General features: G+C 66.9%; 51 protein-coding genes and 2 pseudogenes (1 of these 53 running past the window's edge). 26 read left to right on the top strand and 27 right to left on the bottom strand.

Translation table 11 applies throughout. The features are described from left to right. Nucleotides 1-106 precede the first annotated feature (106 nt). Together IEV64_RS15400 and IEV64_RS15395 are read left to right on the top strand one after the other, a co-directional pair. On the top strand, nucleotides 107-895 hold the full coding sequence (locus IEV64_RS15400) for a helix-turn-helix transcriptional regulator (protein ID WP_188424326.1): 789 nt from the start codon (nucleotides 107-109) through the stop codon (nucleotides 893-895). A 250-nt stretch (nucleotides 896-1145) separates the two neighbouring features. Next, complete coding sequence (locus IEV64_RS15395) at nucleotides 1146-2147, top strand: outer membrane protein assembly factor BamB family protein (RefSeq protein ID WP_188424340.1); 1002 nt, start codon at nucleotides 1146-1148, stop codon at nucleotides 2145-2147. Nucleotides 2148-2250: 103 nt separating this feature from the next. Here the strand turns inward: IEV64_RS15395 and IEV64_RS15390 are convergent, their stop codons facing one another. The 3 genes from IEV64_RS15390 to IEV64_RS15380 form a co-directional block, all read right to left on the bottom strand. Beyond that, the gene (locus tag IEV64_RS15390; RefSeq protein WP_004968349.1) at nucleotides 2251-2412 is read right to left on the bottom strand and encodes a hypothetical protein; all 162 of its coding nucleotides are present in this window, start codon (nucleotides 2410-2412) and stop codon (nucleotides 2251-2253) included. A 67-nt stretch (nucleotides 2413-2479) separates the two neighbouring features. After that, nucleotides 2480-3097: a class I SAM-dependent methyltransferase gene (locus tag IEV64_RS15385; RefSeq protein ID WP_007274112.1), complete on the bottom strand. Its 618-nt coding sequence runs from the start codon at nucleotides 3095-3097 to the stop codon at nucleotides 2480-2482. 339 nt (nucleotides 3098-3436) lie between these two features. After that, the gene (locus IEV64_RS15380) at nucleotides 3437-3820 is read right to left on the bottom strand and encodes a hypothetical protein (protein WP_188424325.1); all 384 of its coding nucleotides are present in this window, start codon (nucleotides 3818-3820) and stop codon (nucleotides 3437-3439) included. Nucleotides 3821-4262: 442 nt separating this feature from the next. Here IEV64_RS15380 and IEV64_RS15375 point away from each other — a divergent pair, with 442 nt between their 5' ends. The 4 genes from IEV64_RS15375 (at nucleotide 4263) to IEV64_RS15360 (ending at nucleotide 8325) form a co-directional block, all read left to right on the top strand. Continuing rightward, nucleotides 4263-5834: a helix-turn-helix transcriptional regulator gene (locus tag IEV64_RS15375; RefSeq protein ID WP_007274114.1), complete on the top strand. Its 1572-nt coding sequence runs from the start codon at nucleotides 4263-4265 to the stop codon at nucleotides 5832-5834. A 108-nt stretch (nucleotides 5835-5942) separates the two neighbouring features. Beyond that, entirely contained in the window at nucleotides 5943-6716 is a 774-nt protein-coding gene (locus IEV64_RS15370) for a helix-turn-helix domain-containing protein (RefSeq protein ID WP_007274115.1), read from the top strand. A gap of 99 nt (nucleotides 6717-6815) precedes the next feature. Continuing rightward, nucleotides 6816-7118, top strand: a complete 303-nt coding sequence (gene yciH / locus IEV64_RS15365) for a stress response translation initiation inhibitor YciH (protein ID WP_007274116.1) — start codon at nucleotides 6816-6818, stop codon at nucleotides 7116-7118. 172 nt (nucleotides 7119-7290) lie between these two features. Then, nucleotides 7291-8325: a transcription initiation factor IIB gene (locus IEV64_RS15360; RefSeq protein WP_188424324.1), complete on the top strand. Its 1035-nt coding sequence runs from the start codon at nucleotides 7291-7293 to the stop codon at nucleotides 8323-8325. 102 nt (nucleotides 8326-8427) lie between these two features. Here the strand turns inward: IEV64_RS15360 and IEV64_RS15355 are convergent, their stop codons facing one another. Together IEV64_RS15355 and IEV64_RS15350 are read right to left on the bottom strand one after the other, a co-directional pair. Next, complete coding sequence (locus tag IEV64_RS15355) at nucleotides 8428-8880, bottom strand: hypothetical protein (protein ID WP_188424323.1); 453 nt, start codon at nucleotides 8878-8880, stop codon at nucleotides 8428-8430. A 96-nt stretch (nucleotides 8881-8976) separates the two neighbouring features. Next, nucleotides 8977-9474 (bottom strand): TRAM domain-containing protein, encoded by a 498-nt coding sequence (locus tag IEV64_RS15350; RefSeq protein ID WP_188424322.1) that lies wholly within the window; start codon nucleotides 9472-9474, stop codon nucleotides 8977-8979. Nucleotides 9475-9624: 150 nt separating this feature from the next. Between IEV64_RS15350 and IEV64_RS15345 the strand changes: the two genes are divergently transcribed. Beyond that, nucleotides 9625-9798 carry a hypothetical protein gene (locus tag IEV64_RS15345; protein WP_007274120.1) on the top strand — a complete coding sequence of 58 codons (174 nt, stop codon included), beginning with the start codon at nucleotides 9625-9627 and terminating at the stop codon, nucleotides 9796-9798. A gap of 47 nt (nucleotides 9799-9845) precedes the next feature. On the opposite strand, the gene IEV64_RS15340 is transcribed toward IEV64_RS15345, so the two are convergent. From IEV64_RS15340 to IEV64_RS15330, 3 genes are all read right to left on the bottom strand, one after another. Continuing rightward, nucleotides 9846-10370, bottom strand: coding sequence for a phage tail protein (locus IEV64_RS15340; RefSeq protein ID WP_188424321.1), 525 nt, complete (start codon nucleotides 10368-10370; stop codon nucleotides 9846-9848). Then, nucleotides 10367-10999, bottom strand: coding sequence for a phage tail protein (locus IEV64_RS15335; RefSeq protein ID WP_188424320.1), 633 nt, complete (start codon nucleotides 10997-10999; stop codon nucleotides 10367-10369). Before IEV64_RS15335 ends, IEV64_RS15340 begins: the two co-directional genes overlap by 4 nt. A 159-nt stretch (nucleotides 11000-11158) precedes the next feature. After that, on the bottom strand, nucleotides 11159-13264 hold the full coding sequence (locus IEV64_RS15330) for a heavy metal translocating P-type ATPase (protein ID WP_425433191.1): 2106 nt from the start codon (nucleotides 13262-13264) through the stop codon (nucleotides 11159-11161). 353 nt (nucleotides 13265-13617) lie between these two features. Here IEV64_RS15330 and IEV64_RS15325 point away from each other — a divergent pair, with 353 nt between their 5' ends. From IEV64_RS15325 to IEV64_RS15315, 3 genes are all read left to right on the top strand, one after another. Next, nucleotides 13618-14217 (top strand): helix-turn-helix transcriptional regulator, encoded by a 600-nt coding sequence (locus tag IEV64_RS15325; RefSeq protein ID WP_188424319.1) that lies wholly within the window; start codon nucleotides 13618-13620, stop codon nucleotides 14215-14217. A 227-nt stretch (nucleotides 14218-14444) separates the two neighbouring features. Further along, a complete protein-coding gene (locus tag IEV64_RS15320) occupies nucleotides 14445-14780 on the top strand; it encodes a hypothetical protein (protein WP_188424318.1) in 336 nt (111 codons plus the stop codon). A 105-nt stretch (nucleotides 14781-14885) separates the two neighbouring features. Further along, a complete protein-coding gene (locus IEV64_RS15315; RefSeq protein ID WP_188424317.1) occupies nucleotides 14886-15188 on the top strand; it encodes an SHOCT domain-containing protein in 303 nt (100 codons plus the stop codon). Between the two features lie 12 nt (nucleotides 15189-15200). Here the strand turns inward: IEV64_RS15315 and IEV64_RS15310 are convergent, their stop codons facing one another. Then, entirely contained in the window at nucleotides 15201-17345 is a 2145-nt protein-coding gene (locus tag IEV64_RS15310) for a beta-glucosidase family protein (protein WP_188424316.1), read from the bottom strand. Nucleotides 17346-17655: 310 nt separating this feature from the next. On the opposite strand from IEV64_RS15310, the gene IEV64_RS15305 reads away from it, so the two are divergent. The 4 genes from IEV64_RS15305 (at nucleotide 17656) to IEV64_RS15290 (ending at nucleotide 22103) form a co-directional block, all read left to right on the top strand. Then, the gene (locus tag IEV64_RS15305; protein WP_049917778.1) at nucleotides 17656-19071 is read left to right on the top strand and encodes an ABC transporter substrate-binding protein; all 1416 of its coding nucleotides are present in this window, start codon (nucleotides 17656-17658) and stop codon (nucleotides 19069-19071) included. A gap of 76 nt (nucleotides 19072-19147) precedes the next feature. Further along, a complete protein-coding gene (locus tag IEV64_RS15300; protein WP_188424315.1) occupies nucleotides 19148-20041 on the top strand; it encodes a carbohydrate ABC transporter permease in 894 nt (297 codons plus the stop codon). A 1-nt stretch (nucleotide 20042) separates the two neighbouring features. Next, a complete protein-coding gene (locus IEV64_RS15295; RefSeq protein WP_004968369.1) occupies nucleotides 20043-20927 on the top strand; it encodes a carbohydrate ABC transporter permease in 885 nt (294 codons plus the stop codon). Between the two features lie 3 nt (nucleotides 20928-20930). After that, entirely contained in the window at nucleotides 20931-22103 is a 1173-nt protein-coding gene (locus IEV64_RS15290) for an ABC transporter ATP-binding protein (protein WP_188424314.1), read from the top strand. A gap of 19 nt (nucleotides 22104-22122) precedes the next feature. Here IEV64_RS15290 and IEV64_RS15285 read toward each other — a convergent pair whose 3' ends face one another. The 3 genes and pseudogenes from IEV64_RS15285 to IEV64_RS15275 all read right to left on the bottom strand — a co-directional run. Then, on the bottom strand, nucleotides 22123-22524 hold the full coding sequence (locus IEV64_RS15285) for an avidin-fold protein (protein ID WP_188424313.1): 402 nt from the start codon (nucleotides 22522-22524) through the stop codon (nucleotides 22123-22125). Between the two features lie 112 nt (nucleotides 22525-22636). Further along, nucleotides 22637-22822 (bottom strand): hypothetical protein, encoded by a 186-nt coding sequence (locus IEV64_RS15280; RefSeq protein WP_188424338.1) that lies wholly within the window; start codon nucleotides 22820-22822, stop codon nucleotides 22637-22639. 609 nt (nucleotides 22823-23431) lie between these two features. Further along, nucleotides 23432-23626, bottom strand: a pseudogene (locus tag IEV64_RS15275) (hydroxyisourate hydrolase); the annotation flags it as partial. Here IEV64_RS15275 and IEV64_RS15270 point away from each other — a divergent pair. Beyond that, nucleotides 23613-23945 (top strand): annotated as a pseudogene (locus IEV64_RS15270) (IclR family transcriptional regulator); the annotation flags it as partial. The pseudogenes IEV64_RS15275 and IEV64_RS15270 overlap by 14 nt on opposite strands. Nucleotides 23946-24347: 402 nt before the next feature. Here IEV64_RS15270 and IEV64_RS15265 read toward each other — a convergent pair. From IEV64_RS15265 to IEV64_RS15255, 3 genes are all read right to left on the bottom strand, one after another. Next, nucleotides 24348-25115 carry an IclR family transcriptional regulator gene (locus tag IEV64_RS15265; RefSeq protein ID WP_188424312.1) on the bottom strand — a complete coding sequence of 256 codons (768 nt, stop codon included), beginning with the start codon at nucleotides 25113-25115 and terminating at the stop codon, nucleotides 24348-24350. 99 nt (nucleotides 25116-25214) lie between these two features. Then, complete coding sequence (locus IEV64_RS15260; protein ID WP_188424311.1) at nucleotides 25215-26321, bottom strand: Gfo/Idh/MocA family protein; 1107 nt, start codon at nucleotides 26319-26321, stop codon at nucleotides 25215-25217. 99 nt (nucleotides 26322-26420) lie between these two features. Next, nucleotides 26421-28520 carry a DUF1349 domain-containing protein gene (locus IEV64_RS15255; protein ID WP_188424310.1) on the bottom strand — a complete coding sequence of 700 codons (2100 nt, stop codon included), beginning with the start codon at nucleotides 28518-28520 and terminating at the stop codon, nucleotides 26421-26423. Nucleotides 28521-28905: 385 nt separating this feature from the next. Here IEV64_RS15255 and IEV64_RS15250 point away from each other — a divergent pair, with 385 nt between their 5' ends. Next, nucleotides 28906-30054: a Gfo/Idh/MocA family protein gene (locus IEV64_RS15250; RefSeq protein WP_188424309.1), complete on the top strand. Its 1149-nt coding sequence runs from the start codon at nucleotides 28906-28908 to the stop codon at nucleotides 30052-30054. A gap of 51 nt (nucleotides 30055-30105) precedes the next feature. Then, a complete protein-coding gene (locus tag IEV64_RS15245; protein WP_483867023.1) occupies nucleotides 30106-31452 on the top strand; it encodes a nickel pincer cofactor-dependent isomerase, group 22 in 1347 nt (448 codons plus the stop codon). A gap of 48 nt (nucleotides 31453-31500) precedes the next feature. On the opposite strand, the gene IEV64_RS15240 is transcribed toward IEV64_RS15245, so the two are convergent. The 3 genes from IEV64_RS15240 to IEV64_RS15230 form a co-directional block, all read right to left on the bottom strand. Continuing rightward, nucleotides 31501-33060 carry a glycoside hydrolase family 28 protein gene (locus IEV64_RS15240; protein ID WP_188424307.1) on the bottom strand — a complete coding sequence of 520 codons (1560 nt, stop codon included), beginning with the start codon at nucleotides 33058-33060 and terminating at the stop codon, nucleotides 31501-31503. A 97-nt stretch (nucleotides 33061-33157) separates the two neighbouring features. After that, a complete protein-coding gene (locus IEV64_RS15235) occupies nucleotides 33158-34213 on the bottom strand; it encodes an alpha/beta hydrolase family protein (protein WP_188424306.1) in 1056 nt (351 codons plus the stop codon). Nucleotides 34214-34707: 494 nt separating this feature from the next. Then, nucleotides 34708-34950, bottom strand: coding sequence for a hypothetical protein (locus IEV64_RS15230; protein WP_229722663.1), 243 nt, complete (start codon nucleotides 34948-34950; stop codon nucleotides 34708-34710). Between the two features lie 187 nt (nucleotides 34951-35137). On the opposite strand from IEV64_RS15230, the gene IEV64_RS15225 reads away from it, so the two are divergent. Both IEV64_RS15225 and IEV64_RS15220 read left to right on the top strand, forming a co-directional pair. Then, nucleotides 35138-37228, top strand: a complete 2091-nt coding sequence (locus IEV64_RS15225) for an ABC transporter substrate-binding protein (protein ID WP_188424337.1) — start codon at nucleotides 35138-35140, stop codon at nucleotides 37226-37228. Nucleotides 37229-37433: 205 nt separating this feature from the next. Further along, entirely contained in the window at nucleotides 37434-39560 is a 2127-nt protein-coding gene (locus IEV64_RS15220; protein WP_188424305.1) for an ABC transporter permease subunit, read from the top strand. 233 nt (nucleotides 39561-39793) lie between these two features. On the opposite strand, the gene IEV64_RS15215 is transcribed toward IEV64_RS15220, so the two are convergent. Further along, nucleotides 39794-40012: a hypothetical protein gene (locus IEV64_RS15215; RefSeq protein ID WP_089780464.1), complete on the bottom strand. Its 219-nt coding sequence runs from the start codon at nucleotides 40010-40012 to the stop codon at nucleotides 39794-39796. Between the two features lie 215 nt (nucleotides 40013-40227). Between IEV64_RS15215 and IEV64_RS15210 the strand changes: the two genes are divergently transcribed. Together IEV64_RS15210 and IEV64_RS15205 are read left to right on the top strand one after the other, a co-directional pair. Then, complete coding sequence (locus IEV64_RS15210) at nucleotides 40228-41289, top strand: ABC transporter ATP-binding protein (protein WP_188424304.1); 1062 nt, start codon at nucleotides 40228-40230, stop codon at nucleotides 41287-41289. Continuing rightward, a complete protein-coding gene (locus tag IEV64_RS15205; RefSeq protein ID WP_188424303.1) occupies nucleotides 41286-42401 on the top strand; it encodes an ABC transporter ATP-binding protein in 1116 nt (371 codons plus the stop codon). Before IEV64_RS15210 ends, IEV64_RS15205 begins: the two co-directional genes overlap by 4 nt. A gap of 142 nt (nucleotides 42402-42543) precedes the next feature. On the opposite strand, the gene IEV64_RS15200 is transcribed toward IEV64_RS15205, so the two are convergent. The 3 genes from IEV64_RS15200 to IEV64_RS15190 form a co-directional block, all read right to left on the bottom strand. Beyond that, nucleotides 42544-43665, bottom strand: coding sequence for a Gfo/Idh/MocA family protein (locus IEV64_RS15200; RefSeq protein ID WP_188424302.1), 1122 nt, complete (start codon nucleotides 43663-43665; stop codon nucleotides 42544-42546). A gap of 69 nt (nucleotides 43666-43734) precedes the next feature. Further along, entirely contained in the window at nucleotides 43735-44769 is a 1035-nt protein-coding gene (locus IEV64_RS15195) for a Gfo/Idh/MocA family protein (RefSeq protein ID WP_188424301.1), read from the bottom strand. A 127-nt stretch (nucleotides 44770-44896) separates the two neighbouring features. Next, entirely contained in the window at nucleotides 44897-46081 is a 1185-nt protein-coding gene (locus IEV64_RS15190; RefSeq protein ID WP_306452316.1) for an MFS transporter, read from the bottom strand. 191 nt (nucleotides 46082-46272) lie between these two features. Between IEV64_RS15190 and IEV64_RS15185 the strand changes: the two genes are divergently transcribed. From IEV64_RS15185 to IEV64_RS15175, 3 genes are all read left to right on the top strand, one after another. Beyond that, nucleotides 46273-46956, top strand: a complete 684-nt coding sequence (locus IEV64_RS15185) for a carbohydrate-binding family 9-like protein (RefSeq protein ID WP_188424299.1) — start codon at nucleotides 46273-46275, stop codon at nucleotides 46954-46956. Nucleotides 46957-47126: 170 nt separating this feature from the next. Further along, nucleotides 47127-47780 carry a ThuA domain-containing protein gene (locus IEV64_RS15180; protein ID WP_188424298.1) on the top strand — a complete coding sequence of 218 codons (654 nt, stop codon included), beginning with the start codon at nucleotides 47127-47129 and terminating at the stop codon, nucleotides 47778-47780. A gap of 79 nt (nucleotides 47781-47859) precedes the next feature. After that, the gene (locus tag IEV64_RS15175; RefSeq protein WP_188424297.1) at nucleotides 47860-48102 is read left to right on the top strand and encodes a DUF8074 family membrane protein; all 243 of its coding nucleotides are present in this window, start codon (nucleotides 47860-47862) and stop codon (nucleotides 48100-48102) included. 91 nt (nucleotides 48103-48193) lie between these two features. On the opposite strand, the gene IEV64_RS15170 is transcribed toward IEV64_RS15175, so the two are convergent. The 5 genes from IEV64_RS15170 to IEV64_RS15150 form a co-directional block, all read right to left on the bottom strand. Then, on the bottom strand, nucleotides 48194-49627 hold the full coding sequence (locus IEV64_RS15170; protein WP_188424296.1) for a family 4 glycosyl hydrolase: 1434 nt from the start codon (nucleotides 49625-49627) through the stop codon (nucleotides 48194-48196). 63 nt (nucleotides 49628-49690) lie between these two features. Then, on the bottom strand, nucleotides 49691-50155 hold the full coding sequence (locus IEV64_RS15165) for a universal stress protein (protein ID WP_188424295.1): 465 nt from the start codon (nucleotides 50153-50155) through the stop codon (nucleotides 49691-49693). A 105-nt stretch (nucleotides 50156-50260) separates the two neighbouring features. Then, nucleotides 50261-51397, bottom strand: a complete 1137-nt coding sequence (locus IEV64_RS15160) for a mandelate racemase/muconate lactonizing enzyme family protein (RefSeq protein ID WP_188424294.1) — start codon at nucleotides 51395-51397, stop codon at nucleotides 50261-50263. A 135-nt stretch (nucleotides 51398-51532) separates the two neighbouring features. Beyond that, nucleotides 51533-52774: a mandelate racemase/muconate lactonizing enzyme family protein gene (locus tag IEV64_RS15155; RefSeq protein WP_188424293.1), complete on the bottom strand. Its 1242-nt coding sequence runs from the start codon at nucleotides 52772-52774 to the stop codon at nucleotides 51533-51535. Nucleotides 52775-52896: 122 nt separating this feature from the next. Continuing rightward, nucleotides 52897-53949 (bottom strand): Gfo/Idh/MocA family protein, encoded by a 1053-nt coding sequence (locus tag IEV64_RS15150; protein WP_188424292.1) that lies wholly within the window; start codon nucleotides 53947-53949, stop codon nucleotides 52897-52899. A gap of 114 nt (nucleotides 53950-54063) precedes the next feature. Between IEV64_RS15150 and IEV64_RS15145 the strand changes: the two genes are divergently transcribed. Both IEV64_RS15145 and IEV64_RS15140 read left to right on the top strand, forming a co-directional pair. Then, nucleotides 54064-55002 (top strand): dihydrodipicolinate synthase family protein, encoded by a 939-nt coding sequence (locus IEV64_RS15145; protein WP_188424291.1) that lies wholly within the window; start codon nucleotides 54064-54066, stop codon nucleotides 55000-55002. A gap of 295 nt (nucleotides 55003-55297) precedes the next feature. Then, nucleotides 55298-56973 carry the 5' portion of a DUF8034 domain-containing protein gene (locus IEV64_RS15140; RefSeq protein ID WP_188424290.1) on the top strand. It continues 274 nt past the right edge of the window, so only the first 1676 of its 1950 coding nucleotides appear in the window; its start codon is at nucleotides 55298-55300; the stop codon falls past the right edge of the window.

Here is a 56973-nt window from a genome sequence, read left to right as displayed (position 1 = left end):
AATTAATTCAGGGTAAGAAAACGTCGCGTGCGGCGAGCGTGATTCATTATGTGAAATTCTTTCACGACGCGAAAGACGTTTATCGGGGCACGCACAACCCCGATGCATGGAGTCGGCATTAGACGAAATCGAGTTCCTCGCGCTCTCGCAGAACCGCGTCGACGCGCTCAGATACCTCGCCGAGCGGCCGCACTCCAGACGCGAACTGGTCGAACGGACCGGGGCGTCACAGCCGACGATGGGCCGGATTCTCAGCGATTTCGAAGACCGGTCGTGGCTCGTCCGCGAGGACGGCGCGTACCGGGCGACGGTGACGGGCGAACTCGTTTCTCGGGGCTTCGACGACCTCGTCGACATCCTCGACACCGACGCCAAGCTCCGGCCGGTCGTCGAGTGGCTCCCGACCGACGCCATCACGTTCGACCTCGAACACCTGACCGAGGCGACGATTACCACGCCGAGTCAGGTCCGGCCGAACGCGCCGGTCAAGCGCGCCGTGGCCCTTCTGAGCGAGGCCGAAGACGTGCGAATCTTCTCCTACGCCTTCAACGAGCAGAACCTCGACATCGTCAGGGAGCGGACCGCCGCCGGCGACCAGCGGTTCGAGGGCGTCTTCTCGTCGGCCGCCATCGACGCGCTCGCCCACGACTCCCAACTGCGCGAACAGCTCCGCGACCTCCTCGACGCCGACGCGGCCGCCGTCCGCATCACCAACGAGCCGATTCCGATGGCGGCGACCATCGCCGACTCGACCGTCCACCTGTTCCTCCGCGACGACACCGGTATCCTTCAGGCCTCCATCGACGTGACCGAACCGGAGGTGCTCGCGTGGGCCGACGAACTGTTCGAACGCTACTGGGAGGCGGCGGAGCCGCTCGACCTCGACCGGCTGTAACGGGCGGGCGTCTCCGAGAGTATCCGCGTCGCCGACCCGTCAACCGACCCACAATACATATCAGCGACCTGCGAGAAGCCGACGTATGCCCTCGCCTTCGTCCCCTCCATCGCGCGTTCCCTCCGATTCCGGCTCCTCGTCGCGTCGCGCGTTTCTCGCCGCCGCTGGCACCGCCCTCGCAAGTGGACTCGCCGGCTGTTCGTCGCTCCGACAGTTCCGGTCGCCCGACGGGACGGACTGGTCCGCATCCGTGCCCGACCCGAGCGTTCTCTCGCCGCCGGGAACCACCGAGGGGGTCGTCGCCGTCATCGGCCATCGGGACGGCGACATCGACGAGGGACGCGTCGTCGCGTTCGACCGGGAGAGCGGCGAGCGCCTGTGGGACATCGATTTCGGCCGGCCGACGGGCTTGCTCGCCGCTGACGGGTCGGTGTACGCGGGCGAGAAACTCGGGTCGGGTCGCGGGCGGATCTACGCGTTCGACGCCACAGACGGGAGCCAGCGGTGGTCCCAGACCGTCGGGAACATCGGCTCTGCGATGGCCATCGCGGGCGACACGCTGTACGCGGCGAACGGGACGCTCGCGGCGCTTGCGACCGACGACGGCGCGGTCCGCTGGGAACAATCGGCAGTCGATGGCGTCGGGTTTACCATCGCCGTCGCCCCGCAGGACCAACTGTTCGCCGACGAGCGAGCGGTCTACTACGGCGACGACGGGGGCGTCTTCGCCATGTCGCCCGACGACGGGAGCCTCCGGTGGGCGTGGCGACCGGACCGCTGGGACTGGGCCGACGTGGGACCGGTTCCGGCCGGCGATAGCGTCTACGCCGGGAGCGCAGGCGACATCGCCATGCTCGACGCGGCCGACGGGTCGCTCCGGTGGCGGACCTCGTTCGGAGCCGACGCGCAGGTCGTCGGCGTCCACGAACGCGGTTCGACGGTTCTGGTCGCGGAGGGGACCGACGAGTCGCCGTCGGACACCTTCGGAACGCTGTACGAACTCGCGGTTCGAGACGGGTCCGAGCGCTACGAAGTCCGCTTCGACAGCCCGATCGAGCGGACCGCCTCGACCGACGAGACGTTCGTCGTCGGGACCCGCGCGGGCCGGATTCGGTGGTCCCGCGGCGCGTCGTTTTTCGAGCCGTTCGAGACGACGCTCTCGACCGACGGCTATCTCCTCGGCGCGGCCGGGACGCAGGCGTTCGCACAGACGGGCGAGGGGACGCTCTGGGCGCTCTCGCCGGACCGGTAGAAGCAGAGCTGTCCGTCAGACAGCCGTCAGAACGAACCGCGTCGTGCGCCCGGTGCGCCGGCGTCCGAAACCGCGACCGAGCGATGTCCTCGCTCCCCGCCCGTCACTCGAGGTCGTCGAACGAGTCGACCTCGTCCCAGCAGGAACACGGCAGGTCGTCCAGAGAGGTGACTTCGTCCGGGAGGCTCGTGATTGGAATCCCGGAGCCGGCCTCGTCGCAGTCCCGCTGATGAACGCTGAAGTCGTCGCTGGACATCGTGTACATGGTCAGCACACGCTGTTCGCCGGCTTCATTGAAACAATTTGTGAGTGCGACAAGCGAGCGCGGGGCGTCAGAGAACCCGGAAGACGCGAACCGTGTCGCGCTTGCCCGGTTCGCAGAGCAACTGCGCGAGACCGAGGTCGGAGAACTCGTCTTTCCAGTTGCGGTGATACAGCGGGAAGTCGTCGTTGACGTAGCTCACCTCGGAGCCGGAGCGCCCGCGAGTCGGTCCGTTACCCTCGTTTTCGGCGGTTATCACGAGGTCCGACGAGACGCGCGCGATCTCTTCGAACACCCACGTGTCGTCGGGGTGGACGTGCTGGAGCGTCTCGACGGAGTAGATGACGTCGAACTTGTCGTCGGGGAAGTCGGGGAGCAGGTCCTCGATTGCGCCGGTGAGGAACGTGCCGGTGTCGACGAGTTCGGGGAAGTACTCGGCCATCACCTCGAAGGAGTCGTCGTTGATGTCGATGCCGGTGATGTCCTCGTAGCCGCGGTCGTGGAGGTGCGCGAGGTGGCGACCGGAGCTACAGCCGAGTTCGAGAATCGACGCGTCTTCCGCCGCGTAGTGCTCGAACACGGTCGCGAGCGTCTCGCTGACCTCGTTCGGGCCGATTTGGGCGTAGTACTCCGGCGAGAAGTCGCCGGAGCGCTCGGCCCACCCGCGGTGGTTGTCGTCTGCGTCCATACCCCGAGTAGCGAACGGGCGGGTAAATGTTCCGCGGAGTGCGCGCCGCCGGTGCGACGCGCGAGGAGAGTCGGAACATCCGGCGACTGCGCGGGGGTCGAGTGCGCTGGAGGGCGCGATGGGGACGTGCTGGAGGGCACGTCGGGGAGGTGTGCGTCAGGGGGACCGAACTGGAGGGTGCGTCAGGGGGATTCGGCGTCCCGCGAGGGGACAGGGTGCGAATGTGCCGTGGAGGGCTGGAGGGGGAGCGCCGCCGCGGGCACGAGCAGTCGGGTGTACCAGTCGAGCGTGCCGTGCCTCGCTCGCGGCGCGTGCGTCAGCGGGTCGTCGACCGCGGCCTCACATCGAGTCGTCGGTCGTCGTCTCGTTCTCGGTCGTCTCGTTCGTCGTCTCTTCTTCTGTCGTCTCCATCTCAGTCGTCGTCTCGTCTTCCGACGTCTCTTCTTCTGTCGTCTCCATCTCAGTCGTCGTCTCGTCTTCCGTCGTTTCTTCTGTCGTCTCGTCTTCCGTCGTTTCTTCTGTCGTCGTCTCGTCCTCGGTCGTCGTCCCGACACCACCGGTCTCGGCTGTCGTCTCGGTGTCGCCGACCGCGGGTTCGCCGTCCGTACCGTTCGTGCCGTTCACGGGACCACCACCACCGCCCGTGTCCGTACAGCCGGCGAGTGCGACGGTCGCCACCGCGACTCCGACACCGAACTGCCGCCGAGTGAGCGTTTCGCGCATCGCAGTCAGCAGTCTCGCTCGGCGGATGATAATGGGGGAGAGTCGTCCCGACCGTTCTCCCCGTGAACAACCGTTTCGACCGACTGTTTCGACCGTTCCAGTCGGATTAACGGAACGTTTGTCGGTCGTTCGCGGGCCGGCGAAGACGGCACAGTACGGCGATTATCACGCGTCTACGGCGGGAGCCGACGAGAAGCAACAGCGGGCAGTCACGAGCGCGACGAGCGCCGTTCGAAGACGTCGAGACGCGACGTACCCGCCGCGAATCGCGGCGTCGACGACCGGAGGTGACGTGGAGCTCGCGCGCGCCGGATGAACGAATAAAATTTCTAATTTTGAAACATTCTTCGCATATTGACAGTCAAAAGAGTTGTAAAAATGTCTAACAAACAGATAAACAAAACATTATACACTAGCAGAGTCGACAAATAGAGAACGAACAATGCCTGTCAAACGCATCTCTCCGTTCGTGTGGGCGCTCGTCGCGACGCTACTCGTCGTCGCGGGCGGCGTCTCGCCGGTCGTCGTCGCCGCGGACGGCGTCGAGGTGCGTGCGGTCGACCACACCGGCGCGGGCGTCGTCGCCACCGAGAACGGCCGGACGTACGTCGCCTCGTGGCGGCCCTCGACGGTTTCGGTGGCCGTCGCGGGGGACGGCGACTACGAGGTCTGTCTCCGGACCGACCTCGACGACGGCTCGACGACGTCGTTGGGGTGCGAGCCGCTCGGGAGCGCGGGGGCGAACGCGACCGGCGACCAGCGCGTCGACTTCGAGTTCGAAACGTGGCCGGCGAACGCGACCGGCGACCGCACCGTAACGGCCGTCGTCAGACCCGGCGGCGGCGAGCCGGTCGCGCAGGCGAGTCACGGCGTCACGGTGCTCGCTCCGGCCGGGGACGCCGACGGCGACGGTCTCGGCAACCGCGACGAACTCGACCGCGGCACGGACGTGCTCGTCGCCGACACCGACACCGACGGCGTGCCCGACGGCGAGGAGGTGAACCGCTACGAGACCGACCCGACGAGCACCGACACCGACGGCGACGACCTCAGCGACGGCGTCGAAATCAACGAGCAGGGGAGCAACCCGACCGAGACGGACACCGACGGCGACGGCCTCGACGACGGTGCGGAGGTGACGACCCACGGCACGGACCCGACGACCGCCGACACCGACGGCGACGGTCTCGACGACGGCGCGGAAGTCAACGACTACGAGACCAACCCGACCGCCACCGACACGGACGGCGACGGTCTCGACGACGGGCCGGAGGTCAACGTCCACGAGACGAATCCCACCGCCGCCGACACCGACGGCGACGGTCTCGACGACGGCGCGGAAGTCAACCGATACGAGACGAACCCGACCGAGGCCGACACCGACGGCGACGGTCTCGACGACGGGCGCGAGGTCAACGTCATCGGGACCGACCCGAACCGCGGCGATACCGACGGCGACGGGCGCGGGGACGGCGCTGAGGTCGAAGCGGGGACCGACCCGAGCGCCGCGCCGGGGTCGGTCGTCGGGTCGCTGGAACTCGGCGGCGACGGCTGGTTGCTCGTGCTCGCGGTCGCGGCCGTCGCGGTCGCCCTGCTCGTCGTCGGCGCGCGAGTCCGGAGAACCGACGCGAGAGCGCGACTGTCGGACGTTCGCTCGCTCGCGACCGACCGCGGCGACGAGGCCGCCGCCAACGGGGAGTCGGCGGACGCGGTTCGGACCGGCGGAACCGGCGGCGCGGCGCGCCCGGAGTCGGCCGCCGACGGCTACCCCGACGCCGAAGAACTCCTCGACGACGAGACGCGCGTCCTCAGGCTCCTCGACGACAACGGCGGCCAACTCCGGCAGTCGAAGGTCGTCGAGGGCACGGGGTGGTCGAAGTCGAAGGTGAGCCGCGTCCTCTCGCGGATGGCCGAGGAGGGCACCGTCACGAAGATAAACCTCGGCCGGGAGAACCTCATCGCCCGCCCCGAGGACGTGCCCGAACACGCCCGGTCGCCGTTCGACGAGTCCTGAGCGGGTCGCGTCGCGGCCGACGCGGCCCGCGAGTCGGAATCCCGAACCGCGGTCGGAGTTGGAACATACCAACCAAGGCTATAGGCCTCGGGCGACTAGGTGAGAGCCATGCGAGAGTTCGTCTTCACGGTCGAGTACGAGCGGGGCGTCGACGAGGTGATGGACCTCTTCATCGAGAACCCGGACCTGCACTCCAAGACGATGGCGATACACGCCACGAGCGAGTCGATGTGGCGGCTCGACCGTCTCACCGGACCGACGGAGGCCCTCGAAGCGTTCGACGAGGTCATCGAGCAGGCCACCCGGTGCAACGGCGTCCTCGGGATGTGCGGCGCGCCGGTCGTCGAGTGGGAGTACGAGGTGCTCTCGGAGACGCCGAACGGGCGCATCGTTTACTCCTGCCGCGAGGAGGGCGACGGGATTCAGTCGATTCCCCACGTCGCCGCGAAGCACATCGGCGACGGCCTCCTGATGCAGGCCGAGCGCCGAGGGGCCCAAAACCAGTGGCGACTGCTCATCTCCGACGACGACACGGTGAGCGAGATTTACGAGGAAGTCAAAGACAGCCTCAGCGACGGCCTCTCGCTGAGCGTCCAGCGCATCAGCGAACCCGAGTGCTGGCTCGAAGAGGGCGTTTCGGCCGACGGGCTCCCGCCGGAACAGCAGGCCGCGCTCGAAGCCGCCGTCGAGTTCGGCTACTACGAGACGCCGCGGCAACACACCGTCCAAGAGATTTCGGAGGAACTCGACATCCCGAACTCGACGCTTCAGTACCGCCTGACCCGCGCCGAGGCGTGGCTGGCCCGGCAGTTCGTCACCGATACGCTCGGCACCGAAGTCGAAGAGCGCGTCGACCCCGAAAAGCTCGAAGCGAGCGCCTGACCGGCGACTCCCGGGCCGAAACCTCGATAGGAGACGGTTACAGAACGGTTGGAATATTCCAACCACACTCTGATACGCCGTGGAAGCGTACGCAACGACGTGGGAAAGGACACATTCAGCGACATCACCGGCCTCCCGGACGACCTCGGAATCGGCGACGACCTCGCGCGGGCGGACCAGCGCGCGTCGATTCGCGTCGATACCCGACGGTACGGCAAGCCCGTGACGGTGGTCGGCGGCCTCGACCTCCCGACCGACGAACTGGACGCCCTCGCGTCGACCCTGAAACGACGGCTCGCGGTCGGCGGGACCGTGACCGACGGGCGCATCGAACTGCAGGGCGAACACGGCGAGCGCCTCGAAGCCGCGCTCCGCGACGAGGGCTTCGGCGTCGAGCGCTGACCTCGTTTTTCGTCCGCCCGATAGCTCTCGCGGCCGAAAGAGGCGGATAACTGACGCGGCGACCGACGAGCGAGCGGCCGGTGTCTCCCGGTCGCGCGCCCCGGTGGCGGACGCGTTTGGCATATTCCAAACGAGGTCCCATTACCCTGTGTCCGGAATACACTGGTACTCAATGGACACGAAACACGTCGACTGGCGTTCGATGCGAGACGAGTCGGCACCGACGGCGGGGTCCGAGGCCCGACAGTCCGGCGACGAGCGCGACGCGGACGAGGACGGAGCCGAGGCGTCTGAGGCGGCGGTCGCGGAGCGGACCGACCTCGTCTACGACGAGCAACACGGCGAGTGGGTCGACCCCGAGACGGGCGAGATTCTCCGCGAGGACGAAATCGATCGCGGCCCGGAGTGGCGCGCGTTCGACTCCGCGGAGCGCGACCAGAAGTCCCGCGTCGGCGCGCCCACGACGAACATGATGCACGACAAGGGGCTGTCGACCAACATCGGCTGGCAGAACAAAGACGCCTACGGCAACTCCCTGTCGACGGGCCAGCGCCAGAAGATGCAACGACTCCGGACGTGGAACGAGCGGTTCCGCACCCGCGACTCCAAAGAGCGGAATCTCAAGCAGGCGCTCGGCGAAGTCGAGCGGATGGGCTCGGCGCTCGGCCTGCCGGACACGGTCCGCGAGACAGCCTCGGTCATCTACCGCCGCGCGCTCGACGAGGACCTACTGCCCGGTCGCTCTATCGAGGGCGTCGCCACGGCCGCCATCTACGCCGCCGCTCGACAGGCCGGCGTCCCCCGTTCCCTCGACGAGGTGCGGCGCGTCTCCCGCGTCGACAAGATGGAACTCACCCGGACGTACCGCTACGTCTCCCGCGAGCTGGGGCTGGACATGAAGCCGGCCGACCCGGCGCAATACCTCCCGCGGTTCGTCTCCGAACTCGACGTGACCGACGACGTGGAGCGCCGCGCCCGGTCGCTTCTCGACAACGCGAAGCGGCAGGGCATCCACAGCGGGAAAAGCCCCGTCGGGCTCGCGGCGGCGGCCATCTACGCCGGCGCGCTCCTCGCCGACGAGGAACTGACGCAGTCCGAGGTGAGCGACGTGACCGACATCAGCGAAGTGACTATCAGGAACCGCTACCGCGAGCTCCTCGAAGCGACCCAGAAGTCGGGCGAGCGGACCGTCGGGTCGACCGCCTAAGCCGGCGTTTCGAGCGCAAGAAGCAGTTTTTCTCTTCGATTCGGTTCGTTTTCAGTCCGGGCCGTCAGTGTCGCGAGCGACGCGGCAACGGTCTCACGGTCGTCAGCGGTTGCACGAACACGTCGAGCGGGACGCACCGTCGCGTCCCGGGTGAGCGTCGCGGGCGCGGTCGACGAGTTCGCTCGCGGTCTCGCGAACGGCGCGTCGGGCGCTCGATTCGGGGCGACGCGCTCGGAAGTCGAGGTAGAGCGCCGTCGGCAGGAGAAACGAGGCGTACACGCCGCTGACGGCGACGGCAATCTGCACCGGATGGTCGGCGGGAACGACCGCCCACCCGACCCCGATGAGCGCCCACAGCGCGATTCCCTGTCGGATAGTCGGACGCCATCGGTTCGTTCGCGCCGACTGCGCCTGCACGTCGAGGCTGGGGTCAACGTCGGCGGTGTCGGCGTCGGCGTCATCGCCCGAGTCGGACGCCGAGCGGTCGACTCGGCGGGACTCGGTCCGCGTGTCGTCACGTGGAGAAGCGGCGTGACGGAACCTTTGTTCGGACATAGCGTGGTGTCGGCGGCTACGGCTCCGAGCCTAATGGGGGCACGGTTGGAATATGCCAACCGAGGAAATCAGCGGGCGGCGGTCGGCCGCGGGAACTCAGTTACTGCTCGCGCCGTCGACCGGTTCCGCGAACGCGACGGTCTGTTTCACGTCGGTGACTTCGACCTCGACGCGGTCGCCGGGGTCCGTGCCGGGGACGATGATGACGAAGCCGCGTTCGACCTTCGCGATGCCGTCGCCCTGGTCGCCGAGGGTGTCGATGATGACGGTCCGAACGTCGCCCTCCGCGACGGGGGGTTCTCGCGGCTGTGAGCGCGCGTCGCGGGGGCTCGACGGCGAGTCGTCGGAGTCCCGGTCGTCGGAGCCGAAGTCGCCGTCGTCCGCCGAAGTCGCCGTCGCCGCCGTCGATTCGACCGGCGGCTCTGCCACCGACGCGGTGCCCGGACTCGAAAGCAGTGCGACGCGGTACAGCTCCCCCGCGGAAATCGACCCGCTTTCGACGAGTTCGCTCGGAATCGACACCACGTAGCGGTCGCCGTCTCGCTCGACCGAAGTCTCGAAAAGGAGCCGAAGAGAATCTGAAATATCAGTCACTCCCGCTACTTCGTCTCGGACCAAATAAAAGGTGGTGAAACCAACGCACCCGTCTCGGCCGACAGCGACCGACAGAACCCGCCGAACACCGGTTTCGACGGACTGCGGGCGCACCCGAAGACACATGACAGCTCGGTTGCTCTTTCCGGCATGGCACGCGACACGCTCGTCTCGTGGCAGACGTTCGCGCTGTTCATCCTGTTTCCGCCGGCGGCGCTCGTCGCCATCGTGTTGTTTCCCCTGACGTTGCTCGTCTTCGGGTGGCTGTACTACCGCGGCAAGTACGAGGCGGAACTGGAGTCCGACGACGAAAAACGTGTGTGAAGCCGAACGACCCCGCCCCGTGAGGCGATGCACACGCGGGGGCAACCTCAGTCGGCGCACTCGTCGAGGTCGGTCACGGCGTCGATTCCCTCGTGGGTCAGTTCGAGCGACTCCGTCGCCACGGCGGCCGCATCGGCGACGAGGTGCGGCCCGGTCCACCTGACCGGCGTCGCCGCCCGGCAGACCCACCCGCGAACCGGCTCGCCGGTCGCGTCGAGCAGGCAGATTCGAACGTCCTGCGGAGTCGTCTCGCCGTCGACCCACGCGCGGAACCACGCCCACAGCGACCGGTCGTCGGTGACGCCCCGGCGGAGTTCGAGCGGCGGCGAACTGGTTTCTCGGCGCGACGGCGAGCGCGGCCGCGGGCGGGGTCGCGGACCCGACCGCTTCCGCCGGCGACGGCCGCGTCCACCGGCATCGGGACGCCGCGGTTCGGGCTCTGACTCGTCGCGGGTCGGGGACTCGACCGTCACGGAGAGCCCGCGAACCTCGGAAAGCCCGAGTTTCGGGAGCGCGTCGCACCGCACTCGAAAGCGATGCGCCCCGTAGGGGTCCGACCCGGCGGCGGTCACGTCTCGTCCGACGCCTCGTCGCCGGCGCGGGTCGGATTCAGCCGCGATTCGTCGATGCCCTGGGGCAGTCCCTCGCCGACCGGGAAGTCGAGGTCCGGAAGCGACGGGGTCGAACCGCCGTCGCTCTCGCTCTCGGGGTCGTCGGCGTCGTCAGTCTCGCCTTCCTCGCCCTCGTCGTCGCCCGTCTCGACCGCGATTCTCGCGAAACCCTCGTGGACGACGACGAGGCGCTCGACGGCGACTTCGGAGGCCATCGCGTCCAACCGGGGCGCGTCGTACCGCGAGGGCCACGCCTCGCGGAAGACCCAGCGAGCGGCGGGGTTCCCGGCCGCGTCCAGCAACACGACCGCGGCGTCGCGCCGGGCTTCGGCCATCTTGCCCTGCTCGACGAGCGTCCGCCACTCGGACAGTTCGAGCGAGCGGTCGGTCACGCCGACTTCGAGCGCGAGCGGCCCGTACTCGTTCAGCCCGGGGAGCTTCCGCGGCGTCGGCGGGTCCGCCCCCTCGCGGTACTCGACGACCGCCGAGGTCGCCGACGGGAGGTCACAGCGGCTGAAGCCGGCGGTCACGAGGCCCTCGATTTCGAGGATGAACCGTAGCTGTCGGTACGGGTCTGTCCGGGAGGCCAACGTCAGCGACCTCCGGGGGGAACGAGCGCCGGTGGCCGGGGCGCGACCGTCGGCGCGACAGTGTCACGTGAGAGCATAGCAATCGAGACTCGCGGCGGCGGCTAATGAGCGTGTACCCTACGTGCGAAAGCGCGCGGGGCTTCGAAGTACGCGGCGTCGTCACGCCGAGAGGTCGACGCCCCGGAGCCGGCGGGCGTTGACGGCGACGATAATCGTCGACAGGGACATGAACACGGCGCCGACCGCCGGCGACAGGAGGATACCGACGGGCGCGAGGACGCCGGCGGCGAGCGGGAGCGCGAACACGTTGTAGCCGGTCGCCCAGACGAGGTTCTCCTGCATCTTCCGGTAGCTCGCCTTCGAGAGCTTGACGAGCCGGACGACGTCTACGGGGTCGTTGTCGACGAGGATGATATCGCCCGATTCGATGGCGACGTCGGTGCCGGAGCCGATGGCGATGCCGACGTCCGCCCGCGCGAGCGCCGGCGCGTCGTTGACGCCGTCGCCGACCATCGCGACCCGTTTCCCCTCGGACTGAAGTTGCGCTACTTTGGTGTCTTTCTCCTCGGGCAGGACCTCCGCGAAGTACTGGTCGATGCCGAGTTCCGCAGAGACGGCGCGCGCGACGTCCTTGGAGTCGCCGGTCAGCATCGCCACCTCGATGCCCATCGCGTGGAGCGCCTCGATGGCCCGCCGGCTCTCCTCGCGGACGACGTCGGCGAGCGCGAACGCCGCGACGACCTCGGATTCGCCGCGAATCAGATAGATGACCGTCTGCGCGTTCGAGCCGGCCTCGTCGGCGAACGGCGCGATTTCGTCGGGACGCTCGATACCGAGTCTCTCAATCAGGTTGGGGCCGCCGAGGTGAACCGTCTCACCGTCACCCGACCCCGATTCGGGTTCTGGTTGGCTCGACAGAGCGCCGCTCTGTCGAACGTCGACGGTCGCCCGGACGCCGAGTCCGCGGAGGTTCTCGAAGTCCGAGACCGGGGTCGGTCGAACGTCGCGTTCGGCGGCGGCGTTCCGAATGGCGCGGGCAATCATGTGCTCCGAATCGCCTTCGACGCCCGCGGCGACCTCGAACGCCCGGGTTTCGTCCCACTCGCCCGCGGTCTCGACGGCGACGACCCCCTGTTCGCCCTTCGTGAGCGTGCCCGTCTTGTCGAAGATGACGGTGTCAAGCTTTCTGGCCTCTTCCATGGCGATTCGGTCGCGGACGAGCATTCCGTTCTGGGCGGCAGTGGACGTGTTGATTGCGACCACGAGCGGGACGGCGAGGCCGAGGGCGTGCGGACACGCGATGACGAGGACCGTCACGACGCGTTCGAGGACGCCGACGCTGAATCCGACCGCGGCGACCCACGCGACTGCCGTGACGCCCGCGACGGCGAGCGCGGCGTAGAACAGCCACCCCGCCGCGCGGTCCGCGAGGAGTTGCGTGCGGGACTTGGACTGCTGGGCGTCCTCGACCAGCCGCATGATTCCCGCCAGCGCCGTCTCGTCTCCCGTCTTCGTGACTCTCACGCGGAGGCTCCCGTCCTGATTGACCGTGCCCGCGATGACCTCCGAACCGGAGTCCTTGTCGACGGGCCGCGACTCGCCCGTAATCATCGACTCGTCGACGGACGACTCGCCCTCGACGACCTCGCCGTCGGCGGGAACCGACACACCGGGACGGACGAGCACGACGTCGCCTTCCGACAGTTCGGAGACGGGGACCTCCTCAGTATCCCCGCTCTCGGTGATTCGTTCGGCGGTGTCGGGCATGAGTTCGGCCAGTTCGTCGAGCGCCCCGGAGGCCTGCCGGACCGACCGCATCTCCATCCAGTGACCGAGGAGCATGATGTCGATGAGCGTGACGAGTTCCCAGAAGAACGGCGTCGTCCCCTCGATGAACAGGCTCGCGATCGAGTAGCCGAACGCGACGGTAATCGCCAGCGAGATGAGCATCATCATCCCCGGTTCGCGGTTCCCCAGTTCGGTCCGAGCCATCGAGAGGAACGGCACACCGCCGTAGGCGAAGACCACGACTGAGAGGACGGGCGTAATCCAGACGCTTCCGGGGAACGTCGGCGCCGCGTAGCCGAAGACGCCTTGGACGAACTCGCTGAAGAAGACGACCGGTAACGAGAGCGCGAGCGACACCCAGAACCGCCGCCGAAACATCTGTTCGTGGCCCGTGTGGTCCGTGTGGGCCCCGTGATGGTGATTCGACGAAGCGTCGTGGTCGTGGTCGTGGCCGTCGTGGTCTGGGTGGATGCTCATGGATGGATAGTGGTGCCGTTTCCCCATTATTCTGTCCGGCGACTGACACGGTGCGTCACGGTCAGGCGACTTCGGTTATCTGTTCACGGTCAGCGGGCTATCCCCCAGACGGAGACAGTCGCCGACGGACACGTAAACGTACGCTCCCCGAGCTTATGCGGATTTTCCCTTCGAATCAGCGGCTCCGAGACGGTCGATAGCTTGGAATCGAAACAGCACGGTGCATCCCGAACCCCACCGGGCGCACGCGGGTGTGGACTCAGCAATCACAACTGGTACATCACAACTGGTACACCGGTGTCGCTCCAATCACCGAGCATGAACGAGCACCACGGCAAACCGAGGTGGGATGGATGAATCGGCGACGAGCCGACGCGGTCGTCGGCGCTCTCGTCGCTGGCACGGTCCTCATCGGCGGAGCGCTCAGTTGGCAGGCGTACCAGCGACAGCGGGCGTTCGAACAGATGGGGTCGATGATGGACATGGGTACGTCGATGGGAGCCGTTCACGGAACGAACCCGCTGTGGTACGTCCTCGGGACAGCCCTCGCCGCGGCCGTCATCGGCGGCGGCTACCTCGCGGTTCGAGACGCGCTCAACGGTGCGGACGCGGGCGAGCGCGTTCAGGACCAGACGGCGAATCCGACCGACCGTGAACGGACAGAGCCGCCGGCTGAAGTCGGCCAATCGGAGGAGACGAGTCCCTCGGCGTCACACCCGCGGACTCGCGTGTTGGACCTCCTGCCGGAGGACGAGCGTCGGGTGCTCGAACCGGTTCTCACCTCGCCCGGCATCACGCAAATCGAACTCCGGGACCGCTCGGACTTCTCGAAGAGCAAGGTGAGCCAGACGGTGAGCGCCCTCGAAAAACGCGGGTTACTGTACCGCGAGCGCCAGGGCCGGACGTATCGAATCTACCCGAGTGACGAGCTACAGCAGAACCAAGCGCCGTAGCCGACTGCCGCGGCGTCTCCTCGCCCACGGGTTGCCCAAGCGAGACGGATTGCGAGTACGCGGGAAAGCTCAACGCCGACACCGACGAATTCGGCGCGGATGAACGGTCTCGTTTCTGAAAAACGATTAGAACGACGTATAAACGTTCTCGAACGCTCTCAGAGCAGGGTTCACACCCAGCGAGATAACCCCAGAGCGGCCCTACGACCAACCGAGGAGGAAACACAATGACCAACTTCGAACTCGGCCGCTGGCTACTCGCGGCGCTCGCAATCGTCGGACTCGCGGTCGCCGCGCCCGTCGTCAGTGCACACGGCGACGAACCGGCGACTGACGACGCGGCCCCGCCCGACGGAACCGCCGCCGAGTGGGCGGCATGGATGGAATCGCAGATGGCCGAACACATGGGACCGGAGAGCGTCGAGTGGATGGAGTCGCACACGGGCGTGACCGTCGACGGGATGGCCCGGTACATGGCTGACAACCACGACGGCGGAAGGTACGGACAGGGCGGAGGGATGTACGGGCAGAGCGGCGGAACGTACGGACAGGGCCACTGCTGACGGCCCTGACCGGCTGAATCGCCTCGACAGAACACCGCAACTCACTACTTCGAAATGATAACACAACGTGACACGCACCTCGGACGTACTGCTTGCCGACTCGCGATGCTTGCGGTCCCGCTACTGGTCGCGGCGACCGGCGCGGCCGCCGCCATGGGCGGCGGATACGGCGGCGGCACGATGGGCGGTGGCTGGGGGCTCTTCGGCGGCGGGATGGGCCTCTGGGGACTCCTCTGGATGGGGCTACTGCTCGCGGTTCCGCTGTACCTCGTCTTCGCCCTCGGGAAGCGGCGGGAGAGCGAACCCGACGAACGGCCGCTGTCGGTCCTCCGAGCCCGCTACGCGCGCGGCGAGTTCTCCGACGACGAGTTCGAACGGCGGCGCGAACGGTTGAAGCGCTCCGAATAGCTCGGTCGAGGGCTATCTCGACACCGTCGTCTCGGCTCGGACGTCGCGGGACGAGCGGCCGACCTCGACGGCGTAGTCACCGGCGTCGACGGTCCAGCCCTCGGAGTCGTCGTATCTGCGGAACGCGTGTTCGGACAGCGAGAGTACGACCGTCTCGGTCTCGCCGGCGGGGAGTTCGACGGCCGCGTAGCCGGCGAGTTCTCGCGTCGGGCGCTCGACGCCCGCGACGGTCGGCGGCCGGACGTACGCCTGCACGACCTCTCTCCCGTCGCGGTCGGACGCGTTCGTCACCTCGACCGCGACCGCGTCGTCGCCGCGCGCCTCCGCCTCGCCGTACTCGAAGGTCGCATACGAGAGGCCGTGGCCGAAGGGGTAGGTCGGCTCGTCGTCCGCGTCGGCGGTGTCGAAGTGACGGTAGCCGACGAAGACGCCCTCGTCGTACTGCGCCTCGTCGTCGACGCCGGGGAATCGCTCCTCGGACGCCGTGGGATACGACTCCTCGGGCGCGAACGTGACCGGGAGGCGGCCGGAGGGGTCGGCGTCGCCGTAGAGGACCGACGCGAGCGCGTCGCCGTCGGCCTGTCCGGGGTACCACGACTCGACGACGGCGTCGACCGAGTCGCGCCACGGCAGTTCGACCGGGCCGCCGGACTGGACGACGACGACGGTCCGGTCGGCGGCGTCGGCGACGGCCTCGACGAGTTCGTCCTGTTCGCCGGGCAGGCGGAGCGTCTCCCGGTCCGCGCCCTCCGTGGTCGCGTCCCTGACGACGACGACCGCGACGTCGGCCTCGCGGGCGCAGTCGACCGCCGCGTCGATGTCGGGCGTCTTCCCGCCGGGGAAGTCGTCCCCAGCGTCCTCGTCGTCGCCCGCGGCGTCCGCGCTCTCGTCGTCGAAGAACGAGGGCGTGACGACGCGTTCGACGCCGGGCTCGAACACGACCGAGCCGTCGGTTCGGGCGCGGATGCCCGCGAGCGCCGAGACCTCGCGGGCGGGAGTGACTTCGGAGGAGCCGCCGCCGCCGAGCATCGCCTCCGCGACGCCGGGGCCGACGAGCGCGACGTCGGCGTCGTCAGACAGCGGGAGCGCCCCGTCGTCGTTCTTCAGGAGGACGGTGCCGCGGGCGGCGAGCGTCTCGGCGAGGTCGCGGTGTTCGGGCGCGTCGAGCGCGCCGCCGTCGTCCCAGTCGCCGTCGAGGAGGCCGATTCGGGCCATCTGCCCGAGGATTCGCGCGACCATGTCGTCGAGGCGGTCGGCCGGGACCGCGCCGGACTCGACCGCGGCTTTCAGTTCGGTCGCGAACCGGGGCGTCGTCGTCTCGCCGGCCGGGATGCTCTCGTCGTCGCCCTCCTCCAGCATCTCGGCGTCGGGGTCGATTCCGAACGCCTCGTGGAGCGCTTCGAGCGAGATGCCCGGCATTTCGAGGTCGAGGCCGGCGGTGGCCGCGCCGACGGCGCTTTCGGTGCCGAACCAGTCGGAGACGACGTAGCCGTCGAAGCTCCACTCGTCTTTCAGTACCTCGGTGACGAGCCGCCGGTGGTCGCTCATGTGCGTCCCGTTGACGCGGTTGTACGCGGTCATGACCGAGCCCGCGCCCGCCTCGACGGCCGCCTCGAACCCGGGGAGATAGAGCTCTCGGAGCGCCCGCTCGCCGACCTCGGCGCTGACGACGAGCCGCTTCGTCTCCTGGTTGTTGGCGACGTAGTGCTTCGGTGTGGCGATGACGTCTTCGGACTGGAGACCCTCCACGACCGCGGCGGCGAAATCGGCCGTCACGACGGGGTCCTCGGCGTAGTACTCGAAGTTGCGCCCGCAGTTGGGGACGCGAACGAGGTTCAGCCCGGGGCCGAGGACGGCGTGCTGACCGCTGGCTTTGGCCTCGCGGGCCATCGCGACGCCCTGTCGCCGCGCGAGTTCGGGGTCGAACGTCGACGCCACGGCGATGGAAGCCGGAAACGCGGTCGACGAGCGACCGGGGATGCGAATCCCGAGCGGCCCGTCGGCGAGTCTGAACTCGGGGATGTCGAGTCGGGGGACGCCGGGGACGTAGCCCGTCGCCGTCCCCTCGGGGTCGGCCGCTCCGTGCACGAGCGAGCACTTCTCGTCGAGGGAAAGCGAGTCGACCAGGTCGGAGACGTCGGTGTCCGGGGAAGCCATAGGACTGGCTACGGGTTTCGCCAGTAGCTCGAATAGTGTTGTGATGCCAGCAGGGCAGACTCCTTCTCGGAGCGGGCGGGCCTCGAACCGAGCCGCGCGGTCAACGACTTCGACGTGGACGCCGTCAAGCGCCGGGAAGCGAGAGACGACTGAGGTCGGCCGAGTCGGAGCGACCGAGGTGATGTCCGCGGCTGTGACCGGACTGTCGCCCGCTATGAACGGCTACGTGATACTATTGTGAACACAAAAGTTCAATTTAGTTATATGTTCAAAAGAATTAAATTTGGAGCCGATAACCGGCCGATGTCGAATGACACGAAACACGCGACGCAGGTTCGTCAAGACCGTCGGCGCCGCCGGAATCGCGGGGCTGGCGGGATGCACGGGTGGACAGGACGGAGGGCAGTCACCGGACGAAGGCGCGGGAGGTGACTCGGCCGAGACGACGACGGCCGGTGAGACAACCGGGTCGTCCGGGACGGAAACGACGACCATCAAGTTCTGGCACGCGATGGGCGGGGACATCGGCAAACTCATCGACTCGCTGGCGAGCGAGTTCGAACAGCAGGCGGACGGCATCCGGGTCGAAGCGACCCAGAAGGGTAGTTACCGCGAGACGCTGAACGCCACGACGTCCGCGGTGCAGGCCGGGAACCCGCCCGCCATCGCGCAGATTTTCGAAATCGGGACGCAACTCGCCATCGACAGCGGCGTCTTCGCGCCAGTCGAGGACATCATCCCGGAAGACCGGGTGAACTTCGACAACTACCTCGACTCCGTGCTGAACTACTACCGCATCGACGGCACGCTCCACTCGATGCCGTTCAACTCCTCGAACGCCATCTTCTACTACAACAAGGACGCCTTCGAGAGCGCCGGCCTCGACCCCGAGGCCCCACCGACGACCTTCCAAGGCGTGTTGGACGCCTCGACGGAACTCACGGACGCGGGCGCAGTCGACACGGGAACGACGTGGCCGAACCACTCGTGGTTCGTCGAACAGTGGCTCGCAGAGCAGAACCAGACGCTCGTGAACAACGAGAACGGTCGGGCAGGGCGCGCGACCGAGGCCCACTTCGAGAGCGAGGCCTCGAAGACCGTCTTCGACTGGTGGGCGAACCTCCACGGAGAGGGACAGTACCTCAACCCCGGCATCGAAGCGTGGTCAGAGGCCCAGCAGGCGTTTCTCACCCAGAAGACGGGGCTCCTCGGCTACTCCACGTCGAGCATCGCCCCCATGACCGAGGGCGCGCGGAACAACGGCTTCGAACTGGGGACGATGCGGCTCCCGACGCCCGGGGGACAGCGACAGGGCGTCGTCATCGGCGGGGCGTCGCTGTGGACCCCGAAAAGCCTCGATTCTGCCAAGCAGGACGCCGCCGGGGAGTTCCTCGCGTGGCTCACGGAACCCGCCCAGCAGAAGCGCTGGCACACCAACACGGGCTACTTCCCCGTCCGCGAGGAGGCGATTACCCAGCTCGAAGACGAGGGGTTCTACGACGAGAACCCGAACTTCCGCACGGCCATCGACCAGCTCCGCGAGACGGAGGACTCACCGGCGACCCGCGGCGCGCTCATGGGGACGTTCACGAAAGCCCGAACCATCGTCGAGGAGGGCTACGTCAGCATGATTCAGAACGACGACCGGAGCGTCGACGACGTGCTCGGCGACATCGACGCGCAGGTCGAAGACGCCCTCGCGGGCTACAACCAGAAGGTGAACTGAGCGGCGAAGCGAGGCCTCGCCCGCGCGAAACCGCGTCCCGACACCGCCCGTCAACACTCATCACACACCACTCACTATGAGCGATTTCACCAAACCGTACCGTTCGACGACGCAGGCCGGCCTGCTTCTGGTCCCGACGCTGGTCGTTCTCGTGGCCTTCCTGTACTTCCCGGCCGTCGAGACGTTCCGGCTCAGTTTCTTTCAGACGCTCCTCTTGGGGACCGGCCGGCAGTTCGTCGGCATCGACAACTACGTCGCGCTCGCAACGTCCGCCGAATACCGACAGAGCCTCTTCGTCTCCGTGCTCTTCGCCGCCGCCGTCGTCGTCGGCACGCTCGCCGTCTCGCTTTTCATCTCGTACCTGCTGTTCGAGGTCCGCGCGGGCGCGACCGGCTACCTGCTCGCGGCCATCTGGCCGTACGCGCTCCCGACGGCGGTCGCGGCGACCATCCTCCTGTTCATGCTTCACCCGACGCTGGGCATCGTCACGCACTACCTCGAAGCCCTGACGGGGCTCACCCTCGACTGGTTCACGAGCGGTCCACTCGCGTTCGGCGTCCTCGTGGCCGTCGCGGTCTGGAAGCAGCTCGGCTACAACATCATCTTCCTCGTGGCCGCGCTGAACAACGTCCCCGAGACGCTGACCGAGTCGGCGCGACTCGACGGCGTCGGTCGACTGCGGATGCTCGTCCGAGTCTACCTCCCGCTCATCTCGCCGACGCTGACGTTCCTCGTCGTCATGAACACCATCTACGCCTTCTTCGGGGCGTTCCCGCTCGTTGATCTCATGACGAGCGGCGGCCCGAACAACGCGACGAACCTGCTCATCTTCAAACTCTACCGCGACGCCTTCTCGTTCAACAGCCTCGGGTTGGCCTCCGCGGAGTCGACGGTACTGTTCGGCATCGTGTCGCTTTTGATGTACGTTCAACTCCGGTTCTCCGACCGGCACGCGCACTACGGGGCCTGACATGGCGACGAACACAGACACGGCGACAGAGACAGCACCGTCGCGTCGGCTTCGGACCCGGCTCGAACGCGCCTTCAACGGCGACCTGTTCGTCCACGTCGCGCTCGCGGGCGCTATCGCGCTGGTCGCGCTCCCGCTCGTCCTCGCGGTCATCATGAGCACGCAGTCCACCACGGAGGTGTACGAGGTGACGAACCTCGGACTCGGAAGCGCCGGGCTGTCGAACTACGAGACCGCGCTCACGGAGTACAACCTCACGCGATACATGATCAACTCGGCGGTCATGTCGGTCGTCATCGTCGTGGGAAAGGTCTCGCTGTCGCTTCTCGCCGCGCTCGCGCTCGTCTACTACCGCTTCCCGTTCGAGCGCGCCGTCTTCACGTTCATCCTGCTGACGCTCTTGGTCCCGGTCCCGGTCCGCATCGTACCGCTGTTCCAACTCATGGCCGACCTCGGGTGGGCGAACTCGCTTCTGTCCATCACCGGCCCGTACATCGCCAGCGCGACGGCGGTGTTTCTCTTCCGCCAGCACTTCATGTCGATTCCGGAGTCGCTTGTGGAGAACGCTCGCCTCGACGGCGTCGGCCCGCTTTCGTTCCTCGTCCGCGTGCTGATACCCATGTCGAGGGGGATGATTGCCGGCGTCTCCGTCATCACGTTCATCTACGCGTGGAACCAGTATCTCTGGCCCCTCATCGTCGTCAGCGACCAGTCCAAGCAGGTGGTGCAGGTCGGTATCAAATTCCTCCAAGGCGCGAGCCAGTCCGGCCTCACCCAATGGGGGCTCATTATGGCCGGAGCCGTCATCGCGCTCCTCCCGCCGCTCGCCGTCCTCGTCGCGTTGCATCGCCCGCTCCTCGAAACGTTCGCAATACAACAGAAGTAATCCATGACACATCTCAGACTCGACTCTCTCACGAAGCACTTCGGCGACGTGAAGGCCGTCAACGGTATCGACCTCGCGGTCGACGACGGCGAGTTTCTCGTCTTCGTCGGCCCGTCGGGGTGCGGCAAGTCGACGACGCTCCGAATGCTCGCCGGGCTCGAATCGATCACCGACGGCACGCTCTCTATCGGCGGCACCGTCGTCAACGACCACCCGCCCGACGAGCGCGACGTGGCGATGGTGTTCCAGAACTACGCGCTGTACCCGCACATGACGGCCGCGGAGAACATGACGTTCGGCCTCGACTCGGGGCTCTTCGACCGGTCGAACCACGACGAGGCGGTCGCGGAAGTCGCCGAGACGCTCGGCATCACCGACCTCCTCGACCGCAAGCCCAAGGAACTCTCCGGCGGCGAGCGCCAGCGGGTCGCAATCGGCCGCGCGCTCCTGCGCGAACCCGAGGTGTTCCTCCTCGACGAGCCGCTTTCGAACTTGGACGCGAAACTGCGCGTAGAGATGCGGACCGAACTGCTCGAACTCCACCGAACGCTCCGGACGACCACCGTCTACGTCACCCACGACCAGACCGAGGCGATGACGCTCGGCGACCGCGTCGCCGTCCTCAACGACGGCCGAATCGAACAGGTCGACCCGCCGCAACGGCTCTACGACTACCCGGAGACCCGGTTCGTCGCCGAGTTCATCGGAACGCCGGCGATGAACGTCCTGCCCGTCGAAATCCGCGACCGAGGGGACACCCTCGTCGTGGAGCGCGAGGGGTTCGAACTCGCGCTCCCAGACGCTGACGGGAACGACGTTCCCACCGGGGGCGCAGTCGGCTCCAGCGGCACGTTCGGCGTCCGACCCGAGGATATCTCCCTCGTCTCGGGGCGCGCCCGCGACGCCCCGGCTATCGAAGCGGAGGTCAACGTGACCGAGCCGTTGGGCGACGCGCTACTCGTCCACTGCACGCTCGGCGGGGCCGAACTCAAAGTGAAGGCCGAACCCCGGAGCGCGGTCGAGTCGGGCGAAACGGTGGCACTCGCGTTCGACGAGGAACGCCTCCACCTGTTCGACGACGACGGGAACGCGGTCTATCACTCGTCTCACCCGGCGGACGACGACCGCGGCGACTCGAACCCGCACGAGCCAGTCGAAGCCACCGGGTCGCAGTAGGGCCCAGCGCGCGCCCGTGCTACCGCTCACCGAACAACGCCGGCGACGGGGCGAGTTCCGCCCGTTCCTCATCGGTGAGTTCTTCGAGGACGCTCGTCCCGGAGCCCGGCTTCGAGTCCCACGACCAGTCCTCGTGGAGGCGGAGGCGACCGTCTTCCAGTCGCTCGATACGGTCCGTCGAGTGGCCGGTCGCGGTGGTTCCGTCTTCGGTGACGTGGGAGTACCGGAAGTCGAGCGTGTCGCCGAGGTGGCGGCCGACGAGGTGGCCCAGCCTGACGGTTCCGCCGCGGTACGTCGCGTGAAGCAGGTCGTCGGACTGGTCGAACCAGAAGTAGGTGTCGTCGCCGACGTCGCCGCCCTCGTCGTTGGCGACCGATTTGAAGACTCGCCCGTCGAGCGACGGCGCGTGAGATTCGGACATACTCGACGTGCGGGCCCGACCGTTATGAGTGGTCCGCGAGAACTGCGAGCGACCGATTGTCCCCAGGGCGACCGCCCGTCACGACCCGTCACACCACCACTACCACCACCAGTCAGTAGCTACTCCGGTCGCCCGAGCCGGCGTCAGAGCCGTTTTTGACTGCGTCAGTCGCCTTTTCGATGCCTTTCTTGGCCTTCCCTTCGCTCACCTTCGTTCGCTTTCCGACCTGTTTGGCGACTTCGTCTTCGTGGCCCTCTACGAGTCCGAGCAACCGTCGAAGCTTGCTCATCACGCCCATGGCGTCGGCGATAGCGACTCCTCGGACGAAAAGGTGGTGGCCGCGTACCGGGGAACCGACACCGGGAAGGAGACGGCGGCCGGCTTCGAGTAGGCGGCGAACCAACAGTCGTTCGACGCGATTCACTTGTGAATTCAGTATATAATAAAATCCTGATAAATATGCGCGGGGTTCCGTCATATGTCTCCACGCAGGGTGAGAGTGAACGGGTCGGTCGATACGCCCGGCTCGACGGGACCAGCAGGCGAGGAAGAACTCAGAATCAGTGTTCGAGACCGTGAGAGCCGGAGTTTCAGATACGTATGCGTTCGAAGCGATTCTCGCGTCGTCGGTACGAACGGCGGCACGAGTGACGGCACCTCAGTGGTGTTCGAATCGGTCGCGACAGTGCGGTCGTTTTCGTCGAGTACGGCGATTAAGCGTCGTTTGTGTCCGGATACCGCATCTCGGCACCGGTGGGAGTCCACCGACGCTCTCAGCGACGCGTGCGTCCGTTGTCCAGCCGCGAAATTGGTATTTGATCTAGTATATTCGCCATATTATCAATAATTTGGTAGTTCGTTCTGGCGTTCGTGTCGGGGCATCGAACCATCGCCCCAGTCGGCGTTCTCAGCTTCCCCGATACGTCGTGTAGCTCCCCGGCGACAGCAACAGGGGAACGTGGTAGTGCTCGCTGGCATCGTCGATGACGAAGCGGACGGGAACCGTCTCCAAGAACGACGATGCCGTAGGGCCGTCGCGGTAGTACGGGCCGACTTCGAACAGGAGCTGACAGGTCCCGGACTCCATCGCGTCGCCCGACACGCGGGTCGACGAGATTATCGAGCAACGCGGGCTTCCGGCACAGACGAAAAACACCATCACCGACCGGGAGACACTGTTCGAGGAGCTCGAACAGATACGCGAGCGGGGCTACGCGTACAACGACGGAGAAGAGATCAGAGGGTTTCGCGCGATTGCCGCGCCAATCGAAGACCCGAGCGGGGAGGTGCTCGGCTCGGTGAGCGTGTCGGGGCCGACCAGCCTCCTGCAAGGCGAGCAGTTCCAAGAACACGTTCCGAAACTGGTCACGCAGTCGGCGAACGTCATCGAGGTCAACATCAACATGAACACGCAGTCGTAGTCGTCGAAATCGATTGTTTGTAATGTCCGAACGCCCTCTCGCCCGGAGCGTGGGCGGGGAGAATAGAACGAACCGTACAATAGCGCGCCCCCGTTGCGTCGAACAGACCGAATCGAACAGCCACAGATTCCGCGACAGCAACGTCTTCCGTGTCGTCCGCGCATCCGCGGAAACTCACCACTGAATCACGACTCGGCGAGCATCGACACGGTACGCGGCGGACGGCCCGTCGTTTACACCCTTACGGCCGTAATCCGCTGTGGGACCGCGAGGAGATTGGCAAAGTTGGCGAGACCGGACGGACGGTATCGGCTTTGTATAAGGTTCGAGCATGACGAACGCCGCAGTCGACAGGGTCGGTTCCGCGAGCGAGGCGTATCAGTCGGTCCGCGTCGACCGCGCTCACGCCAGCGCGAGTTCCAGTTCGAACTCGCTGACGATGTCCTTGACCGTGTGTGCGAGTTCGGCTTTCCGGTCTTCGCCGGTCACCGAGTGGGCCGGTCCCGTGACGCTGAACCCGCCGATAACGTCGCCGGAGCGTCGCGTCGCCGCGACGCCGATGGCGTAGAGTTCGTTGAAGTTCTCGGCGCGGTTGACGGCGTAGCCCTGCTCGCGGACGCGCGCTAGTTCCTCGAACAGTTCCCCGCGGTCGGTGGTGGTGTTTTCCGTCTCCTGTGGAAGGCCCCACCGGTCGATTATCTGTTCGATGCGCGGTTCCGGGAGTTCCGCGAGAATCGCCTTCCCGACGGCGGTGTTGTGCAGGAACAACCGGTTGCCGAGTTGCTCGTGGGACCAGCCCATCTTGCTCCCCGAAGCGGTGTGCAGGAAGACGGCCTTCCCGCCCATCTCGACGGTGAAAATCGACCGGAGGCGGGTCTCTTCGAACAGGCGTTCGGTGAACTGCCGCGCGAGGACGAACGCCGGCTCCCGCGTTCTGACCTGATTGCCCAGTCGGAGGAGTTCCGGTCCGATGAAGTAGAAATCGCCCTCCTTGATGACGAACTGTTTCTGCTTGAGCGTCGCGAGGTGACCGTGAATCGTGCTCTTGGGCTTGTCCATCCGCTCTGCGATTTCGGAGACTCGCGCGCCGTCTATCTCCTCGAGTTGCTTCAGAATCTCTATCGAGGTGGCGGTCGTCCGGAGCGTCTTGGGCGAGTCATCCGTTGCCATACACCAATATTTTCGTCTATATATTTAAAGTTCATGATGGTCGAACGACTGGGCGGGCGCGGGCTCGGCGAGACGGCGTCCGGGCGGCGGCGACCGGAGTCATCCCTCGACGTCGACCCAGCCGCCGCGCTCGCCGGACTCGTAGGCCGCGTCGAGGACGCGGAGGAGTTGCACGGCGTCGTCGACCGTCGCGGGCACGTCGCCCGTCTCGTAGCCCGCGAAGTAGTCCTCGAAGTAGTCCTGCACGAAGTCGCCCCACGCCGGGAACCGGTCGTAAGTGAACTCGAACTCGACGGTCCGCTTCGGCGCGGCGGTCCAGTCGGGATGCTCCGAGGTGATGTCGAGCGGGACTGTCGGCTCGTGCTGTAGCGAGTCGTGGTGGAGGGGCGTCAGCGCCTGTCCCTCGGTGCCGTAGAGCCCGAGGTGCGTGTCCTTGCCGCGGTCGCTCAGGTAGTAGCCGGTGTGGTACGTCCCGAGCGTCCCGCTTTCGGTCTCGAACTGGAGGACGGCCCCCGCTTCCACGTCCGCCTCGACCGCGTCGTGGAACCGGGCGTTCACCCGCGCGATGGGGTCGTCGAGAATCCACGGCATCACGTCGACCCAGTGCGGGCCGATCCACTGGAGCGCGCCGCCGCGACTCGTCTCCCGGTCGTAGAGGTAGTGGTCGGTGTCCCGGTAGGAGAGCTGGCTGGCGTTGAAGCGGCCGTCGAGCGTCCACACGTCGCCGAAGAAGCCCTCCGAGACCCGGTCGCGAAGCGTCATCGCCACGGGGTTGCGCCGGTAGTACATCGTCGGCGAGACGGTGACGCCGAGCTCGTTGGCCCGCTCGGCGATGGCTTCGAGGTCGTCCGCGGTCCGACCGATGGGTTTCTCGCTGACGACGTGAACGCCGTTCTCGACGGCGCTCTCGATGATTGCCGGCGTCTCGTCGCTCCGGTAGGTTATCCACGCCACGTCGACGTCGGCGTCGGAGACGAGTTCGTGCGGGTCCTCGTAGACCGCCGCGCCGCCGACGAGGTCCGCCATGTCCTGTCCCTCGGTCGTGATTTCGTCGGGCCGGTCGTCCATCGCCGCGATGTTCTCCACGTCGACCCGCCGGCCGGGCTCGCAGACCGCGGTAATCGTCGCGTCCAACTCGCTCGCGACCGCGAAGTAGGGGTCCCGGTGGTGGTGGTCGATACCGATGTATCCGATGTTCGCACCCATACACGTAGTTCACCGAAAATAATTTAAAAATGTTCGGGTGCAAGCAAGATAGTCTTCGGCGGACGATGCGGTGGCAGACGGTGCGTCGGCCCCGTGCGGTTAGTGTGACGGCGTCTCGACCCGACGAGACCACGACCGGAGCCACGGGCGAGTCCCGCCGTTGGGAACGTTCAGTTCGTGGCTGTTGACCGGAAGGTCCGGGTAGCCGCCGACCTGTTCCTGGCTGTCGACGAGGTAGCTCTCCCCGGCTTCGACGTTTTCGAGGATTCGCTCGTCGGTCGCCGTCCGGTCGGCCGGGCGCGCGCCGACGTTCGCGAGGTCGTGGTCGAGCGTCCGGGCCGACGACATCGCCGTCAGTCCGTCGGGCCACAGCGGCCGTTCATCGACGACAGTCACGTTCTCGTCGACCATCGGCACGTCGCCGTCGGTGAGGTTGTCTTCGAGGTGCGCCACGGCGGTGTCCACGCCGTCCTCGGTGAAGACGTTCGCCTTGTCCGAGTTGGGTCGGAGGTAGGCGTTGCCGACGATGCTCGCCTCGGTGTCGGGGTCAAGCCAGGTGCCGTCTTCGAAGTCGTACATCACGTTGTTGACGACGACGCTCTCGGTTCCCTCCTTGAGTCTGGGATGGCGGTCGGTGTTGAACGCCCAGACGTTCCCCAGCATGGCGACGTTCTTCGCGTCGTTACCGATGAGCGACCCGTAGCCGTGTTCGCCCTTCGGGTGGACCGAGTCGTCGAGCGCCTCGGCGACGAGGCAGTTCGAGACGGTCGTCTCCGCGGTCTCGTAGCCGACCGAGAGGCACTCGTCGACGCTCCACGAGGCGGAGACGTGGTCGATGACGTTGTTCGTCGTCTCGTCGGCCGTGTTGACCGTGTCGAGCGCCCAGTCCTCGGTCGCGTCCTCGATGCCCGCGTCGCCGAGTCGGACTCGAACGTGCTGGAGGACGCAGTCGCTCGCCCCGATATTCACCCGACCCTTGACTAACGTGACCCCCGGCGAGGGCGCGGTCTGGCCCGCGATGTAGCACTTGTCGTACGGAATCGAGAGGTCGCGCACGCCGAGGTCGATCGTTCCGCTGGTCTCGAAGACGACCAGTCGCTCGCCGTCGACGGTGACCGCCTTCTCCAGTTGGCGGCGGGTCGGCTCGGTTATCACGATGACCGGGGTGTCGTCGTCGAGCCACGGTGCGGCCTCGGCGAACCCGTCGCTCGGACCGAAGTGGGACGCGCTGTCCGGGCCGGCGTGGTCGGGAACGTTGCTGTTCGACGGGTTCGGCGTGCTGAACGTGGACACCGCGCCCCGAGCGGTGTCGCCGTCGGCCGTGTCCGCCACCGCGCGAACCTCGTAGTAGCGACGCCGCGTCAGGTCGTCGGCGTCGACGCTGAACGCGCCCGACGAGGTGAGTTCCGTCGAATCCGTGGTCTTCCATGACTCGGTGGGTACCTCCCGGTACTCGAAGTAACACTCTGCGGAGTCGGCACCGCCGAGGTCGCCGAGGTCGCCGGTGAGCGTGGCGGACCCGGGGCCGATGTCGGTCACGTCGCCGGTCGAGACGAGCGGGACGCCCGTCGTGTTCTCCACGCTCCCCGCGACTTCGACGTCGCCGATATCGCGGTTCCGGTCGGGGTCGACCCCCGAGAGGCTCTGGAACGTCGCCGTCGCGAGCGTCCCCGAGAGGTGGCTGGTGACCGCCAGTCCGACGTAGACTCTGTCGCCCAGCGAGATGTCGTCGGCTCCGAGCGTGTTAATCGACGTCCACGTCTCGCCGTCCGTGGAGTGGGAGGTCTCTATGGTGTCTCCGCTTCGCTTGAGGCGGAGCCAGTCGGCCGGCGTGCCGCCGACGCTCTCCGTCTCAGCGCCGTCTTCGGGTCGATACTGCATCGACGCCTCGCCGTTGGGTCGCCGGCGGACCATGACGTTCTTCGACTCGGGGTCGAGCGACTCGCGGACCATCGGACCCGCCTTCGTCCAGCTTTCGACGTTGTCGATGCCGGTGTTCTGGACGGCGACGTCGAAATCGCCGCTCAACTCCGTGTAGTAGTAGTGGCACGCGTCGGCAGTGCCCCAGATGTCGTCGCCGCCGCCCTGCATCGTAATCACGGTCGCGGCCGCGGCACTGCCGCCGAAGAGGCCAGTCGTCGCCGCACCGATACTCCCGGCTCCGAGCACGCGGAGGAACGTTCTCCTATCAGGTTTCATGAGCGTATTACTCGAATAGATAACATATTCAATGATTGTTATAATTTATGGCGTTCCCCCCGAGCTCGGACCGGCGATAGGATATAAAGTTCGAGAGTGACGAACGAATGGAGCCGAGTCTGGGACGAAGTGACAAGGTGAAAATCCCATATATTACATCCTTACGTTTGTAATGCGACGGCTGATACACATAAAGTTCGGCATGCTCGAATTGAGCGCGTCCGAATCACGGACGTCGTCGAATCCGCGCATCCATTCGGACTCGAATCGGGGGGTCACGCCTTCAGGCGACGCTCAGGCGCGCGAATCGTTCCATCCGACGGAAACCGAAACCATGCAAAAGGTTATTACACTCCGACCGGGAGGTTGGTGCAACGAGTCAGCCATGCAAGAGCTAGGTATCATCATGAACGGCGTGACCGGCCGGATGGGAACGAATCAGCATCTCATCCGCTCTATCGTCGCGCTACGCGAGGAAGGCGGCGTGGAACTCCCCAGCGGGGAGCGAGTCATGCCGGACCCGATTCTCGTCGGCCGCAACGAGCGCAAACTCCGCGAACTGAGCGAGGAACACGGCATCGACCGTTGGACCGTCGACCCCGACCTCGAGACGTGTCTCGACGGCGACGACGAGGTGTACTTCGACTCGCAGATAACGCCCCGCCGACCCGACAGCGTGATGAAGGCCATCGACGCCGGAAAGCACGTCTACTGCGAGAAACCGCTGGCGAGCGACCTCGGCGCCGCGCTCGACGTGGCCGGGATGGCCGAAGAGAGCGACGTGAAACACGGTATCGTCCAGGACAAACTCTGGTTGCCCGGGCTGTTGAAGCTCCAGCGGCTCATCGAACAGGACTTCTTCGGCGATATCCTCTCCGTGCGCGTCGAGTTCGGCTACTGGGTGTTCACCGGGCACGGACAGGAGGCACAGCGACCCTCGTGGAACTACCGCGCCGAGGACGGCGGCGGCATCGTCGACGACATGTTCTCCCACTGGAGCTACGTGCTGGAGAACCTCTTCGGCGAGGTGGAGTCCGTCCGCTGTCTCCAGAAGACCCACATCGACGAGCGAATCGACGAGGACGGCGAGTCCTACGAGGCGACCGCCGACGACGCCGCCTACGCCATCATGGAGCTGGAAGACGACATCGTCGCCCAGCTCAACTCCTCGTGGACCGTCCGCGTCAACCGCGACGACCTCCTCGAGATTCAGGTCGACGGGACCGAGGGAAGCGCGGTCGCCGGCCTGCGCGACTGCAAGACGCAGGGCCACGCCAACACGCCGAAACCGGAGTGGAACCCGGACACGCCGAAGGAACACGACTTCTACGAGGACTGGACGGGCGTCCCGAACAACCGGCTGTTCGAGAACGCGTTCAAGCTCCAGTGGGAGAAGTTCATCCGGCACGTCGTCGCCGACGAGCCGTTCCCGTGGGACTTCACCGCCGGGGCGCGCGGCGTCCAACTCACCGAGGCGAGCTATCGGTCCTCCGAGGAGGGCCGCCGGGTCGTCCTCGACGACCTCAGCGTGTAGAAACCCACCCCGACGAACAGTTTTATGTCGCACTCGGCCGTCGAGTGGCGCATGCACACAGACGACAAGAACCCCGCAGACTGGCTCTCCGTCCCGGATGACGTTATTCTCGAAGCGTGCGGTACCCCCCCGCTCCCCGAGTTAGGTGTCGTCGAACAGGTCTGGGAGACGGACCCCATCGCGGAAGCCGAGGTCTCGAAGGCGGCCGCGAGCGCCGTCGCCGAACTCTCGTTCGCGGACGTACCCGAGGGCGGCGAGGTCGCGCTCGGCGTCGGGAGCCGCGGTATCGCGAACCTGCCCGACATCGTCGCGGGCGTCGTCGAGGCCGTCGCCGAGGCGGGCTACGAACCGTTCGTCTTCCCCGCGATGGGGAGCCACGGCGGCGCGACCGGCGAGGGACAGCGGGAGATGCTGAACGAACTCGGCGTCACCGAAGCGCGAATCGGCTGTGAGATTCGGTCCAGCATGGAGGTCGTGGAGGTCGGGCGCACGCCGGACCGCGACGTGCCCGTCGTCGCCGACGCCAACGCGGCGGGCGCGGACGCCATCGTGCCCATCAACCGGGTCAAGCCCCACACCGACTTCGACGGCGAGGTCGAAAGCGGGCTGTCGAAGATGCTCGTCATCGGGATGGGCAAACAGCGCGGCGCGCAAATCGCTCACAAGTGGGCGGTCGACTGGTCGTTCCGGCGGATGATTCCCGAGATAACCGAGCAACTGTTGGACTCGCTTCCCATCGTCGGGGGCCTCGCAATCGTGGAAGACCAGCACGACGACACCACGCTGGTCGAGGGCGTTCCCCCGTCGGGCTTCCTCGACCGCGAGCGCGAACTGCTCGAAACCGCGTACGAACTGATGCCGAAGCTCCCGTTCGAGGAGCTCGATTTGGTCGTGTTCGACCGGCAGGGCAAGGAGATTAGCGGGCAGGGGATGGACACGAACGTCATCGGCCGCCGGCCGTTTTCCATCAACGAGCCCGCGCCCGAGAAGCCGAACGTCAAGCGCATCTACACCCGCGGGCTGACCGAGAAGACCCACGGCAACGCGATGGGCGTCGGGTCGGCGGACGTGATTCACGAGGACGTCGCCGCCGAGTTGGACGCGGGGACGACGCTCATCAACGCGCTCACGGCGAGCACCATCCGCGGCGTGAAGCTCCCGCCGGTCGTCGAGACAGACCGCGCGGGCGTGGTCGCGGCGCTGTCGACCATCGGCGTCGTCGACCTCGACACGGTCCGGGTCGTCCGCGCCGCCGACACGATGCACCTCCACCGGCTGTACGCCTCGCCGGCGCTCGTCGAGGAGGCCCGCGACCGCGACGACCTCCGCGTGGTCGAGGAACCCTCGCCGATAGCGTTCGAAGACGGCCAGTTCGCCGCGCCGTCGCTCCGGGACTGAAGCGCGCAGGAGCGTCTTTTTCGAAAAAACGGGGTTGTCGGGCGTCGCTTACCGCTCGACCGGTTCGGACTGTGCCGAGACGACGGCCTCGTCCATGTCGCCGTAGTTGCCCGCGAGGAGCACCGACGACTCGCCGTCATTCGCGTCATCCCCGTCATTCGCGCCGTCGCGGACGCGGGCGAACGGTTCGCCGTCCTCGGGGGCGACACAGCCGCCGATTCGGAGGTGTTCGACGCCGTCCGCCTCGACGGCCGGCCCCCCGTCGGACTGGGCTTCGAAGCCGTCGAGGACGACCGTCGAACTCGCTTCCGCGGTCAGCGGGGTCCCGCTCCCGTCGGGGACCGTCACGCGAACGTCCGTGAACGAGACGCTCCCGAGCGACTTACAGAAGACGCCGTGTCGCTGGTCGTAGCCGTTCGCCATCGCCGGCGAGAGGTCCGAGGCGTCGAAGGGGCGAGTCGCGTCGATGTCCACGTCGGTAAAGGAGATGCCCTCGAAGCGCCGTTCGGGAAGGCCCGCGAGGAACGCCGCCGACTCGACCTCCTCGGCGGTGATGTGGTGGAAGTCGACGTTGCGGACGTTCGGCGTCGCCTCGGTGACGGGCTCGGGGTCGCTGTCGATGTCCGTCTGGTAGTAGCCGTTGATGACGAACGGGCAGGCGACGCGGCGCATGACGATGGTGTCGAACCGGAGGTCCTCGACCGTCCCGCCGCGGCCGCGCTTGGACTTGATGCGGATGCCGCGGTCGGTGTCGGTGAAGGTGCAGTTCGTGACGGTGACGTGTCGCACGTCGCCGGCCGTCTCGCTCCCGATGACGACGCCGCCGTGGCCGTGTTCGACCGTGCAGTTCGTCACGACGACGTTCTCGGTCGGGCGACCGACCTCGCGGCCCTCCTCGTCCTTGCCGGACTTCAGGCAGATGGCGTCGTCGCCGGCGTCGATGTGGGTGTCGCTGACCCTGACGAACCGCGAGGAGTCGATGTCGATGCCGTCGCCGTTCGGGGCGTCCGGCGGGTTCTGAATCGATACGTCGTGAATCGTCACGTCCTCGGAGTAGACGACGTGCGTGTTCCAAAACGGGGAGTTCCGAAGCGTCACGCCGGAGAGGGTCACGTTCTCACAGCCGTCGATTTGGAGTAGCGGCGGGCGCACCGTGAACGTGCTCACCGCGTCCTGTTTGTTGCCGCTCCGAATCTCTGCGAGTCGCTCGGCGAGTGCGGGCGGGTACTCCTCGGGCGGTACCGACACGAACTCCCACCAGTAGGAGCCGCCGCCGTCGATGACGCCCTCGCCGGTGATGGTGACGTTCGCGGCGTCGGCCACGTGGAGACACGGGTGAAATCCGTCCTGGTCCCACCCCTCCCAGCGGCTCTCGACCGTCGGGAACTCGGTGAAGTCCTCGACGAACCGGAGTTCCGCGCCGTTCGCCAGCCTGAGGGTCGTGTCGTCGCCGACGCGGAGCGGGGCGCTTCGGTACGTCCCCGGCGGGAGGTACACCTCGCCGCCCTCGCCGGCGCAGTCGTCGAGCGCCGCCTGAATCGCCGCCGTGTCGAGCGAATCGTCGTCGTCGGTCCCGTAGTCGCGCACGTTCCGCTGTTCGAGAGTCACGCCTCAAGCATCCGCGAGCGAATTCATAAACGTTGTGCCGGGGGACCACGACGCGGCACGGCCCGTAGCCCGATGGGAGGGAAGACGGCGCGGCGGCTCAGAGTCGGTCGCGCAGGAAGGGCCACGCGCCGGCCTCGAAGAAGCGGTGGCCGCCGTCGCCGACGAAGAGACTGCACTTCCCCTCAGCATCCGCGGCGCAGTACCGACCCTGGATGCGGTCGAACGCCCGCCTCGTCCCGGCTACCGGGAAAATCGGGTCGGCGTCGCCCGCGACGACGCGGAGCGGCCGCGGGGCGACGAGGCCGGCGACGTCCCACACCTCGCCGAGGCGACGGAGACCGGGGACGTAGTTGCACAGGCAGTGGTCGATGGGGACGATGGAGTCCTCGAACGGGCAGACCGACGCGCAGGCGACGACGGCCCCGAGTCGCTCGTCGAGCGCGCCCGCGAGGAGCGCGACGGTCCCGCCGCCGGAGTGGCCGCAGACGGCCAGTCGGTCCGGGTCGAGGACGGGGTGGTCCGCGGCGAAATCGACCAGCCGGCACACGTCCCAGACGCGCTCGCCGACGAGCGATCGGCCGACGAGCTGGGCGCGCTTCTGCCAGCACGTACACGCGCTGACGGCGTCGGTCGCGTTCGATTCGTCGGCCGCGTCGGGAGATAGCTCACCGAAGGCGCGCATGTCGGGAGCGACGACGGCGAAGCCACGGCGGACCGCCTGCCGCGCGATGTCCCGGCGGTCGTCGGCGACGTGACGGCGGGCCGCCTCGTCATCGGCGACCCCGGCGGCGAGGTCCTTGCCGTGTTCGGTGTGGCCGTGAAGCGCGACGACGACGGGATACGGCGGGTCCACCGAGTCGGGGAGAAGCAGGTAGAACGGGACGCGGAACCCCCGTTCCGTGCGGACGCTCCACGTCTGTCGCTCGTACCGCCGGTGTCGAACCGTCGCTCCCGGGCGCTCCCGCCGCCTCGGGTCGATGTCCTCGACGGCGCGGTCACGCATCGCCGGAAACCCGAGGACGTCGCGCAGTTCGTCGCGGAACGACGCCTGCCACGCCGCGAACGCCCGGCCGGGGTTCCCCGGAGACGCGACCGGACTGTCGCTCGCTCGGAGGACGCCGTCGAACCAGTCGTCGTAGTCGAAGCCAGTCATTCGGTGTCGTTCCGACGAACGCGACGGGCTCACAAGTGCGTGTCGACGCCGCAGACCGAGGTGTTCGTTCCCCGTAGGCGAACAGGACTGGAGAAATAGATAAATCGAACCTAAGGCCGTCTACGACCCGTTTTCAGTCGTCTCGGGGACTGGCGAAACGGTCAGAACGCGGGGAGGCGAGCATTACGGTTGTAGCGGCGTCACGGCAAGTGTCTGATTCCCACCTGCCGCAATTCGACCGATAGAAGTCCTGAAGACAGACATTCGACGGAACAGGGCGCTGACAGAGCGTCCGTCCGGTGAGGACGCCCGCTCGGTCGAAGCTTCTGAGTTCCCCGTACGCGAACGAAAACGGCCGTCTTGGTTGTGGACTCGGCGCTGAAATCGAATGACAGCGGCGTGTTGGCGACGAAAGTGACACCACGATATAAAGAACGCGGGGGGCCGAATCGAGAGCGGCGGCGGGAACGAAAGCGGGGCGGACCGACAGCCGGTCAGTCGAGGGCGTCACTCAGGTAGCCACAGCGCCAGAAGACGACGCCGACGGTCGCGAGGAGCACGCCGGCGAGCGCGAAGTCCATCATGAGAACGACGTAGGAGGCGGTCCCGCGCTCGATGCCCGTCATCGCGAGCAGTCCGAGCACGACGATGAGAAGCGTAAACGAGAGCACGCTGGTCCACAGCATCTTCTTCCGGCAGATCCAACATTTGAAGTACGACCGTTCTGAGGTTCCCATTACCGACGATTTCGCAAAACGACATAATAGTCCTTTGGGGCTACCGCCTTCGCGTTTCGCCCGCGCGGGTCGCCCATCGCGGGTCGCGGGGGCGGTCGCGTAGACGGTCGCGCAATCAAACAAGTGTCATTAAATAATCAGCATTATCGATGGGTATATATAGAATAGTCGTAATGGGTACTGTGTGATGGATTCGCAAAGCAGTGCTGAGTCCGACAAGTGGATCAGCGACGACGAGTGGGAAGGCGTATCGCCACAGACGCGGCGTCGCCTGCTTCGAAACGCGTTCGGTGCCACGGCCGGCGCCGCCGCGCTGGCCGGATGCAGTAGTGGCGGTACCGAGGACACGCCGACGCCCCTCGAAAACGAGGGCGGTGGCGGCGGGAGCACGACGACCGACGGCGAATCGAGCCAGTCGTCGGGACAGACGCTCGACCACATCATCTCGCTCGCGCCGACGAACGCCCGGTTCAACCCCTACGGCAACGCCGCGAACTTCTCGTTCCGGTGGTACTGGGCGATGTTCGACCAGTTGGCCGTCCACGACAAGGTGTCGAACAAGACGAAGGGGATGGTCATCGAGGACTGGGAGTACGCCGACAGCGGGCAGGTCGCGTGGAACATCCGCGACACCTACACGTGGCACAACGGCGACGACCTGACCGCGGAGGACGTGGCGACCCAGCTCAAAATCGGCCAGTTGATGCAGACGGTCCACAAGGGCTACGGCGCACAGCCGCTGTACGAGAACGTGGAGACGACCGGGAAGTACGAGCTCACCTTCGACCTCGTCGAACCCGACATCAGTCGAGAGATATTCGAGTTCGGCCACATGAAGCGCCGGGCGTGGCTCTGGGCGCACCGAGACATCTGGGGGCAGTACGCCGAGATGTTCGACGACGCCACCACCGAATCGGAGCGGACCGCCGCCCAACAGGAGATGATGCAGGCGATTCAGCAGGACGTCTGGGACAACGCGAACGTGCCGGGGAACTCCGTCTGGGAGTTCGTCAGCGGAGAGGAGAACGTCGCGCACTTCGAGCCCTACGACGACTACGTCAGCCCCTTCAGCGATGCCGAGTGGTCGAACGGCGAAATCACGGGCGACATGATAGACTACAGCCTCGACTGGCACCGCTACCCGAACCAACAACAGCGGACCAAGGCGATGCAGGAGGGCGTCATCGACGTGAGCTACCCGCCGGAGTCGCAGTCCGCCCGGGACCAACTCAAAGAAAACGGGTGGGGGCCGGCCGACAGCCTCTCCGAGGACCAAATCACGCCGCAGATGCGCAGTGGGGCGATGGGCGTCCTGCTCAACTGTCAGAGCGACATCACCGGCGACCCGCGCGTCCGGAAGGCGATTCACCACATCGTCCCCCGGAAGCCGCTCGTCGAGTGGGTTCCGGACTACGGCACCTACTGGGTCGAAGACCGCATTCCGTCCGGCATCGGGCAGGACAAGGAAGTGCCGTGGTTCGGCGGGAACTCGAACTGGCCGAGCGGCGACCTCGCGAGCCTCGAACGGTACGCCCACACGGAGAGCGACGTGGACGAACAGCGGGCGACCGAGCTCCTCGAAGCCGCCGGCTTCTCGAAGCCGGGGAACCGCTGGAAGGACCCCAACGGTGAGAACGTCACCCTGCGGTTCTACACGGCGACCTCCGACGAGGAGCCGATGGCCCTGCGGTTCGCCCAAATCGCGAAGTCCTACTTGGATAGTTTCGGTCTCCAGACGGAAGTGACCGCACAGGAGGCGACTATCCGCGCCGGGAAGACGATGGAGTCCGGCGACTGGGAGTTGCTGTTCGACAACTGGGGCGGCGCGAAGTCCGGGCCGCCGTTCCTCGGCTTCACGAACTCCTTCCGGGTTCAGGAGTCGCTGTCCGGACAGCCGCTTCCGAGCAACGACAGCTGGGCGATGGACCGCGTCGTCGAGGTGCCGTACCCCATCGGCGACCCGACCGGCGACCTCCGGGAAGTCGACGTCATCGACAAGCTCAACGAGCTCCGGACGCAGATGTCAAACGAAGAGCGCAAACAGAAGGTCGCCGAAGTCTCGTGGATATTCAACCAGTCGCTCCCGATGATGCTCATCAACGAGGAGGGCGGCACGGGGGGCTACTGGCTGAACCACGACAACTGGGCGACGAAGCCGCCGAACAACAACCTGAACCCGGCGTACCGCTACGAAATCGTCGAAATCGGCCAGTACTCCTACTGCCAGTACATGGCCAAGATGGGAACCGAGTACTTCCACCCGGCGGGAGGGCAGTAACCGAACCGAGCGCCGCCGCCTGAACGAGATTCCGTCGTCTCACCGAAACAGCCATACGTACCAACCATGCGGTGAACTCCCCGTCCGGAGGCCGGCGCGAGCGCCTCCGGACGAGACGACGGCGAGTCGGGTCGGTCGAGTGCGGTCGAAAGTAGCCCTATTCATAATGATTAAGTACCCACATGAGAGGTAAGAACTAGCAAGGATGGTCGAGAAAAATTACTACGTGCGCCGGATAGCGCAGGCCCTGATAACGGTCTGGGCGGCGATCACGTTCTCGTTCGTGACGGTTCGGCTCATACCCGGCGGGCCGATGGATTACATCGCCGCGCAGATTAGACAGCGGTCCGGAGGGGCGGTTTCGTCGACCCGCCTCAATCAGATGGTCGAGATGTACTCGAACATCAACCCGGACAAGCCGATGCTCCAAGCGTACGTCGAGTACATCGTATCGGTCGCGCAACTGGACTTCGGACGGTCGATCTTCTACGCGGACCCGGTCTGGAACGTGCTCGGACCGGCGATCCCGTGGACGATGTTCGTCTCGCTTTTCGCCCTCGTCATCGGCACCATCATGGTGTTTCTCATCGGCGGCTTCCTCGCCGTCCACGAGGGCGACACCTGGGACGTGGTCGGGAGTTACTTCGTCATCTTCTCCGACGCCGTCCCGTACTACATCGTCGGGCTCGTACTGCTGTTCACGCTCGGGTTCGGCACCGAGTTCTTCCCCAACGGCGGACGCTACGACAACGCGCTCACGCCCGGCTTCAACATCGAGTTCATGGCCAGCGTGTTGCGACACGCGGCGCTTCCCATCATGTCGTTCGCACTGACCTCGTGGGGGGGCCTCGAGTTCCGGGCCCACTGTACTCGCATCATCGGCGAGGACTACGTCGACGTGGCGGAACTCAGGGGACTGCCCGACAGCCGGATTCAACTGCGCTACATCGGCTGGAACTCGATGCTCCCGATGTACACCGGTCTCATGGCCGGCCTCGCCAGCCTCTTCGGCGGGTCGGTCATCATGGAGCAGATATTCCGCTACCGCGGCATGGGCTTTTACTTCTACGAGGCCACGATGGCGCGGGACTACACGACGGTCATGGCGGCGGTCATCCTCTTTACCATCGTCACCGTCGTCGGACTCCTCATCGCCGACTTCACCTACGGCTTCATCGACCCGCGCGCCGGCCACACTCAGCGCGAGTCCTACTCGCGGTCATACCGCGAGCGCCTCCAGCGGTTCCTCAACCGCCTGCGGGGCGGCGGCGCGGACGAGACCGAGACCATCGACGACCGCATCGAGGGGAACCGCATCTCGGCGAGCGGCGCGATGAGCTTCGACGTCGATAGCTCCGACTTCTCGCGCGGCGAGTACATCAAGGAGCGAATCGACCAGAGCCTCCTGACGCCGTTCCGCATCATCTGGACCTCGCCGCGAGCGCGGGTCGGTGCGATAATCCTCGGCATCTTCGGCTTCCTCGGGCTGTTCGGGCCGTACCTCGTCCCCGAGGTCAGGCCGATGCAGGGCCCGATTCTCCTGCAACCGCTGGAGAACATGCGCTACCCGCTCGGCACCGACGACATCGGTCGCGACCTCCTCGCACAGCAGGTGCTCGCGACCCGTCCGATGCTCGTCATGATGCTGTCTGGAGCCATCGTCACGCTCGGACTCGCCATCTTCTTCGGCGTCACGTCCGGCTACCTCGGCGGCGTCATCGACAAGGTGCTCATGACGGTGACGGACGTGATGATGAACATCCCCGGGCTGGCGCTCGTCATCGTCCTCGCCGTGATTCTCGAACCGAAGAGTCCGGTGTTCGTCGGGTTCGTGCTGGCCATCGACAACTGGCCACGGTTGGCCCGACAGCTCCGCTCGCAGGTGCTCACTATCCGCAGTGAGTCCCACGTCGAGGCCTCGCGCGTGCTCGGACTGCCCACGTCGAGCATCCTCTCGAAGAACGTCATGTCCCGGCTCATGCCGATGCTGACGATGGGGACCGTCGGCTCCATGCGGAACATCCTGATGGAGTCCGTCGGCCTGTACTTCATCGGCGTACTGCCGTTCACGACGAGCAACTGGGGCGTCGTCCTCAACATCGCCCGCAACGGCGGCGCGCTGTCGGGCATGGACCGCTTCCACTGGTTGCTCGCGCCGATACTGTTCATCGTCACGATGACATACGGCCTCCAACTGTTCGCGCAGGGGACGGACCGACTGTTCAACCCCCGTCTGCGCGCCCGCCACGCGGCCACCGTCTCGACCGAGGATATGGAAGGCGGTCGCGGCGGCTCGGAAGGCGGCGACGGTGCCGCGTCCGCCGCGGACTGACCAACTCGACCCGGACGGTCGATTTCGCATCGCCGTTTTTTCCGTTGTCTCGACCCGAGAGCGGCCGTGCTACGCCGCCCCGGGGAAAAGGTTAACATACGCGCTATCGACCTACCAAACGGACTTCAACTATGAAAGTGGAGAAAGAAGGAAATACGACGCGGTACCTGCTCGGCCTCGTGATACTCGTTATCCTGCTCGTCGGGGTGTACTACGGATTCACCATGATGTGATCAGACCAGTCGGTACGCCCACAAGAGCACCCGGAACGCGACGGCGACGAACACCAGTAACCCACCGATTATTCCGAACATCCCCGCCCAGACGCCGGTCTGAAGGGCGGCACCGAAGAGAATCAACAGCGCGCCGAGGAGAATCACCGTCGAGGTGATGCCGCCGATTTTGGAGCGAACTGTCCACAGTACGTTCTGTCGCGTTTGTGCTTGCGCCATGTCAGCACGGACATCGCGGGCGAACTTATAGTTTTCCGGTATCGCTGGCTGAACCGTCCGAAGTGGCCGAAATTGGTCGAACCCGCTTGCACCGGCGGAAAGTATTAAGTAGGATTGAACGTGATATTTTCCTACTACGGTCACATGTTGACGATACGCACGCGTAACGGGCGGGGCCGCTCGCCCGGCGCACGAACCGACGAGAGGGACTGACCATGGCGACACAACACACCAAACAGCAGATGCCAGACGAGCCGTCGGCCGAGCACAACGTCTTAGAGATAACGAACGCGAGCGTCGCGTTCGCGATGGAACGGGGGGACGCGCGGGTCCTCGACGACGTGTCGATTAACGTCCGCCGCGGCGAGGTGCTCGGCGTCGTCGGCGAGTCCGGGTCCGGCAAGTCGATGCTGGCGGACTCCATGCTCGACGCCATCGACTCGCCGGGGACGCTCACCGGCGACGTGGTGTTCAACCCGCCGGAGGGCGGCGAGCCCATCAGGGTCAACGACCTGAGCAAAGAGGAGCTTCGCCGGTTCCGCTGGGAGCGCGTCTCGATGGTCGTTCAGGGGGCGCTCGACTCGTTCAATCCGACGCTCAGCATCGGCGACCACTTCGTCGAGACGCTCCGCGCGCACGACTACGACATCCAAGCGGGGATGGAGCGCGCCCGACAGCTCATCTCCGACGTGCACCTCGAACCGGACCGCGTCCTCGACGCGTACCCCCACGAGCTCTCGGGCGGGATGAAACAGCGGGCGCTCATCGCGCTGAGCCTCATCCTCGACCCCGACGTGCTCGTGATGGACGAGCCGACCGCCGCGCTCGACCTGCTGATGCAACAGTCGATTCTGAAGCTCCTCTCGGAGCTGAAAGCCGAGTACGACCTCACCATCGTCATCGTGACGCACGACCTGAGCCACGTCGCGCGCATCTCCGACCGCCTCGCGGTGATGTACGCCTTCGAACTGCTCGAACTCGGCCCGGTGCAGGACATCGTCATGGACCCCGCCCATCCCTACACGCGGGAGCTACTCAACTCGATACCCGACATCGACGCCGACCTCGACGAGATGGCGTCCATCGAGGGGACGAGCCCCGACCCGCTGAACGTTCCGAAGGGCTGTTCGTACCACACCCGGTGCCCGCTCGCCGACGAGCAGTGTCGGGCGACGAACCCGGACCTCATCGAGGTGTCCGACGGTCACGGGGCCGCGTGCTTCTACACCGACGAAGCCCGCGAGACGATTCCCCTCAAGAAGGAGGTCTCGAAATGAGCGACGACCCCCTGCTCCGCGTCGACGACCTGAGCGTCCACTTCGGTGGCAACGAGGGCATCCTCGACCGCCTCCTCGGCGACGACAAGGGCGTCGTCCGCGCCGTCGACGACGTCTCGCTCGATATCGGCGAGAACGACGTGGTCGCGCTCGTCGGCGAGTCCGGCTGTGGCAAGACGACGCTCGGAAAGGCCATGATCGGCCTCCAACGGCCCACCTCGGGGACGGTCAGCTTCCGCGGGCAGGACATCTGGAAGTCCGACCTCGAACCCGGCGACATCCCGTACAAGGAGATTCGGAAGTCGCTCCAGATGGTCCATCAGGACGCGGGGAACTCGCTTGACCCCAACCGGACGATATTCAAGAACCTCAATCCGGCGCTGAAGAAGTGGCGGCCGGAGCTCAACCTCGTCGAACGACGAGAGCTCGTCCACCAGATGCTCGATACGGTCGGGCTCACGCCCGCGGACGACTACGCCTCTCGGTACCCCCACCAACTGAGCGGCGGGGAGGCCCAGCGGACCGTCATCGTCCGGTCGATGCTCCTCGAACCGGACCTCATCCTCGCCGACGAGGCCGTGAGCGCCCTCGACGTGTCGCTGCGGGTGAACCTGATGGACCTCCTCCTCGAACTGCAGGAGATGTTCAGCACCTCGTTCGTCTTCATCTCGCACAACATGGCGAACGCCCGCTACCTCGCCGGTCGCGCCGACGGTCGCATCGCCGTCATGTACCTCGGCCGCATCGTCGAAATCGGCCCGGCGGACGAGATTATCAAGAACCCCCAACACCCGTACACCAAGAGCCTCCTGTGGGCGACCTCCGGCCTCTCGGAGATAAACGACCCCATCGAGACGCCGCCGGTCAGGAAAATCGACATCCCGGACCCGGAGAACCCGCCGAGCGGCTGTCGGTTCCACACCCGCTGTCCCGAGGCGCGAGAGTACTGCGCGTCGAACACGCCGGACCTCTCCGGCATGAGCGGCCCGTCGGACCGCCACGAGGCGGCATGCTTCGACGCGCACGACAGAATCGACTATCGGAACAGCGACCCCATCGCCGACGACTTCGACATCGACGTCGCGGACGACACCGAACAGCCGGCCGACTGAGAGAAACGCCTCGATTGGAACCGCTGTTCAGACGCCGTCGTCAACACCGAAACCGGTACCGGCACCGACGCCAGTTTTCGCTCCCGTACTGACGCCCGTTTTCGCTCCCGGGCCGATTCCTGTGTTCGCTCCGCTCCCGAGTTCACTCCGCGTCATCCACGGGACCGACGTCACGCGGGAAACCGTCGGGGACCGACGGGGGGCGCTCGCACTGCGCCGAGAGTTCGACGTACGCGCCCTCTTCGGCGGACTCGCGGATGCCGTCCATCGCTTCGAGGACGTGGAACCCGAGGTCGCCGCTGGTCCGGTGGTCCCAGTCGGAATCGAGCGAGTACGCGAGGTCGACGAGGCCGAGGCCGCGCTGTTGGCCGGGGTGGTCGCGCTCGACGGGAACCTCGCGCCACTCGCCGTCGTCGTCGTCGCTGAGGTGGACGCGGGGCGTCCCGTCGAACCGATTGGGGTCGGTGACGCTCAGCGTCCCCTCGGTGCCGTAAATCTCGAACCCCGGTAGTTCGGACCCCCACACGTCGAAACTCGTCAGAAGCGTCCCCGTCGCGCCGTTCTCGAAGGTCACGACGGCCGTCTCGTGGGTCGGCACCGACACCGGAATCCGCTCGCCGCGGCGCGGCTCGCTCGTTATCTCGCGCTCTGCGAACGGCGTGTTCGCGGTGCCGGCGACCGACCGAATCGGGCCGAGAAGCGTCACGAGCGACGTGAGATAGTACGGCCCCATGTCGAAAAGCGGGCCGCCGCCCTCCGCGTAGAAGCCGTCGGGGTCCGGGTGCCAGTGTTCGTGGCCGTGGTTCGACCAGAACGCCGTCGCGCCGACGGGGTCGCCGATGCGGCCCTCGTCGATGAGGTCGCGGCAGGTCTGGATGCCGGTTCCGAGGACGGTGTCGGGCGCGACGCCGACGGTCAGTCCCCGCTCGGCGGCGGTCTCCAGAATCGCCTCGCCCTCGGCCTTGGTCGCCGCGAGCGGCTTTTCTGTGTAGGCGTGCTTGCCCGCTCGGAGGGCGGCGGACACGAGGTCGCCGTGGGTTCCCGCCGGCGTGAGCACGACCGCAACGTCGATTTCGGGGTCTGCGAGCAGGTCCTCCGTCGGGAGGACGCGGGGGACGCCGTACTCGTCTGCCTTCGACTCCGCGCGGTCCGCGTCGAGGTCTGCGCAGGCGACGATATCGAGGGCGGCGAAGCGGTTGCCCGCCTCGAAGTACACGTCGCTGATGGCTCCACAACCGATGATACCGAGAGTCACGCGCTCCATACCGGGGCGACGCGGGAGAGGCTCAAATAGCTGTTGACGGCCGCGGGCGCGAGGGAGTCGTCGGGCGAGTCAGCGCGCTCGGTCGTCCGCGTCGCCGAGGTCGCCGAGAGGGGACACCGACACCCACTCGCCGCGGCTGTCCGAGGCCTCGGCGGCGAAGATGATGTCCACTCCCTTTCTCGCCTCGTCCGGCGGCACCATCGGCGGTCGGCCCGCGGAGACGGCCTCGACGAAGTCGCGTATCTGGGCGACGTGCGGGCCGTCGGGCCGCGGGTCGGGGAGGTCGACAGGCTGTTTCTCCCCGTTCACCTCGAACAGTTCGACGCCCGTCTCGGTGACGCGAAGCGTTCCCTCCGTCCCGTTGAATTCGAGGCTGATGGGCTGTTGGGGCCGCGTCGCCGTCGTCGCCGACACCTGCCCGAGCGCGCCGTCTTCGAACCGGAGCGAGAGCGCGGCGGTGTCGGGCGCGTCGACGTCGTGGTACAGCGCGTCGCCGGTGCCGGCGACCCGCGACACGTCGCCGGCGACCCACTGGAGCAGGTCGATGCCGTGGAGCGCCTGCGTGAACAGGACGCCGCCGTCGAGGTCGGCGCTCCCGTGCCACGACGAGTCGTCGTAGTACGAGCGGTCGCGGTGCCACTTCACCCGCACGTCGGCGAACACGAGCCGTCCGAGCCGGCCGTCGCGGACCGCCTCGCGGGCGAACTGCATCGCGGGAATCAGCCGTCGCTGAAGGATGCAAGCGAGGGTGACGCCGGCGTCGCGGCAGGCGGCGACCATGTCGTCGACGCGGCCGGGCGTGATTTCCAGCGGTTTCTCGCAGAGCACGTCGATGCCCGCCGCCGCGGCGTCGACGACGATGTTGCGGTGGGCCCCGTTGGGCGTGCAGACGCAGACGGCGTCGAGCGCGGCGTCGGCGAACAGGTCGGCGTGGCCGGTGTACGACGGACAGCCGTGCGTCTCGCCGAACGAACGAGCGGTCTCCGGGGTGTGGTCCGCACAGCCCACGAGTTCGGCACCGTCGGTGTCTGCGAGCGCTTCGGCGTGGGACCGCCCCATGCTCGCACAGCCGACGATGCCGACCCGAACCGGCGTCTCGGTCATCGGCGCTCACCGTCGGGCGAAAGCGTGACTGTGACTGTAGGCGTCATCGACTGGAACGTCAGCGGGCGGCGTGATAAGCGTTTACGGGCGGGGGTCGCGGCCGGGCGGTCGTACGGCGTGGCGCGGCTCACTCGGGCGAGAAGCTCTCGGTGAGCGTCCGTCCGACCAGCCCGGCGGCGACGAACGCGAGGACGCTGGTGCAGACGAACGCCGTGGCGTAGTCGAACCGGGTGGCGAGCACGCCGACGACGAGCGGGCCGAGGACGCCGCCGAGGCCGCGGGCGGTCGATCGGAGGCCCATCAGCTCGGACTCGCGGTCGACGGGGGCCACGTCGGCGACGAAGGCGATGGTTCCCACGGTGAGCATGGAGAACGTGACCGCGTGGACGACGAAGGCGGTGCTACTGATACCGATGCGGGCGAGTCGCCCATCGGGGACGAGCGCGAGCACGGCCACGAGCGCCTGCACGCCGCTTCCGGCGAGGCCGCCGACGATGAGCTTCTTCCGGCCGATGCTATCGCTCAGGCGGCCGAACCCGTACATCGAGACGACTCGAACCGCGGGACTGACCGCGAGGACGGCACCCATGACGACGTTCGAGAGACCCACGTCGGCGACGAGGAACACCGGAACGACCGAGATGAACCCCTTCTCGGTCATGTTCCGGAGGACGATGCCGACGTACAGCCAGCCGAGGCCGGTGCGCTCGAACAGTTCGCGCCGCGCGCCGCCGGGGAGGAGTCGACTCCGGACTTCCCGCAGGAGTCGGCCCGCAGTCAGCGTGGCCCCCGACGGCGGCGTCGGGTCCCTGACGCGGAGCGTGAGGAGCGTCGCCGCGAGGCCGAGACCGACGACGACGAGATAGAGGTCCGTCGGCACGAGCAGGCCGACGAGATAGCCGACGAACAGCCGACCGCTGATGGCTCCGGAGGAGCGGGCGCTACTGTAAAAGCCGATGGAGCGCCCGCGGCCGGACTCGCCGCCAGACTCGCTCACGATTGTGAGAATCACCGACTGGAACCCGGCGGTGAACACCGCGAAGAGGCCCCGACAGGCGATTTGGAGCGGGACCGACGCGGTGACGGTCAGCGGGGCGACCGCGAGCGTCGAGAGGAGCGCGGTCCCGACGAGTATCGCCCGCCGGCGACCCGTGATATCTGCGATTGCGCCCCAGACCGGGGCGAACACGAACAGTCCGAAGGAGAACGCCGCGTACGCGAGGCTCACGGCGAACGGCGACCCCTGTTCTCCGATATAGAGCGCCATCGCCGTCCCGAAGAGCGACCCGCACGCGACGCGCGAGAGGCCGATGAGCGCGAGCGCGCTCCGCTGTCCTCGACTCGCTGGTCGAGCCTGCTGATTGACTACCACTACGACTCGGTGTGACGCTACCGCCCAATAAAGATTGGCGAGACGTGCGGCGGCGCGGACTCGCTACGAGCGACGGCGGGGGTCCGCCCGCGCCGGAACGCTCTTGCGGGCGGGTCGAGTGAGTGAGTCGTATGCGAACCTACGAGGTCAGCCGCATCGACGCGGCCAGAGCGGTCCCGCTGACCGGCGCGGTCGACGGGACGGTGTGGGAGCGGGCGAACGTCGCCCGGCTGGACGAGTACGCGTGGGGCGACGACCCCGGCCCGGAGACGACGGTCAGGGCGCTGTTCGACGCGGAGGCGCTCTCCCTCCAGTTCCACGTCGAGGACGACGAGATAACCGCCGACGTGACGGAGCTGAACGGGCCGACGTTCGAGGACAGCTCGGTCGAACTGTTCGCCACGCCAGACCCCCCAGACGACGGCTCTCCGGGCCGGTACTTCAACTTCGAGGCGAACTGCTGCGGCGCGTTCAAACTCGCGTGGCAGGAGCCGAACTGGCGCGAGCGCGACGTCGGCCGCGACCTCGTCGCGCCGGCCGACGCGGCGGCCGTCGAGGTCGAGACGTCAGTTCCCGGCCCGACGAAGACCGCGTCCCCGGACGACGACTCGTGGTGGCTCGCGGCGCGGCTCCCGCGGTCGACGCTCCGGTCGCTGACCGGCCTCCCAATCGAACTCGACTCGGGCACGGTCTGGCGCGGGAACTTCTACCGGAGCGGTCTCCCCGACGCGCAGAAGGGGACGTGGAACCGAATCGACCTGCCGGAGCCGACGTACCACTCCCCCGAGTTCTTCGGGCGCATCGAGTTCGAGTGAGCGGTCGCCCCGGTCGGCGAGGCGACGGACGGCGACAAACGGGAGATGACAGATAGGTGGCGACAGTCGGGCGACGACAGACAGGTAGCGATAGTCAGGGAGACAGTCGGGCGACCGCGGTCGTCACCGTCACCGAAACGGCTTTTCGCGCGGGTCGTGAACGGCGGACCATGCAACAGCCGTCAGCGCTAGTCATCGGAGAGACGACCTTCTCGTTCCACGACTTCGAGGAGATGCGACCGCACATCGAGTCCGCCATCGGCGACGCCGCCGAGGTGACCGCGACGACCGACAAAGACGCCCTCGCCGACCTCGGGAGCTACGACCTCGTCGTGGACTACCTGACGGACGCCACCCTGACCGACGAGCAGTCCGACGGCCTCCTCGGGTTCGTCCGCGACGGCGGGGCGTACCTCGGCCTCCACTGCGCCGCCGACCTCGTCAACGTCCACGACGGGAACGGCGGCCTCGACAAACGCGACGAGCCGTTTCCCGACCTCCGCGACCTCCTCGGCGGCCACTTTCTCACACACCCCGAGCGGTCGACGTTCGGCGTCGAAATCGTCTCCGACCACGCCGTGACCGACGGCGTCGGCGACTTCGAGGTGTTCGACGAGCCGTATCAGGTCGACGTGGACGACGACGTGACCGTGCTCGCGCGCATGAATCACCCCGACCTCACCGACTACCCGGTCGCGTGGGTCCGCGAGTACGGCGCGGGGCGAGTGTGTTACGCGTCGCTCGGCCACACCGCCGAGGCCTTCGAGAACGACGACTACCGCCGACTGCTCCGCAACGCCGTCGGCTGGCTGGTCCGCGACTGAGCGGGTCGGCCGCGGCATCGCCAGCGGCGTCGACGGCGGCGTGTGAACGTTTATCCCGGTCGGTTCCGAACGTCGGGACATGAACCTTCGAGCCGCCGACCTGACCGTATTCGTGTTCGTCCTCGGGGTCCTGCTCTCGGGGATGTGGCTGGCCCAGCAGTTCGGCATGGAGTGGTCGCCGACGCTGTTGGCCATCGTCGCCGTCGCCTCGGCCGTCTGGACGGCGTACTACCGGTTCGGCGTGGAGCCGCGGATCGACGCGAGCAGAGGAGACGAAAACGCCCGAAACGAGACGGGGGTCAGCGACGGCGCGGGGGAGTAACCCGAGTCGGACGGGCGAAACAGGCGGTCCGGAGCGGCGAACGAATCGGTGGCTCGGTCGGTGGAAGTCAGTGTGAGTCCGAGCCGGCCGCTCACGCCCGCAAGACAGACGCGTCGAGGTCGTAATCGGCGAAGTACTCCCGCTCCAGTTCGACGAGTTTCGCGAACAGCTCCTGCGCCTCGTCGCGCGAGACGGTGACGAGCGGTTCGTTGAGGAACGCCTGAAACGCGAGGTCGAGGTCGCCCTCGAAGCCCGCGCGCACCAGCGTCTCCTGGTTCGTGACGTGGGTTTCGACCATGCTCTCGACCTCGTCGGGCAGGCCGCCCGCACAGAGGGGCGTCACGTCGTCGCCGGAGAGGAGCGCGTTCGTCTCGACGACCGCCCCGTCTGGAAGGCCGTCGACCTGCCCCTCGTTGGGGTAGTTGAGGTGCGTGACGAACGTCCCCTCGCCGGCGAGCGCCCGCATGATGTCGACCGCCTCCTCGCCGGACTCGCGGAACTCGAACTCGGCGTCGCCTTCGAGGTAGCGCTCCATCTCGTCGGGGCCCTCGTCGTCGGAGACGCGGGCCGAACTCGGTGTGGTCCGAATTCCGTAGCGCTGGACCTCCTCGGCGTCGTCGATGCCCAGATACCACGGGACGAACTCCACGAGGTGGCGGTCACCCGCCGCGCCGAGGACGCCGAACCGGTCGTAGAGGTCGAAGGCGACCTCCCCGTTGTTCACCCAGTAGGACTCGGCGTCGAGGTCGCCCGGCTCGCGGTCGAAAAGCGGCTTCCGGCGTTCGAGTTCCTCGTCGAGGTACTGGAACAGGTCACGGTCGCGCCAGCGCGCCTCGTCGACCCACGTGAAGTGGTTGACGCCCTTGACGTTGACCCGGACCTCGTCGCGGGCGACGCCCTCGGCCTCGTCGATGTGGCGCTCCGCCAGCTCGGCGAACAGCTCCTGCGTCTTGAACACCTCGTGGCAGAGCCCGATGGCGTTGATGTCCGGGAACTCCTCGTAGAGCGCCCGCGTGCAGACCGTCATCGGGTTCGTGTAGTTGATGACCCACGCGTCGGGACAGCGCTCGCGGACCGTCGCCGCGATATCGCGGTACTGCGGAATCGCTCGCAGGGAGCGAATCGCTCCGCCGGGACCGACGGTGTCGGCGACCGTCTGGTAGATGCCGTACTCCTGCGGCACGTCGATGTCGTGGACGAACGTCTCACCGGGCGGGTCCTGAATCGAACAGATGACGAAGTCGGCCCCGTCGAGCGCCTTGTCCATGCTCCGGGTCGCCTCGAACGACCAGTCGCCGACCGCCTCCTCGCGGTCCATCACGCGGTTGCCGAGGAGGGCGTTCTTCGAGGCCATCTCGTAGTCGACGTCGTACAGCGTGACGCTCCCCGCGAGGTCCGGACACTGCGCGAGGTCGTTGATGAGCGTGTGGGCCCACCCCTGACTCCCGCCGCCGATGTAGCCGATGTCGATGGTTCGGGACGAACCCGACGGTACAGGCTCCGCTTGCTCCGACAGCTGATACATGTGATAACACGTGACGAGACGAGGTCGCAAATAGCTGTCGTTTCGGGGGGACCGGTCGCGCCGTCACTCGGTCAGGATGGTGACCGGCCCGTCGAAGTTGAGGACGACGCGCTGTGCGGTGTCGCCGAACAGCGCCTTGCCGGTCGGCGAGCGCTGTCGCCCGGCGACGTAGACGTGGTCACAGCCGCGCTCGTCGGCGACGCGAATCACCTCGTCGGCGAACTCGCTCTCCTCGGCGACGACGCTGACGGCGTCGTACTCGACGGTCCCGTCGAGCGATTCGAACGCCTCGTCTGCGGCCTGCGACGCGAACCGGTTTGCGACCTCCCGCGCGGAGTTCGACTCCAGCGACGTGTTGGCGGCGTCGCTCATCGCCTGCAACGTCTCGGCGTTCTCGACGAGTTCGTCCTCGGTGACGCGCGTGAGGAGCACGAGCGGCGTGTCCGTGCCGGCCGCGATTTGTCCCGCCTCGGCGAGGAGGCGTTCGTTGGAGTCCGCACTGTCGACTACGACTAACGATGACTGCATACCGGTGCAACGGTGCTCCGGCGCATAAAACTATCCCGCGAGGCGGGACAGAGCGGGGTCGGTTCGACGGCGCAATGAGCCGAGAAGCGAGTCAGCGACCCGAACTCAGCGGTCGGCCCGGTACCGTTCGACCGCGTCCTCGTCGATTTCGACGCCCAGACCGGGGGCCTCCGGCACGTCAACCTCGCCGCCGGTCGGGTCGAACGGGGTCTGCAGAATCTCGTCGCGGAGGGGGTTCTCGCTCCGGTCGAACTCGACCATCATCGGCTCCGGGACGTGCCGCGTGTGCGGGTAGTCCGAGACGGACGCCGCGAACTGGACCGCCGCGGCGAGGCCGACCGCGCTGTTCCAGATGTGGGGCCGGACCGCCACGTTCTCCGTGCTGGCGAGGTCGGCGATTCGGCTCGCCTCCGAGAGCCCGCCGCACCGACCGAGATTGGGCTGGACCACGTCGACCGTCCGGTCGTCCACGAGGCGCTTGAACTCGAAGCGGCCGTAGTGCGCCTCACCGGCCGCGAGGGGCACGTCGACGCCGCGTTTGACCTCGCGGTAGCCCGAGAGGTTCTCCGGCGGGACCGGCTCTTCCATCCACGTGATGTCGAACTCCTCGATGGCCTTCGCGGTTCGAATCGCCTGTCGCGGCCGGTAGTTCCCGTTGATGTCGACCATCAGCCGCGCGTCGTCGCCGAGGAGTTGGCGAGCGGTCCGAACCCGCTCCACGTCGGAGTCCGTGCCGTTGCCGATTTTTATCTTGGCCGCCGAGAACCCCTCGTCGACGGCGTCTCGAATCGGCTCGGCGATGTCGCGGTCCGCCTCGGTGAAGTACATCGTCGAGGCGTAGGCGGTGAGCGTCTCCCGCGGCGTCCCGCCGAGGAGCCGGTGGACGGGCTTGCCGGTCGCCTTGCCGACGAGGTCCCACAGGGCCACGTCGATGCCGCTGAGGGCGCTCTGGACGAAGACGCTCCCGCCGAAGTGGTACGGGTCTGTGTACGACTCCTCCGCGAGGCGTCGCACGTCGAAGGGGTCCATGCCGACCACGTCGTCGCGGAAGAACTCGTCGACGACGGGCGCGACGACGCTCCCCGGGGCGAACGCCTCGCCCCAGCCGACGTCGCCGGTGTCGGTGTCGACGCGGATGAGCGTCGTCGCCCTGTCGTGGCCGAACCCGCGGGCGTCGCCGAGGCCCTCGCCGTCGGGGAGGCGGTGCGATATCGGGATGACTTCGATGTCGGTTACGTGCATGAAAAATGAACCACGGAGAGACGCATTATAGCTTGTGCAGACGGCGAACGCGGCGAGACGGACGGGGCGGGAGCGCGAGGCAGACGAGGCGAGGCAGACGAGGCGAGGCAGACGAGGCGCGTTCGAATCGCCGGCTCAGTCCTCGTCGTAGTGGAACTCGGTCCACGGCCCCTTCTCGAAGGGGTAGTCGTCGAGTACGTCGAGGTTCACCTCGACGCCCAGCCCCGGCGCGTCGGACAGCGAGAGGACGCCGTCTTCGACGGCGGGTTGGCCCTCGATGATGTCGAACGCGAGGTCGAAGGGGTACATGCCGGGGTCGGTCTCGGCGTCGAGGAGCGGGTCGTCCTCGAAGACCGGATATTCGAGGAGCGACACCTCGGGGGCGGCCGCGACGAGATGCGCGTTGGCGAGCAGGCCGACCCAGGTCCCGAAGTTGTGCGGGACGAACTCCACGTCGCGGCCGACGCAGGACTCGACCGCGGGGCGACAGCCGGTGTAGCCGCAGTGGTGGCGAACGTCGCCCTGCAGGAAGTCGACCGCGCCCGTCTCGCCGAGCGCGACGAGGCCCTCTGGCGTCGGTTCGCTCTCGCCGCCGGCCAGCGGCGCGCCCGTCTCCGCGAGTTCGACGTAGCCCGCGTGGTCGTCGGGCGAGACGGGCTCTTCGACCCAGTAGCAGTCCCGCTCGGCGGCGAAGGTGACGACGTCTTCGACCGTCTCGCGGTCGTAGCCGTCGCGAATCTTCCACCACGTGTGCACGTCGAGCATCACTTCCATGTCGCCCGCGACGTCGGCGAGCAGTTCGACGGTGCGGCGGTCCCCGTCGGGGCCGATGCCCGGTCGGTACTTGTAGCCGAAGAAGCCGAGGTCGCGGATGGTCGCCGCCTGTTCGGCGTAGCCCTCGGGTTCCATGTACATCCCGGCGCTGGCGTACAGGGGCATCTCCGTCGTCGGGTCGGTGCCGTACTCGTCGGCGAGCAGTTCGTAGATGGGCGCGCCGACCTCCTTCCCGCGGATGTCGTACAGCGCCACGTCGAGCGCCGAGATGGCCTGATGGCGGAGTCGGTCGGGGAGGTCGGTGTCGCGGAGCATCGCGTGCGCGTCCTCGACTTCCTCGACGGTCTCGCCTTCGAGCGCGTCGGCGACCGCGCCGTTGACGACGTCCGCGAAGGTTCCCTGCGATTCGCCCTCGAAGTACTCCCGCATCGCGGAACTGCTCGCGCCGGCGGTGGCGATGCCGCGGGTTCCGTCGGTCGACTCGACGACGACGAGCACCACGTCGCGTTTGAGCAGGCGACGAGTGCCGCCGTGGAAGGGGCGGTCCTGCGGCGGTTCGATGGGTGACGAGAGAGCGTATCCGCTGACAGTCGCGATTCGCATACCTCTACAGACTCGGCCACCACAATAAAACTCCGCCTCGCAACAGGAGACGCGGGGAGAAGACAGCCGAGAGGAGAGGAGAGGAGAGGAGAGGAGAGGAGAGGAGAGGAGAGGAGAGCGCGCTACTGGAAGACGTCGGACGCGAACGGGTAGAGCTCGTCGAGGGCGACGCGCTCGTTCCGCCGACCCGACTCGTAGGTCGCCATCGTGATGAGCACCGCCTTGAGGCCGTCGCGGGCGGTCGCGGGCGGCGTCTCGCCGGTCTCTATCGCGTCGAGGAACGCGGTGCCCTTGCTCAGCCACCGCTCGTAGCCGTCGTAGGGATGGTGTTCGGTCCCCTCGTCGTCGATGACGTAGCCGGTCCGGTCGTCCCACTCGTGGCCTTCGAGGTATATCGCCCCCTCGTCGTCCCAGATGTGGACGTGCTCGCGGGTCCGCGCGACGACGCCCGTGTCGGAGACGTTCGCTATCGCGCCCTCCGCGAACTCGATGTTGATAGAGGACTGGCGGTCGAACACCTGCTCGTCGTCGTGGAAATCGACGTAGGCGTTGACGTGCGTCGGCGTGAGGCCGGTCGTCCAGAGGATGGCGTCGATGACGTGCGTGCCGACGTTCAGGAGGTGGCCGCCGCCGCTCAGTTCGGGGTTCATCCGCCAGTCGTCTTCCTTCTCGTAGTAGGACTGCCAGTCGTGGGTCACCTCACCGGTGATAAACCGCGGGACGCGGTCGCCGTCGGCCCACTCGTCGCGGGCGCGCTTGTAGGCCGGGTTGAAGTGTCGCTGGTAGCCGACCATCACGGTTTGGTCGCTCGCCTCGGCGCGGGTCGTGAGTTCGTAGGCCTCCTCGGCGTCGGTCGCGAGCGGCTTCTCGCAGAGGACGTGCAGGCCGCGGTCCAACACGGCCGAGGTCTGCTCGTAGTGCAGGCCGTTGGGCGTCGCGACGGCGACGGCGTCCATCGGGGCCGAATCGAGGAACGCCTCGAACGACCGGTAGCGGTGCGCCTCGGGAACGTCGAAGGAGTCGCCGACCTCGGCGAGGCCGTCGGGGTCCACGTCGGAGATTGCGACGAGTTCCGACCGGGGGAGTTCGACGAACTGTTGACAGAGCCGACGACCGAGGCTTCCGAGGCCGACGACTCCGACGGCGATTGGAGACGAGTCTGTCTGACGCGGCATGGGTTCGACTACAGAGATGGGGCAGATAACTGTTTTGACGGTCCTCGGGCGCTCGTGGTCGCGCTCGACCCCCCTGTCCGAAGATTTTATGCGCGAGTGCCCGGTGGTTCGGGTATGCCACTCGCAGAGAGCGGTGTGCGCGAGCACCTGCGCGGCGTCGCCGCCGGGCTCCTCACCCCGTTCGACGACGACCTCGACATCGAACACGACGAACTGGCAACGAACGCGACGACGCTCTACGACCGGGGAATCCGCACGTTCCTCGCGTCGGCGAACATCAGCGAGTACCACTCGCTGTCCCAGCAGGAACGCGTCGACGTGACGGAGACGGCCGTCGATGCGCTCCCGTCCGACGTGTGCGTCCTCGCCGGCGTCGGCGGGAGCACGGCGGGCGCGCGGGAACTCATCGAAGCCTACGACCGCATCGGCGTCGACGGGATGATGATAATGCCGCCGGACCACACGTACGTCCACGAGCGCGGCCTGCTTCGCTACTACGAGAAACTCGCAGACGCCTCGTCGGCCCCGCTGGTGCCGTACGTCAAGGGATTCGACCCGTCAATCAACTATCTCCGTGACCTCGCGGGGCTCGACGGCGTGGTCGGCATCAAGTACGCCATCGAAGACGCCGTGAAACTCGGCGCGGCCGCCAGCGCCACCGGCGACGACGTGGTCTGGGTGGACGGCCTCGCCGAACCCTTCGCCGTCTCGTTCTGGAACGAGGGCATCGAGGGATTCTCGGCGGGCGTGAGCAACTTCCGGCCGGAGGTCGGGCTCGAACTTTTCGACGCACTCACCGAAGAGAACTGGGAGCGCGCCCGCGAGCTTCGGAACATCTGTCTGCCCTACCAGAACTTCCGCGACCAGACTGGACAGAACAACACCCTCGATGGCGCTATCAGCGTCCCGGCGGTGAAGAAAGGCCTCGAACTGGCCGGCCTGCACGGCGGGGGAGTCCGCGAGCCGATTCGCCCGCTGTCGGCCGACGACGAGCGCCGCGCCGAAGAACTGTACGACCAACTCGACGACGATATCGAGCGCCTCATCGACTGAGCGCGACCGACGGAAGACGCCGACCGACGACAACCAACGACCGACGACAACCAGCGACCGACGACAACCAGCGACCGACGACAACCAGCGACCGACCGACCGAGGGCCGCGAGAGCGACTGGCATAACCGCGGTAGCGACGAGGTCGAGCCGCGCGGTGTCGGCACGGTGAGTGACGACTGAACCGGGAGGTTCGCCGACGACGCGGTCGGACGGAGCGTCGTCGCCCGAACCCCCGGAGCGCCGCGACTCGCGCGACCCAAATATTCATCACCCGAGACGCGGGGTATGTTGGCATGCGCGAGTTCGAAGCGACCGCCGAGGCGACTCGACCGCCGACGTGGGCGCACAAACAGCGAGCACTGTTCGACCTGACGGCCGACGCGGTCGACCGATTCGTCGACGACTACACCGGCCCCGACGGGGAGCCGTTCTGGCCGCCGGACGACCACGTGGGCGTCGACGGCTTCGACGACGTGGTCGAGGGGTTCTACAACTGGCCGCTCGTGTACGCGATGGGCGGCGACGAACGCCTGCTCGACCACGCCCGTCGCGTGTACGAGTCCGCGTTGGAACGCGGCGCGGCGACGGAGACGCCGTTCGGCCATCCGATGGTCGTCGACGAGTTCGAACAGTGCCGCGACTGGTTCCACCTCGGGGAGGGCAACCTCTACACGTACAACATGGGCCTCGCCGCGCCCGACGACGACGCGGTCGTCGACCGAGCGACGAAGTTCGCCGACCTCTACACCGCCGACTCGGAGACGGGGAACTACGACGCCGAAAATCGGGTGGTCCGCGGGCCGATGAACGGGAGCATGGGCCCGGAGTTCTGCGACTTCTCCGCCTACGAACACCACCCCTACGGCGCGGACTACCGCTGGGCCAGACACGGCCTCCCGTGGCGGGATTTAGAGTTCGACGAGGCCGCGGACCTCCTCGACCCGGCGAACGAAGAGCGCCTGTTCGAGGTGCTGAACGAGCGCTGCGCGAAGGGCGATATCCCGCTGAACCTCAACATCACGAGCCTGATGACGAACGCCTATCTCCACACGGGCGACGACGACTACCGGGAGTGGGTGACCGACTACCTCGACGCGTGGCGGGAGCGGACGGCCGAAAACGGCGGCATCATCCCCGACAGCGTCGGGCGCTCCGGTGAAATCGGCGAGTACACCGACGGCTCGTGGTACGGCGGCTACTACGGCTGGTCGTGGGGCGGGTGGCACTACATCGGCATCGGGCCGACGGTCGCCGCCGAGAACGCGGTCCTGCTCGAAGGCGACAGAGAGTATCTCGACTTCCCGCGGTCGCAACTCGACATCCTCGTCGAGAACGGCATCGAAGTCACCGAAGACGACGTACACAGCACCCTCTACATCCCGCACAAGTACGGCGGCGAGGGAGACTACCACTACGACGCCTCGGGCGTCCTCACGGAGGACGACGGGGAAGTGCTGTGGCGGGACGGCTGGTACGAGTTCCAGCCGCACACCGACGACCCCTACGCGGTCCACCTCTGGTACATGTCGATGCGCGAGGAGGACCGAAAGCGGGTCCGCCGGCTCCGCGACTGGGGGAAGCAGGACTGGCGGCGGGTCGACCCGCGCGCGAAGACGAAACACGACGACGGCCACGAGTACGCGTGGCTCGCCTACCTCGACGGAGAGTTCCCGGACTACCCGGGCCGAATCCTCGACGCGACGCGCGAACACGTCGACGAGCGACTGCGCCTGTTCGACGCCGAGGGGAACGAACCGACGACCGTCGACGAGGACTACCTCAGAGACCGGAACCCGGCGTTCCACAAGGCCCTACTCCAACTCACCATGGGTGCGCCACAGCCGGTCTACTACGGCGGCCTCGTCATGGCCCAGGTGCGCCACTTCGACGCCCGAAGAGAGCGACCGGGACTGCCGGCGGGCGTCGCCGCGCTCGTCGAGTCGGTGACGAGCGAGGGGGTCGAACTGAC

The organism is Haloferax sulfurifontis, from assembly GCF_014635105.1.
Taxonomy (GTDB): Archaea; Halobacteriota; Halobacteria; order Halobacteriales; family Haloferacaceae; genus Haloferax; species Haloferax denitrificans.
This window is presented reverse-complemented; position numbering and strand designations above follow the sequence as displayed.

Coding starts and splice junctions, on each gene's coding strand:
- IEV64_RS15355 (WP_188424323.1), bottom strand. CDS start 8,880: ATGTCCGAACAAAGGTTCCGTCACGCCGCTTCTCCACGTGACGACACG.
- IEV64_RS15345 (WP_007274120.1), top strand. CDS start 9,625: ATGGCACGCGACACGCTCGTCTCGTGGCAGACGTTCGCGCTGTTCATC.
- IEV64_RS15255 (WP_188424310.1), bottom strand. CDS start 28,520: ATGAAACCTGATAGGAGAACGTTCCTCCGCGTGCTCGGAGCCGGGAGT.
- IEV64_RS15390 (WP_004968349.1), bottom strand. CDS start 2,412: ATGTACACGATGTCCAGCGACGACTTCAGCGTTCATCAGCGGGACTGC.
- IEV64_RS15320 (WP_188424318.1), top strand. CDS start 14,445: ATGACCAACTTCGAACTCGGCCGCTGGCTACTCGCGGCGCTCGCAATC.
- IEV64_RS15265 (WP_188424312.1), bottom strand. CDS start 25,115: ATGGCAACGGATGACTCGCCCAAGACGCTCCGGACGACCGCCACCTCG.
- IEV64_RS15315 (WP_188424317.1), top strand. CDS start 14,886: ATGCTTGCGGTCCCGCTACTGGTCGCGGCGACCGGCGCGGCCGCCGCC.
- IEV64_RS15200 (WP_188424302.1), bottom strand. CDS start 43,665: ATGGAGCGCGTGACTCTCGGTATCATCGGTTGTGGAGCCATCAGCGAC.
- IEV64_RS15260 (WP_188424311.1), bottom strand. CDS start 26,321: ATGGGTGCGAACATCGGATACATCGGTATCGACCACCACCACCGGGAC.
- IEV64_RS15400 (WP_188424326.1), top strand. CDS start 107: ATGGAGTCGGCATTAGACGAAATCGAGTTCCTCGCGCTCTCGCAGAAC.
- IEV64_RS15185 (WP_188424299.1), top strand. CDS start 46,273: ATGCGAACCTACGAGGTCAGCCGCATCGACGCGGCCAGAGCGGTCCCG.
- IEV64_RS15225 (WP_188424337.1), top strand. CDS start 35,138: ATGGATTCGCAAAGCAGTGCTGAGTCCGACAAGTGGATCAGCGACGAC.
- IEV64_RS15180 (WP_188424298.1), top strand. CDS start 47,127: ATGCAACAGCCGTCAGCGCTAGTCATCGGAGAGACGACCTTCTCGTTC.
- IEV64_RS15370 (WP_007274115.1), top strand. CDS start 5,943: ATGCGAGAGTTCGTCTTCACGGTCGAGTACGAGCGGGGCGTCGACGAG.
- IEV64_RS15295 (WP_004968369.1), top strand. CDS start 20,043: ATGGCGACGAACACAGACACGGCGACAGAGACAGCACCGTCGCGTCGG.
- IEV64_RS15170 (WP_188424296.1), bottom strand. CDS start 49,627: ATGTATCAGCTGTCGGAGCAAGCGGAGCCTGTACCGTCGGGTTCGTCC.
- IEV64_RS15385 (WP_007274112.1), bottom strand. CDS start 3,097: ATGGACGCAGACGACAACCACCGCGGGTGGGCCGAGCGCTCCGGCGAC.
- IEV64_RS15175 (WP_188424297.1), top strand. CDS start 47,860: ATGAACCTTCGAGCCGCCGACCTGACCGTATTCGTGTTCGTCCTCGGG.
- IEV64_RS15290 (WP_188424314.1), top strand. CDS start 20,931: ATGACACATCTCAGACTCGACTCTCTCACGAAGCACTTCGGCGACGTG.
- IEV64_RS15205 (WP_188424303.1), top strand. CDS start 41,286: ATGAGCGACGACCCCCTGCTCCGCGTCGACGACCTGAGCGTCCACTTC.
- IEV64_RS15220 (WP_188424305.1), top strand. CDS start 37,434: ATGGTCGAGAAAAATTACTACGTGCGCCGGATAGCGCAGGCCCTGATA.
- IEV64_RS15160 (WP_188424294.1), bottom strand. CDS start 51,397: ATGCACGTAACCGACATCGAAGTCATCCCGATATCGCACCGCCTCCCC.
- IEV64_RS15330 (WP_425433191.1), bottom strand. CDS start 13,264: ATGAGCATCCACCCAGACCACGACGGCCACGACCACGACCACGACGCT.
- IEV64_RS15195 (WP_188424301.1), bottom strand. CDS start 44,769: ATGACCGAGACGCCGGTTCGGGTCGGCATCGTCGGCTGTGCGAGCATG.
- IEV64_RS15165 (WP_188424295.1), bottom strand. CDS start 50,155: ATGCAGTCATCGTTAGTCGTAGTCGACAGTGCGGACTCCAACGAACGC.
- IEV64_RS15250 (WP_188424309.1), top strand. CDS start 28,906: ATGCAAGAGCTAGGTATCATCATGAACGGCGTGACCGGCCGGATGGGA.
- IEV64_RS15325 (WP_188424319.1), top strand. CDS start 13,618: ATGAATCGGCGACGAGCCGACGCGGTCGTCGGCGCTCTCGTCGCTGGC.
- IEV64_RS15155 (WP_188424293.1), bottom strand. CDS start 52,774: ATGCGAATCGCGACTGTCAGCGGATACGCTCTCTCGTCACCCATCGAA.
- IEV64_RS15145 (WP_188424291.1), top strand. CDS start 54,064: ATGCCACTCGCAGAGAGCGGTGTGCGCGAGCACCTGCGCGGCGTCGCC.
- IEV64_RS15210 (WP_188424304.1), top strand. CDS start 40,228: ATGGCGACACAACACACCAAACAGCAGATGCCAGACGAGCCGTCGGCC.
- IEV64_RS15245 (WP_483867023.1), top strand. CDS start 30,106: ATGCACACAGACGACAAGAACCCCGCAGACTGGCTCTCCGTCCCGGAT.
- IEV64_RS15150 (WP_188424292.1), bottom strand. CDS start 53,949: ATGCCGCGTCAGACAGACTCGTCTCCAATCGCCGTCGGAGTCGTCGGC.
- IEV64_RS15215 (WP_089780464.1), bottom strand. CDS start 40,012: ATGGCGCAAGCACAAACGCGACAGAACGTACTGTGGACAGTTCGCTCC.
- IEV64_RS15360 (WP_188424324.1), top strand. CDS start 7,291: ATGGACACGAAACACGTCGACTGGCGTTCGATGCGAGACGAGTCGGCA.
- IEV64_RS15285 (WP_188424313.1), bottom strand. CDS start 22,524: ATGTCCGAATCTCACGCGCCGTCGCTCGACGGGCGAGTCTTCAAATCG.
- IEV64_RS15380 (WP_188424325.1), bottom strand. CDS start 3,820: ATGCGCGAAACGCTCACTCGGCGGCAGTTCGGTGTCGGAGTCGCGGTG.
- IEV64_RS15375 (WP_007274114.1), top strand. CDS start 4,263: ATGCCTGTCAAACGCATCTCTCCGTTCGTGTGGGCGCTCGTCGCGACG.
- IEV64_RS15280 (WP_188424338.1), bottom strand. CDS start 22,822: ATGGGCGTGATGAGCAAGCTTCGACGGTTGCTCGGACTCGTAGAGGGC.
- IEV64_RS15310 (WP_188424316.1), bottom strand. CDS start 17,345: ATGGCTTCCCCGGACACCGACGTCTCCGACCTGGTCGACTCGCTTTCC.
- IEV64_RS15300 (WP_188424315.1), top strand. CDS start 19,148: ATGAGCGATTTCACCAAACCGTACCGTTCGACGACGCAGGCCGGCCTG.
- IEV64_RS15305 (WP_049917778.1), top strand. CDS start 17,656: ATGACACGAAACACGCGACGCAGGTTCGTCAAGACCGTCGGCGCCGCC.
- IEV64_RS15235 (WP_188424306.1), bottom strand. CDS start 34,213: ATGACTGGCTTCGACTACGACGACTGGTTCGACGGCGTCCTCCGAGCG.
- IEV64_RS15230 (WP_229722663.1), bottom strand. CDS start 34,950: ATGGGAACCTCAGAACGGTCGTACTTCAAATGTTGGATCTGCCGGAAG.